This window comes from Nonomuraea sp. NPDC004186 (assembly GCF_053603495.1).
Map to the genome: position 1 here is coordinate 34,224 of NZ_JBSGFQ010000065.1, position 41,155 is coordinate 75,378.

Consider the following 41,155-nt stretch of genomic DNA (forward strand, 5'->3'; position numbering starts at 1 on the left):
CCCGTGTGACAGCCCGTCCTAGAACCAACGGGGCTGGGTCCGGCTACTGCGGTTTCGCCGGGCGTTGGGTCCACCGGGCGCCCGCGCCCGGGGGGGGGGGCCCCGCGCGCGCAGGTGCGCGGACGACGGAACGGCTCACTACACAGCCACTATAAGATCGCCACAAATCCGGTTCGGGTTCTGTCAAAACGATAGTGAAGGTGATCATCCCCGCCTTAAGATCACTTCCATGCTGATTCGCCGGACATTACGGATGATCACTGCTCTGGCCGCGACCTGCACCGTCGCGATCGCCGGGGGCGTGGGGACGGCCCAGGCCGAAGAAGCCCGCGTGTCATCCCAGGGGCAGTTGCTGTTCTACAACCACGCCTACAGCGTGGTGGACCGCGAGACGGCGGACGCCGTCGAGAACTCGGCCTACCTGCGCGAGTTCGCCAACTTCGAGGTCCGGACCACGACCGGTGGCGGCCTGACCTGGAAGGGCCGCTACCTCAAGGGCCGCGAGACCTACATGGAGCTGTTCGGCGAGGGCGACCTGCCCGGCCAGGACGCTCTCTTCGGCTCCGCCGGGCTGGCCGTCTCGACCGAGCGCTCCGGCGACCTGGCCAAGGTGACCGCGCAGCTGAAGGCCCAGGGCGTCTCCGACCCGGCCGAATACCGCCAGACGCGTGACTTCGGCGATGGCGTCCCGATCCCGTGGTTCGACACCATCCGCACCACCTCCGCCCAGTACGAGGCCTTCGACCCGTGGGCGATGGAGTACTTCCCCGAGTACTTCGCCGACCCGCGCAGCCAGACCGAGCCGGAGAGCTACCCCGGTGACGTCAGCCGGGAGCGCTACCTGCCCGACACCTACCAGGACCGCCTGATGCGGGACATCACCTACATCCGCATCGGTGTGACCGCGCGGGACCTGGCCATCGCGCTGCCGGTGCTGCGAGCCGGCGGGTTCGAGGTCGCGACCGTCGGGGGCGGCGCCATCGCGAGCGGCGGTGGCACCACCATCCAGCTCGACTCCGTCGCGCGTGAGCAGGCGGGCCTGAAGCGGGTCAGCATGTCGCTCAACCGCGCCGTGGAGACCCGGCACGAGGAGCGGATCGGACGTTCGACCCTCGCCGTGGGTCCTGGTGCCCGCGCCGAGTGGACCTTCGACGCCCCGCAGTAACACTTCCTCCAGGCGCCCGGCCGGCTGACGACGCTGATCGTCGCCGACCGGGCGTCGTCGTTCCGCGGGTCACCCAAGGCTCTCGTTCCGGCGTGCGCCCCACACCGCCAGCCCGGCCACCAGGACGAGAACGCCGGCCAGCCACAGGATGCCCTGGAGCGGCAGGGCGTCGACGATCGCGCCGCCGGCCAGCGCGCCGAGACCGATCGAGAGGTTGAACACCGCCACCCACAGCGCGGAGGCCTCCTCGACCGCCTGCGGCGCGACCTTGATCATCCACGTCTGGAGGCTCGTGGAGACCCCGCCGTACACCAGGCCCCAGACGACGAGCAGCGTCACCCCGCCCGCACCGGTGAGCCCTGCCACGGGGAAGAGCAGCACGGTCACCCCCAGGGTGACGGCGATGACGAGGACCGTGCGATGGAGCCGTTTCGCCACGACGGCGCCCGCGACGAAGTTCCCCACGATGCCCGCGACGCCGAATCCGAACAGCAGCGGCCCGACGAGCTGCTCGTCGATGCCGGACAGGTCCCGCAGCACGGGACCGATGAACGTGTAGGCCGAAAAATGGCCGGTCACGATCAGGAACGTCGCCAGGATGCCGACCCGGACGCCCTGGTTGCGGAGCTGACCGGCCAGCCGCCGCAGGCCGACGGGCTGAGCGGCGGTCAACGGTGGCAGCACGGCCAGCAACGCGACCAGCACGGCGAGCGCGAGGGCGCTCAGCGCGCCGAACGCGATCCGCCAGCTCGCCAGCCCGCCGATCATCGTGCCGATGGGGACGCCGAACACGTTCGCGGCCCCGACGCCACCGAAGATGATCGCAGTGGCCCGCGGTACGTGCGAGGCCGCGACGAGCCGTACGGCCAGACCGCCGGCGATGGCCCAGAACCCGCCGATCGCCACCCCGACCAGCACGCGGGCGGCGATCAGGAGCGGATAGTCCGGGGCCAGGGCGGAGGCCAGGTTGGCGAGCGTCATGAGTCCCATCAAGGCGACGAGCAGGATCCTGCGATCCAGCCTGCCGACGAGCACCGGCACGACCGGCGCCGCGACGGCGGCGACGATGCTGGGGACGGTGACCATCAACCCTGCCGCGCCCTCGGACACCGACAGCGCCGATCCGACGGGGGTGAGCAGCCCGATGGGGAGCTGCTCGGCCGTCACCAGGAGAAATGTGCCGAAGGCCACGGCGGAGACCGCGATCCAATGATTCCTCGCCGACGGGTCTCGCCCGGTCGTCGTGGGGTGCGTTGCCGTCACGTCGTATCTCTCCTCTCTCATTTGGGAGCGATCGCTCCCATATGACGACACATCCTAATACGGGAGCGATCGCTCCACAACGTTGGTAGAGTGGCGGCCATGGCACGGCCGAGGGAGTTCGACGAGCAGGAGGTGGTCGCCAAGGCGACCCGCCTGTTCTGGCGTCGTGGCTACCACGCCACGTCGGTCCGCGACCTGGGCTCCGAGCTCGGGCTCAAGCAGAGCAGCCTGTACCGGACCTTCGACGACAAGCACACGCTGTTCTTGCGGACGCTGGACCACTATCGGGCGACCGAGTCCACTCAAGCCGAAGAGCTGCTCACCGCTCCCGGTCCCAGCCTCGAGGTCCTGCGGGAGTGGCTGATCTGGATGATCAGCCACGAGGCCGGACTCGGTTGCTTCGTGGTCAACACGGCCGCCGAACTCGGCACCACCGACGCCGAGGTCCGGCAAAGGACCGAGGCCGCGTTCGACGTCACCCGGAAAACCCTGTCGTCACTGCTGCGCCGCGGCATCCGCGACGGCGACCTGCCCGCCGCATTGGACGTCGACGCCGCGGTGGAGGTGCTGTTCACGACGGTGCTCGGCCTGCGGGTACGCGAACGCGCCGGACATGACCCCCAACGGCTCGCCACGGCCATCGACTTCACGATCAAAACGCTCGCGACATCCGTGATCTGACTCGCATACCGCCCGCCATCGCCGGAAGCCAACCTGGCAGCGGCACGGCCGCTCTGGGATTCCCGGGCGCCGCGCGGTCGTACTCGGTGCTGCTGCTCACGCGCTCATGCCGTCCAGGATCGCGCCCGACCGCCTGCTCGGCGGCCGGAATGTGGGCCGGCGGGTCATCCGGCCACCGCGTACGTGGCCGAGACGGTGCCGGTCCGGTAGCTGTGCGAGGCCAGGAGCGTGCAGGTCAGCCGGTCGCCGTCGTCCTCGAACAACTTCCTGCCCTCACGGACGACGACCGGGTCGATGAGCAGCCGTAGCTCGTTCATCCGGTCCGCGAGCCCATGGAAGGGGCCGTGCCACCGATCCGGCGATCCGACGACGCCGTCCAGCGACGAGAACAGCTCCGCAACGATCTTCCTCATCGACATTCCTCTGTTTCCTGGGGCTTCCAGCATGGCCCGACAGGCCGTACCAGGACATCCGTGAAGATCACCCGACTGCCACGGAGCCGACACTGATTCGCCGCTGAGAAGCACGTACGCCACAATGGGCCGCATGGTCCCTGGCGAGCCGCGGGAGGTCTCGCCCCGCGAGGCCGAGGTGCTGGCGGGCTTGGCCGAGCACCTGACGAACGCGCGGATCGCCCACCGGCTGCAGATCTCGGTCCGTACCGTGGAAAGTCACGTCTCCTCGCTGCTGCGCAAGTACGGCGTGGCCAACAGGGCGGCCCTGGTCGCCCTGAGCGGGCATCAGCCGTCCCCTTCGGCCAGGCCGGGGCACGTTGAGGGGATCCCGGTCAGCCACACGTCCTTCATCGGACGCCGGCAGGAGCGGCAGGAGGCGCTGGCGGCGCTGACAGACGGCGCGCCGGTCTGCCTGGTGGGGCCCGGCGGCGTCGGCAAGACCCGGCTGGCCGCCGTGCTGGCGCAGGCGGCCTCGGCGTCGTTCCCCGCCGGCGGGGCGTTCATCGATCTGACCCCGGTCGGCGAGGGGTTCGTCCTGCGGACCGTGGCTGACGCGCTGGGCCTGGCCGAGCGCCCTCCCCAGCCGCTGGAAAGCGTGGTCGCCGAGCGGCTCGCGCTGGGACGGTCGCTGCTGGTCCTCGACAACTGCGAGCACCTGCTGGACGAGGTCGGCGACCTGGTGGAGAGACTGCGCTCGGACTGCCCCCAGGCGGGGATGCTGATCGCGAGCAGGGAGCGGCCGGGCCTGCCCGGCGAGCGGGTCATCACGGTGCCGCCGCTGGCGGGGGAGGCCGAGACGCTGTTCCTGGACCGGGCACGCGCGATCGATCCAGGGTTCGCCGCGGAGCCCGCGGTCATCGCCGAGGTTTGTGCCCGGCTCGACGGGCTGCCGCTGGCGATCGAGCTGGCCGCCTCGCGGGTCGCCGTACTGGGCATCGACGCTCTGCGGGTGGGGCTGCAGGACCGGCTTCGGCTGCTGTCGGGCGCGCGCGGCAGGCCGCCCCGGCACCGCTCGTTGCGCGCGGTCATCGGCTGGAGCCACGACCTGCTGGAAGAGGAGGAACGCGCGCTGCTGCGCCGCCTGGCGGTGTTCGCGGGCGGGTTCGACCTGGCGGCGGCCACGGCGCTCATGCCGGACACGCCGCCCAGTGCGACGGCCGACGTCATCGGCCGGCTGGCCGACAAGAGCCTGCTCGGGGTGGTGGGCGGTGGCCGGTGGCGGCTGCTGGAGACCATCAGAGCCTTCGCCGCCGACCGGCTCGCGGACAGCGGCGAGACCGAGAAGACCCTCCAGCTCCGTCTGCGCTGGGCCGCGGGCACGGCTTCGACGCTGGAATCACGGCTCGACGGCAACTGGGCACCGCAGTTCGACCTGGTGGCCGACGATCTGCGGGCCACGCTCGCCGGCACGCCCGCCGTACCGGACCGGCAGGCTCATCGCCTGGCCAGGTCGCTGGCGCATCTGACGTTCGCCCGGCGCTTCCATCGGGAGGCGATCGGCCACTACCTGGCCGCCGCCGACCGGGCCCGCGACGCCGCGGACGGTCACCAGGACCTCCTGAGCGCGGCCGCCACGGCCGTCTCGATCGCCGACGGCCCGCTGGCCTTCCGCCTGCTGATGCGTGCCGCCGACCAGGTTGAACCCGCCGACCAGATCGAAGAGGCCGACCAGGCTGCAACCGCCGGCCTGCGCGCCGCCACGCTCGCCTCCGGCCTCGTGGTCACCCACCGCTACAGAGGCGCGCACGACCGCGACCCGATGTCCGAACACCTGCCGGCGCTGATCGACAAGGCGACCGTCGGCGCCGCCCCTGCCGATTCGCGCACCGCGGCGCTGGTGGCGACCGCGCGGGCCTGGGACCAGGACGGCCTCGAACTCGCCCGTTCCGCCGTCGAGGCCGCCCGTGAGTGCGGCGACGTCATCGTCCTCCTGAGCGCGCTGGACGTGCTCACGCGCGCGTACGCGCGGGCCGGCCGGATGCGCGCCGTCCAGCGGATCTGCCGGGAGCGGCTCACGCTCATCGAGCATCTGCCGGCACACGAGCCGTCCGCCGCGGCCGAGATCGTCGACACCTTCCACTCCGCCGCGCGGGCGGAGCTGTGCGTCGGCGACCTGCCCGCCGCACTCGCCGTCGCCGACCGCGCGCAGCGCGAGGACCCCATCGGCGAACACCCCTACCTGTCCATCCCCAAGACCATCCGACCGCTCGCCCTGAGCGGTCGTTTCCCGGAGGTCTTCCAGCAGGCGCCCGCCATGTGGGAGGCCTGGCATCAGGCAGGCAGCCCGCGCAGCGCCTGGATGTCGACCGCGATCTCCGCCGCGGCGCTCGCCCACGGGCTGGCAGGCACCGGCGAGTTCGACCTCTGGCGCTCGCGCGCGCTGGAGATGGCCAGGATGGAGGACGCGGCCTCCTCGCCGGTCCTGGCCCCCTTCGCCGCCTTCGTCGACGCCAGGGTCGCCGTCCACACCCGCGCCTACCATCAGGCCGCCGCACTGGTCGAGCGCGCTTTCGCCCCCTTCGCCGTGCGCTGGTACGAGGCCTACGCGCGCTCCGCCGGAGCCGAGCTGGCGGTCGTCGCCGGCTTGCCGGAGGCGGCCGAACGGCTCGCCGCCGCCATGCCGTACGCCGAACAGAACGACTGGGCGGCCGCCTGCTTGGCCCGTACCCATGGGATCCTGCACGGCGACCGCGACGCGCTGGCAGAGGCGGTCGAACGGTGGACGTCGATCGACGCCCGATTCGAGCGCGCCTGCACGCTGCGTTTGCTCCCCGGCCGCAAACCGTAGGCTCGGGTGCGCGCCGACGGGTCAGCACCGGTGCGGCGAGACCTCCTGAGCAGGGCAGCGGCCCGATCACCCCGCAAACCGGCTGCGGCCGGGCCGGGGGAGCGGTGGTCAGCTCGGGATCGGGCTGCCCTCGCAACCTCTGCCGATCCGGCCCGTCTCGAAGTACCGCACCACGTCGGCGGCGCACTTGGGCACCCGCGTGGTTGACACGTGCACGTCGTCGGCGACCGTGTAGACGGTGCCGCCGATGGCGCGCCGCGTCTGCAGCGTCCAGTCATAGGCGGACATGAACTCGTACAGGTGCCCCGCCAGCACCAGCGACCCGCTGCTCCGCTTCAACGTGGCCTGCTGCACCGGCAGCGGCCAGCCGGGACACATGGCAGGCACTCCCCAGGCCCGGCCGGTCGCCGGATGGCGCTTCACGAGCTGCTGGTACTGACGCCAGGCGGTGTCGAAACCGGCCCGGCTGCTGTCCTCGTTGCACGCGACGGCCAAGTTCATGGTCATGTTCAGCGTTTCGGGCGCGCCGGGAACGGACGGCCCCATCATCGGCGCGCCGAGCAGCTCCTTGACGGTGGCCGGGGCGGTGGAGCCCGTCGCCGTCCGCAGCTCGGCCAGCGCCTTGCCCGCGCGTACCCACTCGGTCGAGTTGCGCCTGGCCAGGTCGGCGACGGCCGAACCGTCGACGGGCCGCTGCAGGTCGGTGTAGGTCTTGGGGCTCTTGTCGTACGCGCGGACCAGCTTCGCCACCTCCTCGCGCACCTGCCGAGCGGTGGCACCGAGACCGTAGGTCCCGTCGCGGCGGGCCAGCCAGGCGGCCATGCGCCCGAAGTTTCGCTCGGCCGCCTCCGCGGCGCCCTTGGCGTGCTCGTCGATACGGGTCCACGGCGGCGCCACGCTGTCCAGGAAGGCCCGTCCGGTGTGCCCGGGATACAGGCTGCGGTACACCATGCCCAGGTAGGTGCCCCAGGAGAAGCCGAGCAGGTTGAGGCTGCGCTCGCCCAGCGCGGTCCGTACCACATCCAGGTCCTTGGCCACGTTCTCGGTGGTGAGCTGTCCGAGGAAGGCGGGGTCGGAGCGTCCGCACTTCTCGTTGGAGGCGACCTGGGCGTCGTAGATCTTCCTGGCCGTCTCCTTGGTCAGCGCGCCGGGCTCCTGCGGGCCCTGCGGTGAGAGGGGGCAGGCGACCTTGGTGCTGTACCCGACGCCGCGCGGGTCGAAGCCGATGATGTCGTACCGCTCGTTGAGCCCGGCCATCTCCTCGTTCCTGAGCGCGGCCCGCAGGACCGGGTCCAGGTATCCGCTGTTGCCCGGCCCACCCGGCAGTACGGCGACGGCGCCGAGCCGGTGGGCCTCGTCCGTGGCGGCCAGCCGGGTCACCGCGATGTCGATCTTCCGCCCGTCGGGGTCACGGTGGTTCAGCGGGACGCTGACAGTCCCGCACTCCAGGCGCTTCATCAAGGAGCGGAAGGCCGCGACCTTGTCCTCCGCCACGCCCAGGCCGCGGATCACCTCATCGGAGTAGGCCGGGCAGGATTTCCACTGCACGGAAGACACGTCGGGGTTCGAGGTGGCGCTCGCCGCGGAAGGCTGCGCCACCAACCCAGCCAGCGCCAGGGCCAGCGCCGCCAGTGAAGTTCGGTACGTCATGCGGGCCAGTAATAGAGCAGGAGTTGTTTCCTCACCGTTTCCGCGAGGACGGTCGCCGATCGACGCTCCACCGCATTCGGGAGCCCGAGCATCACTCCAGGGGCAGGGGGCGGCGTGGTACGGGCGCGGTGTGGATGAGAGACGTGGTCGTGTGACCGTACGGGGTGAACAGGTCGAGGATCGGTTCGAGCTCGTCGACCGCCCGCAGGTGCATCGTGAAGTAGAAGCAGTCGTCGCCCGTCATCCGGTAGCACTCGACGATCTGGGGGACTTCCTGGGCGATCTTGGAGATGCGGTGCAGTTCCCGGAGCGCCGGGCGGATGCGAACCATCACGGTGACCGGAAAGCCCAGGGTCCGCGGGTCGACCTCGGCGTGATAGCCGGTGATCACTCCGGTCTCCTCCAGCCGCTGCACCCTGTCGGCCACCGCGGGGGCCGACAGGGCGACCCGGCGGCCCAGTTCGGCGAAGCTCACTCTGGCGTCGATCTGCAGCTCGGCGAGGATACGAAGGTCGAGGGCGTCGATCCCCTTGGATTCGTATGCCCGCTCGGGTCTGATCTTTCGATTCGCCATTCTCCTAAATTACGGGCTGGCCGACGATAGGGGTCATGCCGCCCACCGGCCCTCGCACCGTCCTGTCGGCGGCGCCTCCATGGACCTACGGCCTCCGCGGTGGAAACCCGCGCTCTCACAGGAAGGTAAGACGACATGCGATACGTGAAGCTGGGCTCGTCAGGACTGCGGGTCTCCCGGATCTGCCTGGGCATGATGACGTACGGCGATCCGGGTTCTCGGGAGTGGATGCTGCGCGAGGACGCGGCCGAGCCGATCGTGCGGCGCGCGGTCGAGGCCGGTGTGACGTTCTTCGACACCGCCGACATGTACTCCGACGGCGTGAGCGAGGAGATCACCGGGCGGCTGCTCGGCAAGCTCTTCGCCAGCCGCGACGACTACGTTCTCGCCACGAAGGTCTACTTCCCGACGGGGCCGGGCCCGAACGACCGAGGGCTGTCCCGCAAGCACGTGCTGTCCGCCATCGACGCCTCGCTGACCAGGCTCGGAACCGACTACGTCGATCTGTACCAGATCCACCGCTGGGACGACGAGACCCCGATCGAGGAGACCATGGAGGCCCTGCACGACGTGGTGCGGGCCGGCAAGGCGCGTTACATCGGAGCCTCCAGCATGTACGCCTGGCAGTTCGCCAAGGCGCAGCACACCGCTCAGGCGGCCGGCTGGACCCAATTCGCGTCGATGCAGAACCACTACAACCTCGTGTACCGGGAGGAGGAGCGAGAGATGCTCCCGCTCTGCCTGGACCAGGGAGTGGGCGCCATCCCGTGGAGCCCGCTGGCACGCGGACTGCTCACCGGCAGCCGCCACCGCGACGGCCGGCGGCGCACGGTCCGATCCGGCAGCGACCCGCTGGCCGACAGCATGTACGAGGACGCGGACTTCGACGTCGTCGACGCCTTGCGCGCGGTCGCTGACGAACGAGGACTGCCTCCGGCGCAGCTTGCGCTCGCATGGCTGCTCGGGAGGCCTGGTGTGAGCGCGCCGATCGTCGGGGCGAGCAAGGTGGGTCATCTGGACGATGCCATCGCGGCGGTGGAGGTGTCCCTGAGCGAAGAGGAGGCGGCCCGCCTGGAGGCCCCGTACCGGCCACATCGAATCATCGGGCACTCCTGAAAGCCGGTCGCCGCCACTCCGCCTACCTCGAAGGATCTGCTCTGTCCCCAGCGCGGCCGTGCTGCTCTGGCGGGGCCGGCGCGGTCCTCTAGTTCCCTCTCCCGTTCTGCGCTGCCCGGTCCGATTCGGGCAGCTGCCAGTCGGCCGTCCACAGCCGCGTTCCCGAGCGGCGGTCGAGGCGGCGCAGGAACGACAGGACGCCCGCGGTGCCGGTGCTCCAGGTGTAGGCCGCCTTGTCGAGGTCGTTGCCGGGGAAGACCGGTTGCACCGGCTCGCCGCCGGCCCGTACCAGCATCTGCTCGGCGATGTTCTCGGCGTGGCGCCAGTAGTCGTCATCGCCCGTGACCATCGCCAGATCGACTAGCGCTTCGCCGATGCCCGCCAGGCCACAGCACTGAGAGACCACCCAGGCTTGCGGGGCGACGACCAGGCACGCCCGCGCGCCCCGCTCGGCCAGCTCCAGGTAGCGGTCCTCGCCGTACGTGCGGGCCGCGCGGGCCAGCGTGCCGGTGATGCCCGACATGCCCTGGCACCAGGAGGCCCCCATGGCTCGGGCATCCGGGCCGTGCAATTCGCCGATCAGCGCCTCGGCCTGGACGGCCAGCGCCGCCAGCCGCTCCCGGGCCGCCTCGCCCGCCGCTCGGTCGCCGGTGGCCGCGTGGTAGGAGAGCAGGAAGTCCGCGCAGCCCGCGTCGCCGTGGGCGTACGCCGTGTCGACCGACACGCCGGAGCCGGGCTGGGCGGGTGCCACGGCGTCCTGCGACCGCGTGACCTCCCCGGCGATCAGCAGCCGGGCGCACTCGGCGGCGATCCGCAGATGCCGGGCATCGCCGGGGTCGATGGCGGCCAGGGCCAAATGGCCCGAGCCGATGCCTGCCACGCCGTGTGCCTGGTCGGCCCGCTGCGGGCCGTCGATGGTGACGGGGGCCGGCGCCGCCAGATCCGGCGCGGCGCTCAGACGGGCCGCGGTCAGGAACAGCGCGGTGCCGGTACGGCCGAAGTACAGCGAGGGCGGGAGCTTGGCGGGCGGCATCACGCGGGCCGTCCACCGGGCCAGGTCGGCGGCCACGGCCTTGGCCTCCGGGTGGTGCAGCAGTTCCATGCCGACTCCGGCACTGCCGCCGTAGACGTTGGTCACCGGCGGGCTCTCCCGGCGGGCGTCCTCGGGCGCGGCCATCAGCTGCTCGGCGAAGGCCGCGCACTCGCGCACGGTGTGGTCGAGCGCCTTGGACAGCAGTTCCCCGGTGAGCCTGGGTGGGGAGGGCGGCTTCCACCGTCCCGCCTGCGGCTGTTCGGTGGCGGGCCGCCCGTCGCCGAGGCCGGTCACGGCCGGTACGGGGCGCGGCCGGTCGGCAGGAGCCGGTGCTTGGGCGGGTCTGAGCTCGGCGGCGGCAGCGGTGCGGTCGGCCGGGTCAAGGCTCAGCAGGCCGGGCAGCAGGCCGAGGACGCCCGTCGTGACGTCCGGGAACATCCCCGCCAGGCACATGAGCGTGCGCTCGACGTTGCGGACCGGGTCCGGGCCGATCATGATCGGGTTCATCCCGGTGGCCGCGAAGAACAGGGTGGCGCCCAGCGAGAAGTAGTCGTCGGCGGGCACGGAGTCACGGTCGGTGTGCTGGTCGGGAACGCTGTAGCCGCGGCTCCAGCCGGGCAGCTGCAGCCCGTCGTACCTGCTGTTGCCGAAGTCGATCAGGGTGCAGCGGCCGTCCTCGCCGAGCACGACGTTCTTGGGCGACAGGTCGCGAATGACGACGCCGTGCGCGTGCACCGCGTCGATCACCTCCAGCAGCCGGACGGCGAGTGTGCCGAGGTCGCGCTCGCCGGTGGCGGGCTCCTCGGTGAACAGGCCGTTCTCCGCGACGAATCGGTTGAGGTCGCGGCTGCCCGCGTCGGTCATGACGAGGAACTCGTCCTCGCCGTGCCGGAAGTGGTCGATCGGCTCGGGAACGCCTGCCACGCCCGTGAGCGCCTGCAGGACGCGCAGCTCGTTGCGGAGGTACATCCGCAGGTCCCAGCCCTCGACGTTCTCCCCGACGTACGCGCGGGCCTCCTTGACCACGACCCGCCGCCCGGCGGCGTCGGTGGCGCGGTAGACGTTTCCGCGCGGGCCACGCACGACGCCGGACGTCACGCGGTACCGGCCGCCGATGAGCCGCCCGCTACCTCCGTCGGCGGCCTGCCCGGTTGTCGGCGCGGGCGGCAGCGTTCCCAGCGTTCCCAGCGACGGCCGTTCGTCGGGCTCCGACGGGCCGGCCCCGGCAGGCTCCGTGGGACGGAACGGGTCGGTGGCCCAGGGCGGGCAGGTGAACTCGGGGCCGGCCGCGCCCGGCAGTTGCTCGCCGTCCGGCCCGATCACGATCAGCTCGAAGTCGCCGTTCTCGTCCACGCGGTACTGCGGGGCGAACGGGGCATACCTGTAGTACACCGGAGCATCGGGATGGACCCGCCGATCGCTGACGATGCGCGGGGCCGACAGCCCGGACAGGGCGTCGGCGAGGGCGTGGCCCAGTGCGACCACCGCGTCCTGCTCCGGGTAGACCGTCATGGCCTTGCCCACGGCTCCCGGGTCGACGTCGCCGGAGTTGAGCTCCATGAGCCTGTGGGTGGACCGGGCGACCTTGAAGGCGCAGCCGGTGCCGGCCAGGATCGGCAACGCGCGGTCAAGGGTGTCGTTGAGGGTGCCGGGACGTGCGGAAATGTGGATTTTCCAGCCCTGCAACGGAATGTCGTGGTGAGGGTCGTGAACGCTGATCCACGTGTCGTCCTCGTATATTTCCCTACCATTCGACTCTGCAAATTGGGTAAGGCGGTCGAGCACATTAAAGTCCACGGTCATCCCTCGATAACGGAGCGCATCGGCCTGATATGAGAAAAAGGCCATCAGAGCACCGCCGACGGCCTTTCCCCAGCACCTCTCGTCACCACGCTCGACCGCGTGGGATCAGGTGCTTCACACGATGGACGGGCAGCAAGGGAAGCTGCTGCAGACCGTACGCTTGCAGGTGTTGACGCAGGCCTGGGGGCCGTGGAGCAGCTTGTTCAGCTCGCCTTCGAAGTCGACGGCGAGGTCTTCGTACTCCAGGACTCCGGCGTCGCGGGGCTCCAGGGCGAGGACCGACATAAGGGCTCCTTCCTTGGCCACCTATGGGCGGCCGACGTAGGGATCCGAGCCTCGGGATGGCGCCGGTAGGCACCTTTCCCGCGCTCCGCCCGCGACCGGGAACCGGCTAGATGTTCCCGCGTCGCAAGCAAACGGACGCATTATGTGCATATATCCGGAAGCATGTCCAGAGGTAGCCGTAACAGCCAAAAATGTGTTTACATGCGCCTTTACAGTGGGAGTTGGATCTTCTAGATTGACGTGCGTGATGGGGGGATCTCTGGCGCGCCGGTTTCCGAACGGCGCCCTCGCGTGAGGCTCTGGCGTCGCCGACGCAGGACGAGCGTCCCGGACGACCGTTCGGGGCTCGTGGTCGCGTACTGGGAGAGCCACGACGAGCACCTGCTGACCGCCACCCTCGGTACGATCGCCCGCAGGCTGCCGTCCTTGGTGGCCGCCGCGTTGCGGATGGCGTGGGAGGCCAGCCCCCGCGACACGGTCGTGGCCCTGGCGGGCAACCTCGCGGCCGGCGTCTTCACGGTCTTCGGCCTGGTGGCCACCTCCGACGTGCTGGCCTCGCTGCTGGCCGCCGGTCCCACACCCGACCGGGTATGGACCGCGCTGCCCTCGCTGCTGCTCGTGGCCGCCGCCACCGGGCTGCGCGGAGCGCTGCTGGCCGGTGCCGGATGGGCGCAGGCCAGGCTCAAACCGCTGGTCGAGCGGCTGGCCGAGACCCGCCTGTTCGAGCTGACGACCCGGGTGGAGCTGGCCGCGTTCGACGACCACGACTTCCACAACGCGATGCGCCGGGCCCGCGACAGCGGCGTGCCCGACACCGCCACCGTGGTGGAGACGACGATCGCCGCGGTCACCGGCGCGGTGGGCGTGCTGGCCTCGGCCGTGGCGCTCGGCCTGCTGCACCCGGTCCTCATGCCGTTGCTGCTGGTCGCCGCCGTGCCGGCGGGATGGGCCGCGGTACGCATGGCGCGGCTGGGCTACCAGGCGTTCTACCGGCTGTCCGCCGCGCGGCGGCGCAAGTTCATGCTGTCGGACCTGATGGCCGAACGGCAGCCCGCCGCCGAAGTGCGGGCGTTCACGCTCCGGGACTTCCTGCTCGGCCAGTACGCCAAGGTCGCCGACCTGGAACAGGACGTCCAACTCGACGTGGCACGGCGGCGGGCCGCGACCAAGGCGGGCGGCGACCTGCTGACCGGCCTGGCCACAGCCGGCGTGTACGTGGTGCTCGGCGTGCTGCTGGCCATCGGCGTGATCCCGCTGTCAGTGGCCGGCGCGGCCGTGCTGGCGATCAGGACCGGGCAGGTGTCGCTCACCGCCCTGATCCAGACCATGAACCGGCTCTACGAGGCGGGCCTCTACTTCGGCGACTACCTGGCCTTCTGCGAGATCGCCCGGGAGCGCGTCCCCCCGCGGCCGGCAACCCCTGCCGAGCCGGCGCCGTTCAGCCTGCTGACGGCCGAGAACGTCACGTTCACCTACCCCGGAGCCGACCGGCCCGCACTGTCGGGCGTCAGCGTGACGGTCGGCCAGGGCGAGGTCATCGCCCTGGTCGGCGAGAACGGCTCCGGCAAGACGACCTTGGCCAAGCTGCTGGCCGGGCTGTACCAGCCGCAGGAGGGCACGATCCGCTGGGACGGCGTGGACCTCGACGCGTTCGACGGTGACGCGTTGCGGCGGCGGATCTCCGTGATCGCCCAGGATCACACGCGCTGGCCGCTCACCGTCCGCGAGAACATCGTCATGGGGCACCCCCTGGAGGAGGATCGGCTTGCCGCCGCCTCCGCCGCGGCGGGTGCCGACGAGGTGGTGGCACGGCTGTCCGACGGCTACGACGCGCTGCTCGACCGCCGCTTCCGGGGTGGCCACGACCTGTCGGGCGGCCAGTGGCAGCGCATCGCCGTGGCACGCGGTTTCTACCGCGACGATGCCGCGCTGGTCATCTTCGACGAGCCGACCTCGGCCCTGGACGCCCGTGCCGAGCACGCCCTGTTCGAGCGGATCCGCGGCCACGCCGCCGGACGTACCGTCGTGCTCATCACCCACCGGCTGGCCAGCGTCCGCTACGCCGACCGCATCTACGTGCTCGACGGCGGCGCGATCGCCGAGCAGGGCACGCACGCCGAGCTGATGGAACGCGACGGCCTGTACGCCGGCCTGTACGAGCTGCAGGCCTCGGCCTACCACCAGACGGTGCCATGATCGTCGCCGAGTCGGCGTACCTCGCCGTGACCGCGGTGCTGCTGGTCGCGGCGCTGGTCAAGCTGCGGGACGTGCCCGGCTTCGCCCGGTCGGTGGCCGGCTACCAGGTGCTGCCGGGCGGCCTGGCCAGGCCGGCCGCGGTGGGCGTGCTCGTGGCCGAGCTGGCCGCCGGCGGGCTGCTGCTCGCTCCAGGCGGCCGGCGGTGGGGCGCCGTGGTGGCGGCAGTCCTGTTCGCCGCGTTCCTGGCGGCCATGGCCTCCGTGATGCGGCGCCGGATGGCCGTGGACTGCGGGTGCTTCGGCGGCCGCGACCTCGTCGGGGCCGGCACGCTGCTGCGTACCGGCCTGCTGCTGGTCCTCGCGGTGACGGCGGCTCTGACCGGGCCGGTCGCGTTCGCGCCCGTCCAGCTTCCGGTGGCGGCGGTCCTGCTCGGGCTGGCCTTCCTGCCCGCGCGGCTGCTACGTGCGGAGAGAGCCTCGTACGGGCCCCGTCCCGGCACGCGCTTCGCGCTCAACGGCAGGCCGGAGCCGGCAGGCGACCGGACGATGTACGCGTTGGTCTCGCCGGCGTGCGGGTTGTGCAAGGCGATGCTGCCGGAGTTCGTCGCGACAGCCGACCGCCTGGATGTCGCGCTGGTCAGCGCGGTGGAGGGATACGGTGGCGCCGGGCTGCCCGTGATCGTGGACCCGGAGGTCTTCGACCGCAACGACATCCCGTGGCCGCCGTACGTGGTGGTGACCGACCGCACCGGCACCGTCCTGTCGGCGGGCGGCGCGGCCGATCCGGCACAACTGGAGCAGGTGCTGTCTCGCGCCGAAGCGGTCGCTCTCCGAGACGGGCGTTGACACGCGGGACGCCTGTCGTGCGCCGGCACCGGATCATGTCCTGGCGGGCCGGCTACGGCCCGGGACGCCGCGGTCGGGGGAGGCGGGGCGTCCCGGGCCCGGGAATCGTGATCGACCGGCTGATCGCCCGCCGGCCTCAGGCTTTGAGGGCTCGGTCGATGAGATCGCGCATCCGGCGTTCCTCCTCCGAATCGCCGCTGGGGTCGGGATCGAGGTTGAGCTTGTTCTTGAGTACTTGGGCGAAGGGCTTCATCGACCAGCTGGGGAGGACCTCCGCCGCGCGACGCAGCGCCGCGAGGGCGCCGTTCGCGTCGAGCGTTTCCATGCCTGGCATCGTGAAATCCTTCGCCTGCTCACCCAGGACCGTGAGGGCGTCGGGATCGAGGGATTTCACGCCTGTCATATTCGTCATCGCGATCAGCTCGCCGGCGAGATAGCGCAGGGTCTCCATCGAGACGCCGGGCGTCGGCGTCGCGAAGAACGTGAGGAGCATCGGCAGCACGTCCGGCTTGTAGCGCGCGTTCTGGCACGCGAACACGCAGTACGAGGCCATGATGCTGTCCCGGTACCGCGCGATGTCGGCATCGTCTTTGACCCCGCCCAGCGCTTTCCAGTGGTCCATCACGCCCTTCAGGGTCAGGCTGGTCTGAGTCGTCGGCTCGTTCTTCCCAGGGAGCGTGCCGGTGGCCAGGTGGCCGAACGCGTAGAAGTACTCGACCATCGCCTGCTTCGACTCCTGGCCGGTGTTGATGCGCGTGTACCAGTCCTCTTGTTGACCTTCTGTCGGTTTTCCCCACGGCCCCGGGATCAGGTCGACGAACGACGTCCGCAGGAACGAGAAGCTGCCGCGCCAGTCGACCAGGGCGAGCTTCTGGAACAGCGCGGTCATCTCGCCCCCGGGCTTCGAGCGCAGGAGCAGGGGGATGCCGTCCACGTACGGAGACCCCAGGTCCGTATGCGTGACCGGCCAGCAGAACCTGTTCACGAACTCGGCGTTACCGGCGGCGCTGCGCATCAGCGCCTGCTCGTCCTGGTTGCCGTGCTTGAGCATGTGTATCACGAGCTGTCCCTCGTCATGCCGGGCGAGATCGAGCTCTAGCTCCTGCAGCCGCGCCTCAGACTGCGTGCGCTGGGATTCGATGCTGTGCGTCTTCGACAACACCGTGAGGTCGCCGGCGGCGACCTTGCCGGTGCCGAAGGAGGCGTACTTCTGGAAGCTCTTGCACAGGAACACCTCGAGGCTGCCGTCGGCGATGACGTCCTTCAGGCCGTTGAGCACCTCGTCGAGCCGGGTCCGGCCGGTGGACGGGTCCAGCCCGTCCTCGACGGTGGTGTCGAGTATCAGCGCGAACGGCGGGTCATCCCGCTTACGTGTCTTCAGATCCTTGAGCACGCCATCGACGAGGTTCTTCGCCGATGACGACTCGAAGGGCGTGCTCGGGTTCAGCGCCGCGACCACGACATCCTTGCGCGGCTTCGTCACCTCCCCCTTCTTGAGGTTGCCGAGCAGCATCCCGGTCTCGAAGTAGTCGATGCCCTCGGTGGGACGCGAGACCTGGTCGGTGCGCCGCGACGACAGCGCGATGTACAGCGCCGTCCCGAGCGCGTCCATGCCGCTGGTCATGAGGTGGCTGCTGAGCTCGATCTCCCTGCCGACGTACGGTGCGATGCTCGGCGCCCGCTTCAGCAGGACGTCCTTCATCGTCGCCCAATAGTCAACATGTCCGTAGTTCTTGGCCACGGCGAGCACGACGGTGATCTCGTCCATCATGAGGTCGACCGCGCGCAACGCCGTCGACGGGTTCGGATCCTCGACGACGATGTCGAGGAGCCGGCGCAGCGAGCCCAGGGCGTCGGCGGTCAGCGCGTCGTAGCGGCCCGGGCCGAGCTTGTCGGTGAGGCCGAGCAGGAGGTGCTCGACCATGGCGCACACCGGCGCCAGCTCGCCCTTCCCGCGCGCGAAGTCCTGCAGACGGGAGAACGCGCTGGACGTGATGAGCTGCGCGAGGTCGGCGTGCGTGTCGAAGGCGAGGTCCGGCTTGGGCCGGGGTTTGCCCGCGTCCATGAGCTCGTAGAGCTGGTACGCCGACGGCGTCGCGCCGATCCCCTCCAGGATCTCCTTCCACTTCAAGGAGGGGTCGCTGGCGCCCCTCAGCACGCTGATGCCCGTCTCCCCCCTGAGCGGCCGGATCTCGAGTTTGGCCAGCACCTCCGGGCTCAGTACCATCTCGAGCTTGCGCAGCACGCGCGGGCTGTTGACCAGGATGTCGCCCTCTTGCAGCTTGTGGTCCGCCTGCAGCTTCGCCGCGAAATCATCCAGGGCTTCGCCGAAGGACGAGCGCCAGTAGCTGGACTCGAGGTCGTGCTGGGTCGTCAGGTTACTCTGGCCGGTGGTGCGCTTGCTGCCCGCCGTACGGAAGCCCACCTGCTTGGCGATGTGCTTCTGCGCGGGGGCCGCCACCTTCTTGAGCGCCGTGCGGCGCAGCCGCGAGTACGGCTCCTTGCCGCTGCTGATCAAGGTGATGTCAGCCAACGCCTTTTTGAGGTAGGCGATCGACGAGGCGTCGTCCGCGTCGTCGGTCCGCTTCGCGAGCTCGACCAGGTCGATGGCGCCCTTGACCGGCGTGGCGAGGTCGAGCGCCTCGAACGATTCGTTGCGGCCCGGCGCGCGATCGCCCTCAGGCTGCTTCTGCGGCGTCTTGGGCTTGACGAGACGAACCCCGGCGGTCGCCTTCAGGAAGTCGAGGGCGAGATTGCCTCTGAGTTGCGTCACGATGAGCCGCGACATCTTGCTGCGCTCAGACGCCGAGCGCTGGGCCAGCATCTCGGCCATGCGCTGCGCGGAGAACGTTCTGTCCTGCAGCGCCTTCGCCACCACCTTGGCGGTGGCCGGGTCGGGCTTCTCGGTGAACTTCTGCCAGCCCGGCGGCGTCGATGTGGAGATCGGTGCGGAGGCGACCGACACGTCACGCTTCGTGATAGGCAAGTCAGACATGTCGGATATGCCAGGCGTGATCTTTTCTGGTCCGCCGATCGTACGCCTGCGCTGACGCTTGTTCTTGGTCGCGCCGATGGTCGGTTTCTTTTTCATGACCCCCCAGCCATTCTGCTCAAGGCTCCCCCTGCCTGATGACCGATCGATCGTCCACCTTCTGGCCGAGCGTGCAAAGGTTCCCTGTCCGCCACATTCGTGGCGCGCTTCTCTGAGCTGCGGCTCGCTGATGCCCAGAGCGTCAACGACACCGGCTCCTGAAGGGCCCGGTCGACGATCGCGCGCCGCTTCATCGCATCCGGTGACTTGTCGACGCGCGCGAACCAGCGACGGGAGGGATGGTCCGCCGCTGAGCCGGGTGAGCACAGGTGGCTTTGTCGCCATATTCGTGGCGCGGTTTCTGCGCTTGTATCTGTGAGGGCGCGGGCCGCTCTGTGGAGTCGGTCCGGACTACACAGGCTTCTCTGAGGGGGGACGCATGGCGGGCAACGAGCCGATCCCGAGCTACGAGGAACTGTTCGACGACACGAATCTCGATCATCGGCAGGAGGACGAGGCCAGGACGGTCTACTCGCCGGGGGCCTATCTCGCGGATCTCCTGGGGCTGCTCGAGACCGTTCTGGAGCAGCCGTCGCTGCTCGGCGACGACCGGCGCGCCGACCTGAAGAGGGTCCTGCTGGACGGGGAGAACACCTTCGGCGAGGCTCCCTACCTGGACATCGTCATCGAGCTGCTGGAGAGGCTCGCCGGGGACCAGCCGTACGAGCGGATGCGGCAGCGGCTGAAGTACCCGTTCGGGATGCCGTTCTCGCTGGACGAGGAGCGCTTCAAGACCTACCTCCGGCACCTCAGGACCGGACCGGACGAGCTCTACCGGATCTTCGCTCCGGTGGCCGACGCCGACACGGTGGCCCGGCTGTTCCTGGGATTGTCCGCGGAGGCCGTCACGCATCTGACATCACCGGCGGACGAGGCGGGGATCAAGGCGTTCTACGGGCTCGCACCGCAGGATCCGCTGACCTCGCTAGCGGATGTGGAACGATTCAAGCAGACGACGGGCCTGTCGGCGCTGCAGTTGCGGGAGCTGCTCGGCGAGCCGGACGACCTCGTGCGCCCGCCCAAGGACTCGTACGTCAACCAGGGCAGCGAGCCGGTCACCATGTCGCCGGACGGCACGCGGCTGGAGGGGGCCACCTCCGGCTGGTACGACCGGATCAGCCGGATCGTCCGGCTGGCCAGGTGGACCGGGCTCGGCCTCAGCGACCTCGATCGCGTCCTGACCACGTGCTGCGGGGGCACGCTCGACGCGGCCGCGCTGCGGATCACCGCGCTCGCCGTGCACCTGCGGCAGGGCTACGACCTCACCGTCGACGCGGTGTGCGGGCTGGTGGCGGAGGTCGAGCCCGTGCCCGAGGAGCTGCCCGCCATGTCGGGCGACATCCTCGGCCCGCACAACAAGGAGTACCGCCGCAAGCTGGCCATCGGGATCGGGACCTCCGAGAGCGACATCGTGGAGACCGTGCGGCGCTACCGCGACCGCTACAGCGCCCTGGAGCCGAGCCCCTTCGACCGTGGTCCGATCGGGTCGTCACAGATCGCGCTGCTGCGGCGGACCGGCAGGCTGACCTCGGCGCTCGGCATGTCCGCAGGGGAGCTGTTCGACCTGCTGGGGGTGCTGGAGAGCGACCCGTCGCTGTGGCGGTATTCCACGTTCTCCCTCCTGGGCGGGGTCGAGCCGAAGACGCAGGACTGCTACCGCATCCTGGAGGGCGGCGACCCCGTCTCCGGCCTGTGGCTGGCCCAGACGCTGCTCGCGGTCGCCCGCTGGATGCAGGACGGCGGCTTCGGCGCCCAGGAACTGGCCGAGATCCTGGGGAGCGGGTCCAGTGGGTCCGGCGGGCCCGGCGGGCCCGGCGCGTCCGGCGGGGATGACCGGCTCGCGGTGCTGGAGGGCCTCGACCAGCGGTTCCAGGCGGTGGCCATGGAGCCGGCCATGTTCGAGGGCGAGCGCTTCGGGCCGCGGGCCGCGCAGGCCGTACACGACGTGCTGGCGACCCACACCGGCGCGGTGGTGTCGGAACGCGACGCCCGGCTGCTGCGCCTCGACCCGGACACGGTGGCCGTGGCCGCGCACGAGGCGGTCACCTCCCTCGGCATGATCGTCGACGACGACCTCATCGGACTGGGGCTCGGTGAGCGGCTGGCCGGCAAGATCCGTGCGCAGCTCGTCTTCAGCGGACGGCTGCGTGCCGACGGCACGCTCGTCACCGAGGGCATGCCCGAGACCGACTACGCCCTGAACCTGGAGCGGGACTTCGCGTCGTTCAAGGAGGCGCTGTTCAAGCTGATCAACAGCGTCGGCAACGGCACCTCGTCCTTCTATCCCTCCGATCTGGCCACGGTCGGCAACCTGTCCCAGGGCCAGCTCGACGAGCTGTACGACAACCTGATCTACCACGGGTACGTCGACGAGGAGGGCGCCGTCCAGGATCCGGCGTTCTTCGCCGACGAGGAGAATGTCGAGGCGTTCCGCGTCAACGCCGGCCTGTCCGACGTCGCCCCCGAGGTGCTCACCCTGCTGCGCCGGCGCATCGACGCCTTCCGCGCCGAGCCGCTCGTCCTCGACCCCGGGCTCCTCACGGGGCTGCGGCTCAGCGAGGCGCGGCTGGCCCGGCTGATGGACGGGCTGCGCTTCAACGGCTACATCGACGAGAACGGCCGCTATCTGAACAAGCAGGCGCTGGCCGCGCTCCGGCCCGCCGACTTCGCGCTGCCGCCGGAATTCCACCCGCACCGGAACGCCGTGCTCGACGCCGCGAAACGGCAGATCGGCGAGCTGGAGGCCGAGCTCTACACCTTCACCCCCGAGGACTTCACCGAGGTCGCGGACCTGGCGATGGCGCAGCGGGCAATGGCCGCGATGGAGGGCATCTATCTGAGCGACGGCTGGCCGGTCGCCGAGGTGGAGACGCTCGGCGACGGGTTCACCGCGGCCGAGACCGCCATCGTGGCCCGGCGGGTCGCCGAGTGCGCGCAGGACGAGCGGCCGTACCGGATCCACCTGGAGGCGCTGGGCGAGCTCGGCTTCGACGACGAGCAGCAGGGGCTGGTCGTCGAGAAGCTGATCGCGCAGGGACACCTCACCGACGGCCTGTCCGTGCCGCGCGAGGCGGTCCCCTTCTTCGCCAACCCGGCGAACGTCGTCAGCTTCGCCCTGCAGGGGCTGGAGGACTTCGAGCGGGACGTGTTCTTCCTGCTGCACGCGGTCGCCGTGGCGCTCGCCGAGGCGGTCGAGGAGGTGACCGCCACGCTGGAGAGCCGTGCCGGGCAGCAGCAGGAGGCGCTGACCTCCGCGCTGGCCGACGCGTTCGGGGTGCCCCAGGAGAGCGCCGCGGCGATCTGCGCGGGCGTCGCCGGCGGGCTGCCCGAGGCGATGGAGATCCTCATCCCGCCGGTCATCGCCGTCCCCCGGCGGCTGTCGGATCCGCACTTCCAGGCCGCCTACGAGCGCATCCGCCGCTTCGCGCTGCTGGCCGGCAAGCTCGGCATGGACGAGACCGAGGTCGCCGTCGCCTTCCACGACCAGGACCTGACCGGCAAATACCCCGAACCCCTGGCCCTGCCGCCGGGCGTCGACGTCGTCGACGCGGTGCTGCGCAGCTCCGACGGCCATATCTACGTGTTCGCCGGCGACGTCTACTGGGCCTACTCCGCCGACACGTACGCCCTGCTCGACCCCAGGTCCAAGGCGCTGACCGAGCTGTCGCCCCGGTTCACCGGGCTGACCCGGGTCGACGCCGCCTTCGCCTTCCCCGGCGGCGCCGAGGGGATCGTCGGTCGCGCCGTCGAGCGGAACGAGGGTGACGAGGTCCCCGAACGGGAGGTGTCGCGGCTGTTCGTCAAGGATCCGGGCAGCATCCGCTGGGCCCCCCGTGACCAGCTGTGGGGCAAGGTCAGGAACAACTTCGAGGCCCCGCGCCGGATCGACAGCGCGTACGTGGACGAGAACGGCAGAACCTACCTCTTCTGCGCCGACCAGTACATCCGATACTCGAGCCACGATTTCACGACAGTCGACGAGGGCTACCCGCGCGGCGTCGCCGAATGGTGGCAGGCCGAGGGCCACGACACGCCGCTGCCCGAGGCGTTCACCGGGGCGCTCGACGCGGCCTTCCAGGACGTGGACGGGCATGTCCACCTGTTCGCGGGCGGCCGCTACTTCGAGATCGGCGGGCAGGAGCAGCCGATCTCCGCCCGGTGGGGCCGCATCCGCAACGCCTTCGACGGCGCGCAGAGCCTCGACTGCGCGTTCACCGGCCCCGACGGCAGGACGTACCTGTTCCGCGGCAACCAGGTGGTCCGTTACACCGACAGCCTGGAGAACGACGGCGTGCGGGTGGACGACGGCTATCCGCGGCGGATCGAGACCGAGTTCGCCCGCCTGCCCGGCGAGTTCCACACCGGCGTCGAGGCGGCCTTCACCGAGCCCGTCTCGGGGATGGTGCACCTGTTCAAGGACGGCAGGACGGTCTCCTTCGCCGCCTCCGGCGGCGGCGTGCCGCAGCCGACGGCCGAGCGCTGGGGCAAGGTCGCCGACGTGCTGGCCGGTGGCGCCGTGGACGCCGGGCTCGTGGGCATGGACGGCAAGACCTACCTGTTCAGCGGCGAGAGGTACATCCGCTACTCCGGCGCCGACTACGCCGTCGTCGACCTCGGCTACCCGCGCAGGATCGCCGGCGACTGGGGAGGGCTGCGCAAGGTCGGCGCCGCCTTCGTGATGGACGGAAAGACGTACCTGTTCGGCCAGGGCGGCCACCTGTTCGACGTGCCGCTCGCCCAGGAGCCTGAGCTGAACGAGGGCCGCCTGTCGCCCGCGCTGCGCCGCCACTTCCTGGAGCACGGCCTGACCCTGGCCGAGAAGGCCACCGTCACCTCCGAGGGCACGGACGAGTACCGGACGTGGCACGTCGGCACCGAGCAGGGCATCGCGCTGACGCTCCGCAGGAACCCGCTGCACATCCAGGTGCACGCCGACGGCGGCGACTTCCACGTCCGCTACTCCACCAGGGACTACGCCACCCCGGACGCCGGCTACCCCAAACCGGTCTCCGACAACTGGTGGAACCTGCCCGCCTCGCTGGCCGACGACCCCCGCTTCGCGGTCATCGACGCGGTCTTCACCGACGGCACCGGCCGCACGTACCTCTTCGCCGGCAACAGCTTCGTGGTGTCCGACGCCCGGCACCGCTGGTGGTCGGAGCCGCGCACGATCGACGGCCACTGGGACAGCCTGCTGCCCTTCACCTGGGTGGACGCCGCCTTCGTCGGCAAGGACGGCCGGACCTACGTCTTCTCCGGCGACCGGTACATCCGCTTCTCCGGTGGCGACTACACCAGGGCCGACGACCGCTACCCGGCCTCGGTCCCGGCGTACTGGGGCAACGTGGTCAACAGGATCGCCCGGACGGGCCTGGTGGACGCCGCGCTGACCAGGACCGTGACGGAGGAGATCGACGGCAGGAAGGTGGACAACCACTACACCTACCTGTTCTCCGGCGACCAGTACGTGCGTTACCTGGGCACGGAGCTCGACCACGTGCAGGACGGCTATCCGGCCGCGCTGTCCGCGCTGTCGCGGGAGCCCGGGATGGCGGCCCTTGACGTCACGCTCGACGGCGTGGACGCCGCCTTCGCCGACCGCCGCAACGTCCACCTCTTCCGCGCCGGCCGCTGCCACATCGTGTCCGACGGCCTCTACCGCCGCTACGACGACGCCTCGTTGAGCGGGCTGAGCTGCGCCTTCCTGGAGGACGGCAAGCTGCTGGCGGAGGACGGGAACGGCTGGCGCCATCGCGCGGGCATCGAGGCCGTCGAAGGCTTCGGGTTCGCGCAGGAGACCGGTACGCCGCGGTCGCTGCGCGCGGCGCCGGAGGGGTTCCGGAACGGGCTCGACGCCGTGCTGCGCGGCGCCGACGGCACCACGTACCTGTTCAAGGGGCCGAACTGCGTCAACACGCGGCTGAACAGGCCGTACCTCCTCGCCGAGGAGTGGGGCAAGCCACGTAACACGATTTATCAGGACAACAAGGTGGACGCGGCGTTCGTCGGCCGGGACGGCAGGACGTACCTGTTCAGCGGCGACCAGTTCGTCGCCTACGCCGACCCCGGCCCCGCCGACACCGCCGCCCCCAACCCCGGCCTCACCATCGACGGCGAGCCACGGCTCATCTCCGAGCACTGGGGCGGCCTGGACGACGTCGCGCTCGCGTACGTGCGCGGCACGAAGACGTACCTCTTCGAGTCGCCCGACGAGGAAGGCCGCATGCGCTACCTCGTCTACTCCGGCACGGACTACACCGAGCCCGACGGCGAGCCGCAGCTCGCCGACGAGAGCTTCTGGCGGGTGCCCGAGCAGTACCGCATACCCGGACACCCCGTGCCCGACGCGGTGCTGTTCGCGGGCGACACCATGCTCCTGCTGCTCGGCGAGCACTGCGTGCAGTACGACGAGCGGGCCGGCGCCTGGTCCTACCCGCGCCCGATCGAGCGGCTCTGGCCCGGGTTCGAGCGCATCCTCGAATCCAGCCGGGAAGACGGTGACGCGCTGCGCACGGCGTTCACCGCGCCGGACGGCTCGACGTACTTCTTCCTCTCCGAGCAGTACTCCCGCCATGACGGGCACGACTTCGCCCCGCTCGCCGTCATCCGCGACCGGTGGGGCAGGTCGCCCAACCCGTTCGTGCCCGACGACGCGACCGCCAGGATCGACGCCGCCTGCGTCTTCGGCGACGACACGACGTTCCTGATCTCCGGCGACCGGTACGTCCGCTACACCGGCTCCGAATACCGTTACATCGATCCCGGTTACCCGAAGAAGATCGTCGGCAACCTGCGCCGGGAGGCGGCCTTCGCCAACCTGCCGGAGTCGTTCGACGACGCGGTCACCGGCCGCACGATCGACGCCGCCATCGCCAACGGCCGCACCGCCTACCTCTTCGCGGGCGGCTCCTGCCACGTCGTCTCCCGCGCCGCGACCGCCACCCGCGACCTCGCCGTCCTCGGCCGCGTCCGGAACAACCTCGTGGAGAGGGAGAAGGTGGACGCGACGATCGTCACCGGCGCGCACACCTACCTGTTCTCCGGCGACCAGTACGTCCGCTACACCGGCACCGAGTACGCGTACGCCGACGACGGCTACCCCCGCGCCATCCTCCCCGGCCTCGCCTTCGATCTGCGCATGCAGGACCCGCCCGCGGACTTCGCCGACGGCCTCGACGCGGCCTTCCGCACCCCGGGCCCCGCCGGCGTCGTCCACCTGATCAAGGGCGACCGCTGCCTGCGGGTCGGCGAACCGGCCGCGCAGCCTGTCAACGCCCTGTTCGGCAAGGTGCGCAACGCCTTCGCCGACGCCGGCCACCGGCTGATCGACGCCGCCTTCGCCGCGCCCACCGGCGAGCTGTACGCCTTCAAGGGCGAGCAGTACGTCCGTTACCGTCCGGGCGCGCTGGAGTTCGTGGAGGAAGGCCACCCCCGTACCGTCCGGGACGACTGGGGCGACCTGCCGGGCCGCTTCGAGTCCGGCGTCGACGGCGCCTTCGTCTTCGAGGACCGCACGTACCTGTGCAAGGGCGACGAATACGTACGCTACTCCCGCGGCTATCACGAGGTGGACCGCACCTACCCGCAGCGGTTCCGCTACCGCTGGGGCGGCACGGCCGACTACCGGCTGAGCGACGTGCACACGATCTCCAGGTTCATCGACCTCGCCCGCCGGCACCCGGACGGCCTGCCCGCCTTCCTGCTGGACCCGCCGGCCGTGGTGCAGGACCCGTACGCGTACCTGGGAGACCTGTTCGGCTGGGACGTCGACGAGATCAGGTGGGCCAAGCGCAACGCCGCGCTCCTGACCGCCGAACCCGAGGCCATCGCGGCCGCGGCGGTGAGCGCCGCACCGGTGCGGCTGGAGGAGGACCGCTTCGAGGTCGAGTTCCTGCTCCGCCTGGTCGAGCTGTTCACGCTCACCGACCGGATGGGGGAGGCCCCGTCCACGCTCTACACCGACGTGTGGCGGCCCGCCTTCGGCGACCCGACCGCCCTGGCGACCGCGAACACCGCCCTCTACGGGATCATGGAGCGCCTGTACACCGGCGAGTGGGAGGCGCTGTCGGCCGCCGTCCACGACGAGATCAACGTGCTCAAGCGCGACGCCCTCGTCTCGATCGCCCCGGGCACCCCGGGAGAGCTGTACGACCGGCTGCTGGCCGACGTCGAGATGGGCGGCCAGGGCCGCACCTCAAGGGTGCGCGAGGCCATCGCCGCCGCCCAGCTCTACGTGCACCGCTACCTGCTCGATCTGGAGCGGGTGACGGTCCCGGACGGGCGGGACCCGGAGGAGACCAGGCGGCGGATCAGGACCTGGTGGGCCTGGCTGAAGAACTACCGCCTGTGGGAGGCCAACAGGAAAGTCTTCCTCTACCCGGAGAACTACCTGCGCCCCGAGCTGCGCGGCTCCAAGACGCCCGCCTTCCGCGCCCTGGAGGACGACCTGCTGCAAGGCGAGATCACCCAGGAGAAGGTGGAGCAGGCCTACAAGCGCTACCTCGACGAGTACACCGAGGTCTCCAGGCTCTCGATCGCCGGCGGTTACGTCTACCGCGCGGACGGCGCCGAGGCCGGCGTCCGGCGGCTGGTGCTGTTCGGCCGGACCAGGACCGAGCCGAGGCGCTACTACTGCCGCGAGGCGGAGTTCAGGGACGACGGGCGCCTGTCGGCCACCTGGGAGCCGTGGCTGAAGGTCGACGCGCAGGTCGAGGCCGAGATCGTCTACCCGGTGCACGCCTTCGGCCGCATCTTCGTCTTCTGGCCCACGGCCGAGGCGGTCGCGCCCGAGCCCGGCGCCCAGACCACGCTCACCGAGCAGCAGAGCGGCGACAACCGCACGCTCACCCCGCCGCCGCCCAAGTACCGCGTGCGCGTCAACTACTCCTTCCGCAACCTCAACGGCGAATGGGTGCCCTCGCAGGTCCTGCCCCTGGAGGACGTGCTGGACGCCCCCGTCGACGCCGTCAGCCTGTACGTCCAGGCGTCCGCCACCGTGCCGGTGCCGGACGGCGGCACGCACGACACCATCCTGATCACCTGCACCTACACGGTCGCCAAGCCGGAGGGCCCGCAGAAGGTGCAGTCGGCGTTCGCGCTGACCCCCGAGCTGTACGCCATCCGCGCCGAGGGCGTGCCCGAGCCGGTGCGGCCGTCCCGGCTGGAGCAGATCTTCGGCGAGCCCATCGAGGAGTCCAAGGTCGTCCAGCTGACCCTGCCGGCCGGGGCCGAGAGCGACCCGTGGATCAGCGTCGACCACAAGGGCGGCAGCTTCCTGTGCCGGCCGATCGCCCCGGAGGGCAGCGGCGAGGAGCCGCGGCAGCTGAGCGGCAATCCTGACAAGCTGCCGGTGTGGTCCCCGATCCACGCCGCGGTCGAGCTGCCCGGCGGCGTCAGGTACTTCTTCAACAACACCGGTGAGAGCGGCTCCGGTCCCTACTACGTGGAGGTCTCCGCGACCCGGACGACCGCCACCCGCCTCAGCAAGCCGCTGACGGCCGAACGCTGGGGACACGTCCCCACCCCCCTGTACAACGACAAGGCCGGGGTCGACGCGGCCATCGTCAAGGACGGGTTCCTCTACCTGTTCTCCGGCGCGTACTACTACCGCTACTCCGGTGCCCCCTTCGGCAGGATCGACGTGGGCTATCCGAAGCTGATCAACGGCAACGAAGAGGGTTTCCCGCAGTGGGACAAGGTGGACGCCGCCGCCGTCGACGCGAACGGCGTGGAGTACTACCACTCGGCCGGACAGCACCTGTGGATGCGCCGCACCAGTCCCGGCAATCCTCTGGAGACCTTCCAGCCGCCGTGGGCGATCGGCAACACGCCGGTGGGGGCGCTCCTGATCCGCGGCGACGACGTCTTCCTCGTGAACGGCGACTCCTACCGGCGCGGGGACAGCCAGAACGAGCGCCCGATCCAGCTGCGGGGCAACAAGGACGGCCTGCCGCAGTCCGGCCCCGTCAGCGCCCCCTTCCGCCACGGCGAGAGCGTCTACTTCTTCAACAACGACACCCACACCTACCTGTCCATCACCCGCGAGGAACCCGGCAAGGGCCGGGGCCAGTCCGGCAACGGTTCCAGGGAATACGTCCAGAGCGAGCCGTCCCCCATCAAGCCCCTGGGCGTGGCCAGGACGGCCGTCACCGACGAGGGCGTCGACGCGGCCTACGTCGTCCCCGGCACCGGCGGCAAGGACGCCACGTTGTTCCTCGCCAGGAACCTCGAGTACGTCCGCTACACGCTCAAGGGCGGCGAGGTGGCCGCTCTGGCCGACCCCGGCTACCCCAAGCCCATGAGCCGCCGCGTCCGGGCCGTCTTCCAGCGCTCGGGCCTGCGCTACGTCTTCAGCGACCAGGACTACACGGTGCTGCGGCCCGGCGAAGAGCTGGCGTCCATGAAGGAGTTCTCCCCGGTCAGCGGCAACTGGGGCGGCCTGCCCGACGGCTGGGAGACGGGGCTGGACGGCGTGCTCGACAGCACCGACCTCTATCTGTTCCTCGGCTCCACGTACGTCACCTACCCCTCGTCGGTGAAGGTCCAGCGGCCGTACGAGATCGCCGCGCTGCCGCACGAGGTCATCAGGCTCACCTCTAGCACGGCGTACAGGCTGAACAAGGCGCTGCTGGAGGGCGGCGTGCCCGCGCTGCTCGCGCCGGAGATCCAGGAGCTCGACGAGCTGCCGTCCTTCAGCACGCGAGTCTCCGACGCCACCACGATCATGGTCACCGAGTCGACCGCGGAGCAGGGAGTGCCGGCCGGCACGCACCTGGACTTCAACAGCGGCAACGGCATCTACTACTGGGAGGTCTTCTTCCACGCTCCCACGCTCATCGCCCAGGCGCTCAACGCCGCCCAGCGCTTCGACGACGCCCGCACCTGGTACGAGTACGTCTTCGACCCCACCATGCCGCGATACTGGCGCTTCCTGCCGTTCCTGGCGGCGGACGTCGAGGCGCTGGTCCAGAGCTGCCGCCACGACCTGGCCGAGCTCGCCGGCCGAGGGGCCGACGTGAGCAAGCCGGCCGCCGACCTGGAGGCGATCCTGGTCAAGGTGGAGCCGATGGCCCCCGCCTTCCAGCACCAGCGCGAGCTGAGCCAGGCCGAGAAGGACTACCTCGCCGAGCTGCCGTCCGGCGGGCCGTCGACCGCCGGGGTGCCGCCGATCGAGGAGGCGCTCAACGCGCTGGAGGCGCCGCCGGGGGCCGGGCCGGCGCTGAAGGGCCTGCTGGAACGCATCGCCCTGCTCGGCCGGCTGCGCCAGCAGTACGACCTCATGGGCGACCGGGCCGCGCTGCTGAAGGCGTACCTGGAGGATCCCTTCGACCCGCACGCCATCGCCGAGCTGCGTCCGCCGGCCTACCGGCGCGCGGTCGTGATGGCGTACGTCGACAACCTGCTCGACTGGGGTGACCTGCTCTTCAGGCAGTACACCGCCGAGAGCGTCGACGAGGCCAGGATGCTCTACATCTTCGCCTACGACCTGCTCGGCGAGCGGCCGCCCGAGGACCTCGGCCCGCGGGCCCTCACGCCCGCGCTCACCTACGAGGAGCTGCGCCGGGCGCCCGAGGACGATGGGCTTCCCGAGCTCACCGCGGGCGGCGCGATGCTGGAGAAGGCGGGTGAGGTGCACGCCAGCGTCGCGGGACCGTACTTCCACGTCCCCGCCAACGGCGTCTTCCTGGAGTACTGGGACCGCGTCGAGGACCGGCTGCGCAAGATCCGGGCCTCGCTCGACATCATGGGAGTCAGCCGGCCGTTGCCGCTGTTCGAGCCGCCGGCCGACGTGATGGCGCTGGTGCGCGGGGCGGCGGCGGGAGCCTCGCTCGACCGGCTCGCCGCCGCCGCGACCCTGCCGGTGCCGCACTACCGCTTCTCCTCCGTCTTCCGCAAGGCGCAGGAGCTGGTGGACAAGCTGCGGCAGTTCGGCGGCGACCTGCTCAGCGTGCTGGAGCGCCGCGACTCCGAGGAGCTGGCGCTGCTCAACAACCGGCACGAGGGCACGATCCTGGCCCTCACCCGCGCCGTGCGCGAGGCGGAGGTGGAGATCGCCGCCCAGGGCCTGAGCGAGGTGCAGGTCAGCGAGCAGGGCGCGCAGAACCGCGTCGACCACTACGAGGGGCTGATCGCCGCCGGGCTGACGCCGCTGGAGCAGGCGCAGCTCGGCATGATGTCCGCGGCGGTGGTCGCCCACGTCGTCGCGACCGGTTTCCAGGCCGGCGCGGCCATCGCCTCGGGCCTGCCGGACGTCCTGCTGGGCCTGTTCATCATGGGCACCAAGCTGGGCCGCGAGCAGGTGACGGAGGCCCTGGAGCACGGCGGCGAGGCCTCGTCGTCGGCGGCCGAGGCGCTGAACGTCATCGGCGAGCTGCTCGGCATCCGCGCCGAGCAGGAGCGGATGGCGGGCGACTGGGCCTTCCAGCTCGCCGTCGCCCGCAACGACGTGGAGCAGCTCGGCCACCAGGTGAAGGCAGCCGAGTTCCGGCTCAAGGCCGCCCAGCGCGAACTGCAGATCCTGGATCAGCAGATCGCCAACCAGGAGGCCGTCGGCGCCTTCATGACCGGCAAGTTCACCAATCTCCAGCTGTACCAGTGGATGTCGGGGCGGCTGGCCGGGCTGTACTTCCAGACCTACTCGATGGCGTACGACATGGCGCGCTCCGCGCAACGGTCCTTCCAGTACGAGCGGGGCGTCCCCGAGGGGCAGGCCGACTACATCCAGCCGCTCTACTGGGAGAGCCGGCGCAACGGCCTGCTCGCCGCGGAAAGCCTGGGGCTGGACCTGGAGCGGCTGGGCAAGGCGTGGCTCGAGAGCGACCGCCGCGGCCTGGAGATCACCAAGAAGGTGTCGCTGCTGGCGCTGGACCCGGTGGCCGCACTCGGCCTCCGCACCACCGGCCGCTGCGAGTTCGCCCTGACCGAGGCCCTCTTCGACCGCGACTTCCCCGGCCACTACCGCCGGCGCGTCAAGACGGTGTCGGTCACCTTCACCGGCCCGGAGGGGCCGATCGCTCTCAACGCCGTGCTGACCCAGCTGGACAGCAGGACGGTGCTCGCGGCCGATCCCAAGGCCGTCAAGTACCTCCTCGACCCCAAGGGCCCGATGCCGGCGACGTTGCGCGCCGACTGGCGCGGCGGACAGCAGATCGCACTGTCGGACCTGGAGGAGTACAAGGACAACAACGGCCTCTTCGACCTTCGCTACGACGACGAGCGTTACCTTCCCTTCGAGGGCACCGGCGCGGTCTCCCGGTGGCGCCTGGAGCTGCCCTCCGGCGGCGCCCCGCAACTCCTGGACGTCACCGTCACCGTGAAGTACTCCGCCGAACAGGGCGGTGAGCTCTTCGCCGGCGCGGTCAAGGGCATGCTCAAGCCCTATGCCACGGCTCGCTATTGCGACATCCCGGCGGAGTTCCCCGAAGAGTGGTCGACGTTCGTCGACGGCTCCGACGACACGCTGACCCTTCCGTTCACCCCGGACATGTTCCCCGGCATGACCGGCCGCGCCATCACCGGCGTGTACGCCCTGTACTCGCCGGCCGGTGACGGATCGGCCCGCTTCCTCCTCAACGGCGAACGACGCCTGACCCTCAACGAGGGCAAGCTCCTGCCGACCCCCGGCCTCACCGCCGGGACCTGGCGTCTGGTCCTGGAAGGCGACAAGTCCGCTCTCGAGGGTCTCGGCCTGATCCTGTCCTACCGCGCCCGCTAGCGGGCTCTCCCGTGCCCCCGGCCAGTCCTGGTCGGGGGCACGGGCCATACCGCGTCCCGCCGCCGCGCCCCCGGCACGTCCGGACCAAGAAGCGTGACCGGCCGCATGGGCCCAGACGCTCAGACAGCGACCGGGGCGTGCTTGACGTATCAAATGAACAATCTTTAAATTCACTCATGGGTCGCATCGCGGGCGTCACGGCCGCCGAGACGCGTGAGCGGTTGCTGAAGGCGGCCGCCGAGGTGTTCGCCGCACGCGGGTACGACGGCACGCGCGTCGCCGACATCGCCGCCGCCGCCGGGGTGAGCAACGGCGCGCTGTACGCGCACTTCGGTTCCAAGGCGGAGCTGCTCGTCGCCGCGCTGCGCGCCCACGGGCGGCGGATCCTGGCGGGCCTGTTCGCCGCCGACCCCGATCGGTCGGCCGCGGAGCTGCTCCTGGTTCTCGGGCGACGGCTGCCGCGGCCCCGTGAGGCTCCCGGTTACCTCGTCGTGGAGGCGCTGGTCGCGGCCAGGCGGGACGAGGACGTCGCCCGGCCGATGCGTGACTACGTGGGGGAGCGGGCCGACTGGATCGCCGAGCTGGTACGCACGGGCCAGGGAGACGGAGAGCTGGACCCCGGATTGTCGCCGGACGCGCTGGCCCACTTCTGCCTGCTGCTGGCGATGGGCAGCGCGCTCATCACGCCGGACCTGCACGCCGTCGACGACGCCGAGTGGTCGGCGCTGCTGACCCGCGTCGTGGCCGCCATCGCCCCACCGGACGGAGCGGAGAACCCGCCCAACATCCCACCGGACGGAGCGGAGAACCCGCCCAACACCCCACCGGACAGAGCGGAAGACCCGCCCATCGCCCCACCAGAGAGAGCGGAGAAGCCGCAGTGAAAGTACAGATCGATCCCGGGCGCTGCCAGGGACACGGCCGCTGCTACGACCTGGCCCCGGGCCTGTTCGGCGAGGACGGCGAGGGCTACGGGCAGGTCGTCGGCGACGGCGTCGTGCCGCCGGGGGAGGAGTCGGCGGCGCGCCTGGCGGTGGCCAACTGTCCGGAGCGGGCGATCGACCTCGAGGAGGAGGCGTGAGATGACCGTTGACGACCGTTTCAGCCAGGACTTCCGGGGCACGGGAGACGACCCGCCCCTCGGCACGCGCAACGAGATCGTCACCGGCCCGGTGTCCGACTGGGCGACCGACTTCTCCCACCTGGAGCCCGAGTGGGCCGCGGACCCGTACCCCATCCAGGACGAGCTGCGGCAGCGCTGCCCGATCGCGCACACCGACCGCTTCGGCGGCGGCTGGCTGCCGACGCGGCACGAGGACGTGGCGGCCATCGCGTACGACACCGAGCGCTTCTCCTCGCGCTCGATCATCATGAGCAACTTCCGGCCGCCCCGCGAGGTCGCGCCGATCGGCGGCTCGCCGCCGATCTCCTCCGACCCGCCGTTCCACCACGACGCGCGCAGGCTGCTGCTGCCGGCGTTCACCAAGACCGCCGTCGCCAGGCGGGAGGCGTCGACGCGGGCGCTCTGCCATGAGCTCATCGACGGGTTAGCCGGCCAGGACGTGGTGGACGCGGCCCGCGACTACGCCCAGCACATCCCGATGCGGGTCATCGCCGACATGCTCGGCTTCCCGCCCGAGGACGGGCCCCGCTTCCGCGAGTTCATCGAGAACGCGCTCGAAGGCGTGAACCGGCCGGCGGAGAAGCGCATGGAGGGGATGGAGCAGCTGTTCGACTACCTGCTCGTCCAGATCCGCGACCACGTGGACCACCCGCGCGACGACCTGACGACCTACCTCGTCGACGCCGAGCTGTACGGGCGGAAGCTGGAGTCCTCGCACGTGGCGGGGACGATGGCGCTGCTGCTGATCGCCGGGATCGACACCACGTGGAGCGCGATCGGGGCGTCGCTGTGGCATCTGGCCAAGACGCCGCGCGACCGCGAGCGGCTGGTGGCCGAGCCCGAGCTGCTGCCGGCCGCGATGGAGGAGCTCCTGCGGGCCTACGCGCCGGTCACCATGGCGCGGCTGGTCAAGGAGGACATGCGCTGGAACGGCGTCGACATGAAGGCCGACGACTGGGTCCTGCTGTCGTTCCCGGCGGCCAACCGCGACCCGGAGCAGTTCGACCGGGCAGGAGAGGTCGTCATCGACCGCGAGGTCAACCGGCACGCCGCCTTCGGCCTGGGCATCCACCGCTGCGTGGGCTCCCACCTGGCCCGCATGGAGCTGCGGATCGCCCTGGAGGTGTGGCTGGAGCGCATCCCGGTCTTCGGCCTCGACGACCCGGCGGCGGTCACCTGGGCCACGGGCCAGGTCCGCGGCCCGCGTACGCTCCCGCTCCGCATCGGCTGACCACCGATACTTGATCATCTTCGGGGTGGCTCGCTAGGGTTGGGCGCCTTTGCCCGGTCCGAACCGCCCCCCGAGGATGTCCCGTGCGCCGCTACCGTTTCGGCCGGATCGCCGCGCCGCTCGCCCTCGCCTACGCGGCCCTGGTCGTCGCGCTCGGCGTCGTCGCGCTGGTCACCCGCGACCCCGCGCTGCTGCGGCGGCTGGTCGTGGGGGAGTGGGACCCGCGCGAGGTTCCCTTCGTCTGGTGGGCGGAGCTCCTGGTCGTGGCGGCCGGGCTGCTGCAGGGCTGGGCCTACTGGCAGGCGCTGCGCGGGCGCGCCGCCGGAGCGCTGACCGGCAGGGGCAGGCGGGTCGCGCTGCTCCGAGCGGCCCTGTACGCCGGCCTCGCCGTGACGTTGGTCGTCCGGCTCCCGATCCCGTACGCATGGTGGACGGGCGTGCTCGGCGGCCTGCTCCAGCTGCTTGTCGTCTGGCTGTTTCCGCTGGTCCTCGCCCCGGTGCTGTCCCGGGCGTGGCGGCTCCTCGCGCTCGTGGCGGGCACGCTCAGCGCCGTCTCGCTGATCGCCACCAGCATCGCCTACTGGTTCGACCTGGCTGCCCTCGTGAGCATCGGCTCGTTCGGCGGGCTGGACGAATTCATCTGGGTCCTGTGGATGGTGCCGATCCTGGTGGGCCAGGCCAGGGATCCGCGCTGGAGCCGGACCACGGTGTGGACGGGCGCGATCTCGGGGGCGATGTCGTTCATGTCGCCGTCGTCGTACTCGTACATGCTGCTGTACGACGAGATCAACTATTCCCTGCTGTACCACAGCCTCCTGGGCGCGGCGAGCGTCTTCGGCATGGTGTGGGACGCCCGCTCCGCCCACGAGCTGGCCAACCCGATCCCGCAGTCGCCCCTGGTCCGGCCCGCGCCCGAGCGGGTGGCGGCGCGGCCCTGGCCGTTCGCGGCCGTGGCCGTCGTGCTCCCGCTCGTCCCCGCGGCCGTCAATCTCGCGCAGGGCTCGGTGCTGTGGATCGGCCCCAGGGGCGTGATCGAGAGGTTCCTGCGCGAGGAGACGGGCGCCGGCGCGATCATGACGTGGTTCGCCTTCGACGTGCTCGTCGGCGTGGGCGCGCCCGCCGCGCTGATCCTGGTCGCGGTCGTCCGCAGGACCCGGCCGCTGCTGCGCGCCACGGTCAACACCCTGGCGCTCGCCGCCGTGATCGGCGCCGTCTCCTTCCTCACGTACGAACCCGACCCGGGTGAGGAGTCCCTCTCCCACGGGATGCTGATCTACCCGGAAGCGCTGCTGGGCAGGGGTGAGGACGGCGGGTTCCGGTTCGGGGTCTCGCCGCTGTGGTACGGCGCCGCGCTCGCCGCGTCCGCCCTCCTCCTGACCCTTTTGTACGGCGCCGCCCCGAAGCGCCGCCCCCTGCACCACCTGCTGGCCGTGGCCGCCGCCTTGTGCGTCGTCCCGGCCGCCGACCTGGCGCGCGGTCCCGTCACCACGGCCGAGGACTGCTCGCCGCGCGACTCCTGGGAGTACGACGAGGAGCCCCCGCCGCCGACGGGCGAGCGGGCGTTCGTGTGCGCGGTACGCGCCGGCCGTACGTTCGCCGCCACCACCCCCGACCAGGTGCTGCTCGCCCACGGCCGCCGCCTGTGCGACGCCTACACCCGCGACGACCGGCGGGAGCTGGCCCGCCTAAGGGTGAACGCCGAGAGCCTGGCCTCGACGCTCGCCGGGATCTGCCCGCGCGCCGACGCGACGATCAAGGCCGAACGCGCCGCCGCGGACCGGGAGTTCGAGGAATGGGAAGCGGAGGAACAGCGCAAATGCGACGCGGCCCCGCGCCACCGCCCCCTCGTCCCGCCCGCCCGATCCTCCGTCCTCAAGAAGCCCGAGTGGCCGGAGGGAGGTCTGGAGATGTACGACGAGACGGACCACGGCGAGGACCCGGCCGAGGTCTACGCCAAAGCCGTGGACAACGGCCTGGTCGGGAGCGGCCCCGGCCACCTGGTCGTGACGACCCACTCCGACTCCCACGTCTGCGTCACCCTGGAGACCTACACCCGCCGCCCGCCCGTGGAGACCAAGGGCTGGGACCAGGTGGTGGAGGTCGGCTACCTGAGCTCGTCCGGGCAGATGGTGCTGTCGGACGGCCTCAGCGGCACCGAACTGCCCGACCTGTCCCTCTACGGCCGCAAGGGCCACTACCGCATCCGGGTGCACTTCGCCTGGGTCCCCTGGAAGGGCGACAAGTACGGCACCCAGCGGCTGCTGATCATGGCCTACCCGGCGAACGGCGACAAGGTCGTCTCCTATCGCAAGCCAAGCGGAAGCTGAACGGATACCCGACATCCGCGTGGCCGGCCTCCAGACACAGCGTCCGAAGAGGGAGGAACTGGAGCAGCACGGGCTGGTGGCGGTAGACCCCGCCACCAGCCCGGCATCGAGGGTCACATCGTCGTGGTGAACGTGTGGGTCCCGGCGCCCACCTCCTGCGGGATGGCGCCCGGCAGGTCCACCTCGGCGACCGTCCCCGGGGGCACGGTCGCCGTGACCGTGAGCGTCTCGCCGTCCCGCTCCCACGAGACGGCCGCCAGGCCGTACGGGGTGTCGAGGCGGGCCGAGGCGTGCGTGAGGTCGCCGCCCGGCCGGGGCGCGACGCGCAGGCGGCGGTAGCCGGGGGCGGCCGGGGCGAGCCCGGCCACGGTGCGGTGCATCCAGTCGGCCACCGCGCCGAGCGCGTAGTGGTTGAACGAGGTCATCTCACCGGGGTTGACCGAGCCGTCGGGCAGCAGGCTGTCCCAGCGCTCCCAGATCGTCGTCGCGCCCATCGTCACCGGGTACAGCCAGGACGGGCAGTTGCGCTGGAGCAGCAGCCGGTACGCCGTGTCGTACGCCCCGACCGAGCAGAGCGCGTCGCAGATGAGCGGCGTGCCGACGAACCCGGTGCCGATGCGGTGGTCGTCCTGGCCGACCAGCTCGACCAGGCGCCGCCCGGCCCGCTCCCGCTGCTCGGCCCCGTCCAGCAGGTCGAAGGTCAGGGCCAGCGCGTAGGCGGTCTGGGTGTCGCAGGCCAGCCGCCCCGACGGGGTGACGAACTCCCGGCGGAACGCCTCGCGCACCTCCCGCGCCAGGGCCGCGTAGTGCCCGGCGTCGGAGTCGTGACCCAGCAGGGCCGCCGTCTCGGCCAGGACCGCGGCGGTGTGGGCGTGGTAGGCGGTGGCGACGAGCGCGTGGTCGGTACGGGCCCTGCCGGGGTCGTCCGGCGGCGCGGCCGGGTCCAGCCAGTCGCCGAACTGGAAGCCCTCGTTCCACAGGTGGTCGTCGCCGGCCAGCCCGTCCACCTGGTCCACCCACGCCTTCATGCTGGCGTACTGCCGGCGCAGCAGCCCGAGATCGCCGAAGCGCTGGTAGAGCGTCCACGGCACGAGCACCGCGGCATCTCCCCACGCGGCGGTCGGCGAGTTGCCGAACAGCAGCGGCACCCACGGCACGTAATGCGGCACGGTGCCCTCCTGGACCTGCTCGACGGCCAGGTCGGCGAGCCAGGACGCCAGCGGGCCCGAGCAGTCGTAGAGGAACGCGGCGGCCGGTGCGAAGACCTGGATGTCGCCGGTCCAGCCGAGCCGCTCGTCGCGCTGGGGGCAGTCGGTGGGCAGGTCGACGTAGTTGCCGCGCATGCTCCACACGACGTTGTCGTGCAGCCGGGACAGCAGCGGGTCCGAGCAGGTGAAGTCGCCGGTCCTGCGCATGTCGGTGTGGCAGACCACGGCCACGACGTCGGAGGCCGGGTCCAGCTCGCCGGGCCAGCCGTCGATCTGCGCGTAGCGGAAGCCGTGCGTGGTGAAGCGCGGCTCCCACTCCTCCGGTCCGTCGTCGCCGCGCAGCGTGTACTGGTCGAGCGCGGCGGCGTCGCGCAGCGGGCGGATGGCCAGCCCGCCGTCCTCCAGGACCTCGGCGTGCCGGAGCGTGACGGTGTGCCCGGCCGGGCCCTGGACGCGGATGCGCAGGCGGCCGGCGATGTTCTGGCCGAAGTCGAGGATCGTCTCCCCGTCCGGCCCGGTCAGCGTCTCCACCGGCGCCAGCGTCTCGATGCGCCGGACCGGCGGGCCCGTCGGCGCGACGAGCAGGGCCGGGTCGTGCGGGAGGGAGTCGGCGGGCAGCCAGGCCGCGTCGTCGAAGCCGGGGCCCGACCAGCCGGACGGCAGCAGGCGGGCGTCGTACTTCTCGCCGTCGTACAGGCTGGCGGCGGTGACGGGCCCGGTCGCGCAGCGCCAGCTCCCGTCGGTGGTCAGCACGTCGGTGGTGCCGTCGGCGTAGGCGATCTCGAGCTGGGCGATGAGCGCGGTACGGTCGCCGTACAGGTCGCTCTTGCCGCCCCGGAAGCCGATCCGGCCTCGATACCAGCCGTCGGCGAGGGTGGCGCCGATGGCGTTGGCGCCCTCGGTCAGCAGGCCGGTGACGTCGTGCGTGCGGTAGCGCAGGCGGTGACCGTAGCTGGTCCAGCCGGGCGCCAGGACGTCGTCGCCCACGACGTGGCCGTTGATCTCGGTCTCGTGGACGCCGTGGGCGGTGACGTACAGGCGGGCCCGCTCGATCGGGCCGCGGACGGTGAAGTCGCGGCGCAGCAGCAGCGCGGGGCCGTCGGGGAGGCCCAGCAGCTCCAGCGGAGGCGCCGCCGCGCCTGCCGTCCAGTCGGCCGGCTCCAGCAGCCCGGCCTCCGCCCATGACCAGGGGCTCCAGTCGCTGACCGAGCCGTCGCGGCCGTGTACGCGCACCCGGGCGCCGCGCCGTTCGCGCGAGCCGAGTTCGCCGCCCGGCCAGGGCACGAGCACCGACTCCGCCGACTCGACCCGGCCGGGGGCCGTGCCGTCGCTGAGCTCGATCTCGTACGCCTGCTGCCGCCAGCCGGGGAGTTCGGTGGCGACGGTCCACGACAGACGCGGAGCGCTTTCGCCGATGCCGATGGGGTCGTGGTGGTGTTCGAAGACGGGCGCTTCGACATGCACGAGGGTCACGGGTCTCCTAGCCCTTGATGGCACCGGCGGTCATGCCGGCGACGATCTTGCGGTTGAAGAAGATGAAGAGCAGCAGCGGTGGGATCGTGATCAGGACGATGTCCATGAACAGCAGGTTCCACTGGGTGTTGTACTGGCTCTGGAAGTTGTAGAGGGTCACCTGCACGGTGGCGTTGTCGTCGCCGGGGGTGAAGTAGAGCGGGTTGACGAAGTCGTTGAAGATGGCCACCGAGGTGGTCAGGACCACGGTGATGGTGACCGGCTTGAGCAGGGGGAAGATCACCCGGAAGAAGAGCGCGAGCCCGGTGCAGCCGTCGATCTGGGCGGCCTCGTCCAGCTCGCGCGGGATGGCCGCGATGAACGCCCGGAACAGCAGCACCGAGTACGCCATGTGGAAGGCCACCTCGATGAGGATCAGCCCCGGCAGGGTCTTGAACAGGCCGAGCGCCTGCAGCAGCCAGATGGTGGGCACGATCGCGGGCGGGATGATCAGCCCGGTCAGCACCAGGAAGTTGGCCACCGAGCCGAGCTTGCCCGTGCGGCGCTGCAGCACGAACGCGGCCATGGAGGCGAACACGACGATCAGCACGACCGACGCGACGGTCAGGACGGTGCTGTTGACGTAGGCGCGCAGCAGCACGTAGTCGCGGGCCTCGATCACGTCCACGAAGTTCTGCACGATCGGCCAGTTGGCCGGCCAGGCGAAGTCCAGGTCGGTGGCCTGCGTCTGGTCCTTGACCGCGGTCAGCAGCATGAGCGCGAACGGGATCAGGAAGATCACCCCGGCCAGCACCAGCGCGATCGCCTCGGCACCGAGCCTTCTCAGCGCGGTCATGCGGGCACCTGCCTTTTGCCGAGGAAGTAGTTGAGCGGGACGACGATGGCGGTGACCACGACGAACAGCAGCACGTTGCCGGCGGTGGACAGGCCGAAGAAGCCGGCCTGGTACTGCTTGTAGATGATCGAGGCGATGGTGTCGCTGGTGAAGCCGGGCCCGCCGCGCGTCATCGTCCAGATCAGGTCGAAGGAGCGCAGGCCGCCGATGAACGACAGGATGATCACCGAGTACGTGGCCGGCCAGGACAGGGGCAGGGTGACGTGGCGGAAGCGGTGCCAGGCCCCGCCGCCGTCCAC

At 70.9% G+C, this 41,155-nt stretch carries 21 protein-coding genes; 11 read left to right on the forward strand and 10 right to left on the reverse strand.

From position 1 onward, the window contains the following. Positions 1 to 229 precede the first annotated feature (229 nt). Positions 230 to 1,165 carry a DUF5829 family protein gene (locus tag ACWEPL_RS40170; protein WP_363982344.1) on the forward strand — a complete coding sequence of 312 codons (936 nt, stop codon included), beginning with the start codon at positions 230 to 232 and terminating at the stop codon, positions 1,163 to 1,165. 69 nt (positions 1,166 to 1,234) lie between these two features. Here ACWEPL_RS40170 and ACWEPL_RS40175 read toward each other — a convergent pair whose 3' ends face one another. Then, complete coding sequence (locus ACWEPL_RS40175; protein WP_452439259.1) at positions 1,235 to 2,428, reverse strand: MFS transporter; 1,194 nt, start codon at positions 2,426 to 2,428, stop codon at positions 1,235 to 1,237. A gap of 99 nt (positions 2,429 to 2,527) precedes the next feature. Here ACWEPL_RS40175 and ACWEPL_RS40180 point away from each other — a divergent pair, with 99 nt between their 5' ends. Continuing rightward, the gene (locus tag ACWEPL_RS40180; protein ID WP_452439260.1) at positions 2,528 to 3,109 is read left to right on the forward strand and encodes a TetR/AcrR family transcriptional regulator; all 582 of its coding nucleotides are present in this window, start codon (positions 2,528 to 2,530) and stop codon (positions 3,107 to 3,109) included. A 164-nt stretch (positions 3,110 to 3,273) separates the two neighbouring features. On the opposite strand, the gene ACWEPL_RS40185 is transcribed toward ACWEPL_RS40180, so the two are convergent. Next, on the reverse strand, positions 3,274 to 3,522 hold the full coding sequence (locus ACWEPL_RS40185) for a hypothetical protein (RefSeq protein WP_452439261.1): 249 nt from the start codon (positions 3,520 to 3,522) through the stop codon (positions 3,274 to 3,276). 133 nt (positions 3,523 to 3,655) lie between these two features. On the opposite strand from ACWEPL_RS40185, the gene ACWEPL_RS40190 reads away from it, so the two are divergent. Further along, positions 3,656 to 6,352, forward strand: a complete 2,697-nt coding sequence (locus ACWEPL_RS40190) for an ATP-binding protein (RefSeq protein ID WP_452439262.1) — start codon at positions 3,656 to 3,658, stop codon at positions 6,350 to 6,352. A gap of 108 nt (positions 6,353 to 6,460) precedes the next feature. Here ACWEPL_RS40190 and ACWEPL_RS40195 read toward each other — a convergent pair whose 3' ends face one another. Both ACWEPL_RS40195 and ACWEPL_RS40200 read right to left on the reverse strand, forming a co-directional pair. Further along, entirely contained in the window at positions 6,461 to 8,002 is a 1,542-nt protein-coding gene (locus tag ACWEPL_RS40195; RefSeq protein ID WP_452439263.1) for an alpha/beta fold hydrolase, read from the reverse strand. 91 nt (positions 8,003 to 8,093) lie between these two features. Then, positions 8,094 to 8,576, reverse strand: coding sequence for an Lrp/AsnC family transcriptional regulator (locus ACWEPL_RS40200; RefSeq protein ID WP_452439264.1), 483 nt, complete (start codon positions 8,574 to 8,576; stop codon positions 8,094 to 8,096). 135 nt (positions 8,577 to 8,711) lie between these two features. Between ACWEPL_RS40200 and ACWEPL_RS40205 the strand changes: the two genes are divergently transcribed. Beyond that, a complete protein-coding gene (locus ACWEPL_RS40205; RefSeq protein WP_363982323.1) occupies positions 8,712 to 9,692 on the forward strand; it encodes an aldo/keto reductase in 981 nt (326 codons plus the stop codon). 88 nt (positions 9,693 to 9,780) lie between these two features. Here the strand turns inward: ACWEPL_RS40205 and lanL are convergent, their stop codons facing one another. Together lanL and ACWEPL_RS40215 are read right to left on the reverse strand one after the other, a co-directional pair. Further along, positions 9,781 to 12,573 (reverse strand): class IV lanthionine synthetase LanL, encoded by a 2,793-nt coding sequence (gene lanL, locus ACWEPL_RS40210; protein WP_452439265.1) that lies wholly within the window; start codon positions 12,571 to 12,573, stop codon positions 9,781 to 9,783. Positions 12,574 to 12,642: 69 nt separating this feature from the next. Then, a complete protein-coding gene (locus tag ACWEPL_RS40215) occupies positions 12,643 to 12,813 on the reverse strand; it encodes an SflA family class IV lanthipeptide (RefSeq protein ID WP_165974944.1) in 171 nt (56 codons plus the stop codon). A 291-nt stretch (positions 12,814 to 13,104) separates the two neighbouring features. Between ACWEPL_RS40215 and ACWEPL_RS40220 the strand changes: the two genes are divergently transcribed. Continuing rightward, the gene (locus tag ACWEPL_RS40220; protein WP_452439266.1) at positions 13,105 to 15,009 is read left to right on the forward strand and encodes an ABC transporter ATP-binding protein; all 1,905 of its coding nucleotides are present in this window, start codon (positions 13,105 to 13,107) and stop codon (positions 15,007 to 15,009) included. Beyond that, complete coding sequence (locus ACWEPL_RS40225) at positions 15,006 to 15,854, forward strand: MauE/DoxX family redox-associated membrane protein (protein WP_452439267.1); 849 nt, start codon at positions 15,006 to 15,008, stop codon at positions 15,852 to 15,854. Before ACWEPL_RS40220 ends, ACWEPL_RS40225 begins: the two co-directional genes overlap by 4 nt. A 136-nt stretch (positions 15,855 to 15,990) precedes the next feature. Here ACWEPL_RS40225 and ACWEPL_RS40230 read toward each other — a convergent pair whose 3' ends face one another. Next, complete coding sequence (locus ACWEPL_RS40230) at positions 15,991 to 19,212, reverse strand: hypothetical protein (protein WP_452439268.1); 3,222 nt, start codon at positions 19,210 to 19,212, stop codon at positions 15,991 to 15,993. Between the two features lie 112 nt (positions 19,213 to 19,324). Here ACWEPL_RS40230 and ACWEPL_RS40235 point away from each other — a divergent pair, with 112 nt between their 5' ends. The 5 genes from ACWEPL_RS40235 to ACWEPL_RS40255 all read left to right on the forward strand — a co-directional run bounded on the left by ACWEPL_RS40235 (position 19,325) and on the right by ACWEPL_RS40255 (position 37,340). Further along, positions 19,325 to 32,659 (forward strand): Tc toxin subunit A-related protein, encoded by a 13,335-nt coding sequence (locus ACWEPL_RS40235; RefSeq protein WP_452439269.1) that lies wholly within the window; start codon positions 19,325 to 19,327, stop codon positions 32,657 to 32,659. 176 nt (positions 32,660 to 32,835) lie between these two features. Beyond that, positions 32,836 to 33,543: a TetR/AcrR family transcriptional regulator gene (locus tag ACWEPL_RS40240; RefSeq protein ID WP_452439270.1), complete on the forward strand. Its 708-nt coding sequence runs from the start codon at positions 32,836 to 32,838 to the stop codon at positions 33,541 to 33,543. Continuing rightward, positions 33,540 to 33,740 (forward strand): ferredoxin, encoded by a 201-nt coding sequence (locus ACWEPL_RS40245; RefSeq protein WP_452439271.1) that lies wholly within the window; start codon positions 33,540 to 33,542, stop codon positions 33,738 to 33,740. Before ACWEPL_RS40240 ends, ACWEPL_RS40245 begins: the two co-directional genes overlap by 4 nt. A 1-nt stretch (position 33,741) precedes the next feature. Continuing rightward, complete coding sequence (locus ACWEPL_RS40250; protein ID WP_350741654.1) at positions 33,742 to 35,013, forward strand: cytochrome P450; 1,272 nt, start codon at positions 33,742 to 33,744, stop codon at positions 35,011 to 35,013. Positions 35,014 to 35,096: 83 nt separating this feature from the next. Next, on the forward strand, positions 35,097 to 37,340 hold the full coding sequence (locus ACWEPL_RS40255) for a hypothetical protein (protein WP_452439272.1): 2,244 nt from the start codon (positions 35,097 to 35,099) through the stop codon (positions 37,338 to 37,340). A 113-nt stretch (positions 37,341 to 37,453) separates the two neighbouring features. Here the strand turns inward: ACWEPL_RS40255 and ACWEPL_RS40260 are convergent, their stop codons facing one another. The 3 genes from ACWEPL_RS40260 to ACWEPL_RS40270 all read right to left on the reverse strand — a co-directional run. Next, positions 37,454 to 40,021, reverse strand: coding sequence for a family 78 glycoside hydrolase catalytic domain (locus ACWEPL_RS40260; protein WP_452439273.1), 2,568 nt, complete (start codon positions 40,019 to 40,021; stop codon positions 37,454 to 37,456). Positions 40,022 to 40,028: 7 nt separating this feature from the next. After that, positions 40,029 to 40,856, reverse strand: a complete 828-nt coding sequence (locus tag ACWEPL_RS40265; RefSeq protein ID WP_363982296.1) for a carbohydrate ABC transporter permease — start codon at positions 40,854 to 40,856, stop codon at positions 40,029 to 40,031. Beyond that, the coding region (locus ACWEPL_RS40270; protein ID WP_452439274.1) for a carbohydrate ABC transporter permease at positions 40,853 to 41,155 on the reverse strand (303 nt) is incomplete at its 5' end. The genes ACWEPL_RS40265 and ACWEPL_RS40270, both read right to left, overlap by 4 nt.

What these genes read in the sequence shown, in the direction of transcription:
- ACWEPL_RS40235 (WP_452439269.1), top strand. Translation starts at nt 19,325, where the DNA reads ATGGCGGGCAACGAGCCGATCCCGAGCTACGAGGAACTGTTCGACGAC.
- ACWEPL_RS40205 (WP_363982323.1), top strand. Translation starts at nt 8,712, where the DNA reads ATGCGATACGTGAAGCTGGGCTCGTCAGGACTGCGGGTCTCCCGGATC.
- lanL (WP_452439265.1), bottom strand. Translation starts at nt 12,573, where the DNA reads ATGGCCTTTTTCTCATATCAGGCCGATGCGCTCCGTTATCGAGGGATG.
- ACWEPL_RS40250 (WP_350741654.1), top strand. Translation starts at nt 33,742, where the DNA reads ATGACCGTTGACGACCGTTTCAGCCAGGACTTCCGGGGCACGGGAGAC.
- ACWEPL_RS40200 (WP_452439264.1), bottom strand. Translation starts at nt 8,576, where the DNA reads ATGGCGAATCGAAAGATCAGACCCGAGCGGGCATACGAATCCAAGGGG.
- ACWEPL_RS40225 (WP_452439267.1), top strand. Translation starts at nt 15,006, where the DNA reads ATGATCGTCGCCGAGTCGGCGTACCTCGCCGTGACCGCGGTGCTGCTG.
- ACWEPL_RS40240 (WP_452439270.1), top strand. Translation starts at nt 32,836, where the DNA reads ATGGGTCGCATCGCGGGCGTCACGGCCGCCGAGACGCGTGAGCGGTTG.
- ACWEPL_RS40170 (WP_363982344.1), top strand. Translation starts at nt 230, where the DNA reads ATGCTGATTCGCCGGACATTACGGATGATCACTGCTCTGGCCGCGACC.
- ACWEPL_RS40180 (WP_452439260.1), top strand. Translation starts at nt 2,528, where the DNA reads ATGGCACGGCCGAGGGAGTTCGACGAGCAGGAGGTGGTCGCCAAGGCG.
- ACWEPL_RS40265 (WP_363982296.1), bottom strand. Translation starts at nt 40,856, where the DNA reads ATGACCGCGCTGAGAAGGCTCGGTGCCGAGGCGATCGCGCTGGTGCTG.
- ACWEPL_RS40195 (WP_452439263.1), bottom strand. Translation starts at nt 8,002, where the DNA reads ATGACGTACCGAACTTCACTGGCGGCGCTGGCCCTGGCGCTGGCTGGG.
- ACWEPL_RS40190 (WP_452439262.1), top strand. Translation starts at nt 3,656, where the DNA reads ATGGTCCCTGGCGAGCCGCGGGAGGTCTCGCCCCGCGAGGCCGAGGTG.
- ACWEPL_RS40185 (WP_452439261.1), bottom strand. Translation starts at nt 3,522, where the DNA reads ATGAGGAAGATCGTTGCGGAGCTGTTCTCGTCGCTGGACGGCGTCGTC.
- ACWEPL_RS40215 (WP_165974944.1), bottom strand. Translation starts at nt 12,813, where the DNA reads ATGTCGGTCCTCGCCCTGGAGCCCCGCGACGCCGGAGTCCTGGAGTAC.